This window comes from Pseudoduganella sp. (assembly GCF_041914865.1).
GTDB lineage: Bacteria > Pseudomonadota > Gammaproteobacteria > Burkholderiales > Burkholderiaceae_D > Rugamonas.
Window position 1 is genome coordinate 1 of sequence record NZ_JAYSCO010000010.1, and the last position, 53,728, is coordinate 53,728.

The window sequence follows — 53,728 nt, forward strand, 5'->3', positions numbered from 1 at the left end:
GGCGGCCCGCCGCTGGTGAAGGCGGCCACCGGCGAGGTGGTGTCGGCGGAAGACCTGGGCGGCGGCGATGTACACACCCGCCTGTCCGGCGTGGCCGACCACCTGGCCAAGGATGATATGCATGCGCTGTCGATGGCGCGCACCATCGTCTCCAACCTGAACCGCCAGAAGCCGCAACAGGGCGTGCTGCGCGAAGCGGTGGAGCCGAAATACGCGCCGGAAGAACTGTACGGCGTGATCCCGGTCGACACCCGCAAGCCTTTCGACATCCGCGAAGTGATCGCGCGCATCGTTGACGGCTCGGAGTTCGATGAATTCAAGGCGCGCTACGGCACCACCCTGGTGTGCGGCTTTGCCCACATCTTCGGCATGAAGGTCGGCATCATCGCCAACAACGGCATCCTGTTCTCCGAATCCGCGCTGAAAGGCACGCACTTCATCGAACTGTGCTGCCAGCGCAAGATCCCGTTGGTGTTCCTGCAGAACATCACCGGCTTCATGGTCGGCCGCAAGTACGAAAACGAGGGCATCGCCCGCAACGGCGCCAAGATGGTGACCGCCGTCGCCACCGCCGCCGTACCGAAATTCACCGTGATCATCGGCGGCTCCTTCGGCGCCGGCAACTACGGCATGTGCGGCCGCGCCTACTCGCCGCGCATGCTTTGGATGTGGCCTAACGCGCGCATCTCCGTGATGGGCGGCGAACAGGCGGCCGGCGTGCTGGCCACCGTCAAGCGCGACGGCATCGAAGCCAAGGGCGGCACCTGGAGCGCGGAGGAGGAAGCGGCCTTCAAGCAGCCGATCAAGGAACAGTACGAAGTGCAGGGCCACCCTTACTACGCCTCCGCGCGCCTGTGGGACGACGGCGTGATCGATCCGGCCGACACCCGCATGGTGCTGGGCCTGGGCCTGTCCGCAGCGCTGAACCAGGAAATCCCGGACACCAAGTTCGGTGTATTCCGCATGTAAGGAGATGGCGATGACCTACGAAACCCTGACCGTCGAGATCAACGACAAAGTCGCCACCGTCACCCTCAACCGTCCGGACGTGCGCAATGCCTTCAACGAGCATTCGATCAACGACCTGACGCGCGCCTTCTCGGAACTGGGCCGCAATGAGCTGGTGCGCGCGATCGTCCTGGCAGGTAACGGCCCGGCCTTCTGCGCCGGCGGTGACCTGAACTGGATGAAGAAGATGGCCCATTACACCCACGAGGAGAATGAGGCCGACGCCATGCAGCTGGCGCAGATGCTGCGCACCATCTATGTCTGCCCGAAACCGGTGGTCGCGCGTGTGCACGGCGACTGCTACGCGGGCGGCATGGGCCTGGTTTCCGCCTGCGATATCGTGATCGCCGTGCCGGAAGCGAATTTCTGCCTGAGCGAAGTGAAACTGGGCCTGATCCCCGCCACCATTTCGCCGTATGTCATCAAGGCGATGGGAGAGCAGGCGTCGCGCCGCTACTTCCTCACCGCCGAACGCTTCAGCGCCGTCGAAGGCCACCGCATTGGCCTGGTCCACGAACTGGTGGCCGCCGACGCGCTGGATGCCAAAGTCGCCGAGGTGCTGAAAGCCCTCGTCACCAACAGCCCGAACGCGGTCAAGGAAGCGAAAGTGCTGGTGCGCGATATCGCCGGCAAGCCGGTGAACGACGCACTGCTGCAGGATACGGCGGAACGCATCGCCCATATCCGCGCTTCCGAGCAGGGCCGCGAAGGCGTGACCTCCTTCCTGGAGAAGCGCAAGCCGGGCTGGCTGAATTAACGGAGCAGTTTTTGGAAGTGAATCAACAAAACGACTGGGTAGCGCGCAGCCTGCGGAGCGTCTGGCATCCGTGCACCCAGATGCAGCACCACGAAACCGTGCCGCTGATCCCGGTCAGCCATGGCCGCGGCGTGTGGCTGTACGACCACCAAGGCAAGCGCTACCTGGACGCGATCAGCTCCTGGTGGGTGAACCTGTTCGGCCATGCCAACCCGCGCATCAACGCGGCGTTGCGCGAACAGCTGGACCTGCTGGAGCATGCCATGCTGGCCGGCTTCACCCACGAGCCGGTGATCCAGCTCAGCGAACGTCTGGCGGCGCTGACCCAGCACCAGCTGGGGCATGCCTTCTACGCGTCGGACGGCGCGTCGGCGGTCGAAATCGCGTTGAAGATGAGCTTCCATTCCTGGCGCAACATGGGCCAGGGCGACAAGCAGGAATTCGTCTGCCTGAAAGGCAGCTACCACGGCGAGACCATCGGCGCCCTGGCGGTGACCGATGTGGCGCTGTTCAAGGATGCCTACGGCCCGCTGCTGCGCGCGACGCAGACCGTGATGTCGCCGGATGCGCGCCAGGCCGCCGAGGGCGAAACGCCGCAAGACGTGGCGCGCCGCGCCGCAGCCGACGTCGAGCGCCTGTTCGTGGAACGCGCCGGCAAGATCGCCGCCATCATCATCGAGCCGCTGGTGCAATGCGCCACCGGCATGGCGATGCACGATCCGCTTTACCTGAAGCTGGTGCGCGAGCTGTGCGACAAGCACGGCGTGCACCTGATCCTGGACGAAATCGCAGTCGGCTGCGGCCGCACCGGCACCTTCTTCGCCTGCGAGCAGGCCGGCGTCTGGCCGGACTTCCTGTGCCTGTCGAAGGGCATCAGCGGCGGCTACCTGCCGCTCTCCATCGTGCTGTCGCGCGACGAGATCTACCAGGCCTTTTACGACGCCGATGTGACGCGCGGCTTCCTGCACTCGCATTCGTATACCGGCAACCCGCTGGCCTGCCGCGCCGCGCTGGCCACGCTGGACATCTTCGCCGAAGACCAGGTGCTGGAAGCGAACAAGGCACGCGCGCGCAAGCTGACCGAAGCCCTGGCGCCGCTGGCGCAGCACGAGCGCACGACGAACTTCCGCAACCGCGGCATGATCTGGGCGTTTGATGCGGTGGACGCCGCACCCGGCTTCTCGCGCCGCTTCTTCACCGAGGGCACCAGGCAGGAACTGCTGCTGCGCCCGATCGGCAATACCGTGTACCTGATGCCGCCTTACATCCTCTCCGACGAGGAAATCGAAGGCCTGGCCGCGCGCACGCTGTCGGTATTTGAAAAGACGGTGGACTGATGGAACTGCTGGCAAAACTCGAACAGCAGCTGCAAGGCCTGCACGACAAGAACCTGATCCGCAAACGACGCTCGGTGGAAACCGCCTGCGCGCCGCGCGTGACGGTCGACGGCCGCGAGCTGCTGGCGTTCTGCAGCAACGACTACCTTGGCCTGGCCGCCCACCCGCGCCTGGCCGAAGCCATGCAGCAGGGCGTGCAGATGTACGGCACCGGCAGCGGCGCCTCGCACCTGATCAGCGGCCATAGCCGCGCACACACCCTGCTCGAGCAGCGCCTGGCCGGGTTCCTGGCGCCACACCTGGTGGAAGCGCAGGCCCTGTACTTCTGCACCGGTTATATGGCCAACCTGGCCGTGCTGACCGGCCTGGCCGTCGGCGACAAGGACACGGAGATCTTCAGCGAAGCGCTGAACCACGCCTCGCTGATCGACGGCGGCCGCCTGGCGCGCACCAAGCTGTCGGTCTACCCGCACGCCGACGTCGCTGCGCTGGGTGACATGCTGGCGGCCAGCAGCGCCAGCACCAAGATCGTGGTCACCGACTCCGTGTTCAGCATGGACGGCGACCTGGCCCCGCTGCCGGCGCTGCTGGCCCTGTGCGAACAGCACAATGCCTGGCTGGTGGTGGACGACGCGCACGGCTTCGGCACCCTGGGCGCTGAAGGCCGCGGCGCACTCGAACATTTCGGCATGCGCTCGCCCAACCTGGTCTATGTCGGCACGCTGGGCAAGGCCGCCGGCGTCGGCGGCGCCTTCGTGGCGGCGCACCGCACCGTGGTGGAAACGCTGGTGCAGCGCGCCCGCCCCTACATCTTCACCACCGCCGCGCCGCCCGCGCTGGCGCACGCGCTGCAGGCCAGCCTGGATATCATCTCCGGCGACGAAGGCCGCGCGCGCCGGGCCCACCTGCAGGCCCTGGTGGCACAGTTACACGACAGCCTGCGCCTGAAGCGCTGGCAGTTGCTGCCGTCGCAGACGGCGATCCAGCCCATCGTCATTGGCGAAAATGACGAAACCATGCGGCTCTCCGCCGCGCTGTACGAGCAGGGCATCTGGGTCGGGGGCATCCGCCCGCCGACCGTGCCGGCCGGCAGCGCGCGCCTGCGCATCACCCTGTCCGCCGCCCACACGGCGGACGATGTGCGCCGCCTGGCCGATGCTATCAACGAACTGGAAAGGACCTGATATGGCACTCGAAGACCCTGTCATCGCTCCTGAACCCCAAGCCGCCGCTGCCGCTGATGGCGTGCCGCTGCGCTTCTCCTGCTTTGTGGCGGGAACCGACACCGAAATCGGCAAGACCCTGACGTCTTCCGCCATGCTGTACGCACTGGTGCGCAACGGAGCGCGCGCCTGCGGCATGAAGCCCATCGCCGCCGGGGCGGTGGTGCGCGACGGCGCCTTGCACAACGACGACGCCGACCAGCTGATCGAAGCGAGCAATGTGCACCTGCCGCAGTCGCTGACCACGCCCTTCATGCTGAAAGAGCCGGCCGCGCCGCATATCGCCGCCGCGCTGGAAGGCGTGGCGATCGACCCGGTGCCGATCCTGGCCGCCTACCTGGAAATCGCCGCCCTGACCGACGCCACCGTGGTGGAAGGTGTGGGCGGCTTCCGCGTGCCGCTGACCGACAACTACGACACCGCCGACCTGGCGCAGCAGCTCGGCCTGCCGGTGGTGCTGGTGGTGGGCCTGCGCCTGGGCTGCATCAGCCACGCGCTGCTGACCGTGGAAGCGATCCAGGCGCGCGGCCTGAAGCTGGTGGGCTGGGTCGCCAACACGCTGGAATTTGAAATGAACTTCGCCGACGAGAATATCGAGGCGCTGGCAGCGCGCATTCCCGCGCCGCTGCTCGGCCGCATTCCGCGCCTGGCCAAGCCGACGGCCGCCGCTGCCGCCGAATACCTGGACTTCACGTCCCTGCCGAACTGGCCGGGCCGCCGCAACACGTAAGAGAGGAATCACAATGTCCCTGCAAGAACCGAAAACCGTCCAACTGCACCGTCCAACCGCAGCGATCAAGCTGCCGGAAGCCGCTACCTGGCCGCTGGAAGACGTGATGGCGCTGTACGAGCTGCCATTCAACGAGTTGATGTTCCGCGCACAGGAAGCCCACCGTGCACACTGGCCGGACGGCGACGTCGAGCTGGCGACCCTGCTCTCGATCAAGACCGGCGGCTGCGAAGAAGACTGCGGCTACTGCCCGCAGGCGGCGCGCTACGACACCGGCGTGGAAGCCAAGAAGATCCTCGACCTGGACACCGTGCTGGACGCGGCCAAGCAGGCCAAGGACAACGGCGCCACCCGCTTCTGCATGGGCGCCGCCTGGCGCAGCCCGAAAGAGCGCGACATGGAGAAAGTCGAAACCATGGTGCGCGAAGTGAAGGCCATGGGCCTGGAAACCTGCGCCACCCTGGGCATGCTGGAAGCGGCGCAGGCGCAACGCCTGAAGGACGCGGGCCTGGACTACTACAACCACAACCTGGACACCTCGCCCGACTTCTACGGCGACGTGATCTCCACCCGCCAGTACCAGGACCGCCTGGACACCCTGGGCCACGTGCGCAACGCCGGCCTGAAGGTCTGCTGCGGCGGCATCGTGGGCATGGGCGAATCGCGCGAACAGCGCGCCGGCCTGATCGCCCAGCTGGCCAACCTGAACCCGTACCCTGAGTCGGTGCCGGTCAACCACCTGGTGCAGGTGGAAGGCACCCCGCTGCACGGCCTGGACAAGCTGGACCCGCTGGAATTCGTGCGCACCATCGCCGTGGCCCGCATCACCATGCCGAAAGCGCGCGTGCGCCTGTCGGCCGGCCGCCGCGAGCTGGGCGAAGCGGTGCAGGCGATGTGCTTCATGGCCGGCGCCAACTCGATCTTCTACGGCGACAAGCTGCTGACCACCGATAACCCGGAAGCGAACGACGACCGCGCGCTGCTGGCGAAACTGGGCCTGCCGACGCGCGGCGCGGTGCTGGACTCGGTGCAGAAGGAAGCCTGCGGCTGCTAAGAACACATCCCAAAAAGAATAGAGAGAGACAATGTTCAAGAAAATCCTGATTGCCAACCGTGGCGAGATCGCCTGCCGCGTCGCCGCTACCGCGCGCCGCATGGGCATCAAGACCGTGGCCGTGTATTCGGATGCGGACGCCAACGCCAAGCACGTCGCCGTATGCGACGAAGCGGTGAACATCGGCCCGGCCGCCGCCAAGGAATCCTACCTGTGCGGCGACAAGCTGATCGCGGTGGCGCTGGCCACCGGTGCGGAAGCGATCCACCCCGGCTACGGCTTCCTGTCCGAGAACGCCGAGTTCGCGGACGCCTGCGCCGAAGTGGGCCTGGCCTTCATCGGCCCGCCGGCTTCCGCCATGCGCGCCATGGGCTCCAAATCGGCCGCCAAGCAGCTGATGGAGAAAGCCAACGTGCCGCTGGTGCCGGGCTACCACGGTGACAACCAGGATGCAGGCTTCCTGCAGGAACAAGCAGACCGCATCGGCTACCCGGTGCTGCTGAAGGCTTCCGCCGGCGGCGGCGGCAAGGGCATGCGTGTGGTGGAGAGCGCCGAAGCATTCAAGGACGCGCTGGCCTCCTGCAAGCGCGAAGCGATCAGCTCCTTCGGCGACGACAAGGTGCTGGCGGAGAAATACCTGCTGCGCCCGCGCCATATCGAGATCCAGGTGTTCGCCGACACGCTTGGCAACTGCATCTACCTGTTCGAGCGCGATTGCTCGGTGCAGCGCCGCCACCAGAAGGTGCTGGAAGAAGCCCCGGCGCCGGGCATGAGCGATGAGCGCCGCAAAGCGATGGGCGAAGCCGCCGTGGCAGCCGCGAAAGCGGTTGGCTACGTGGGCGCCGGCACGGTGGAGTTCATCGCCAACCAGGACGGCAGCTTCTACTTCATGGAGATGAACACCCGCCTGCAGGTGGAGCACCCGGTGACCGAAATGATCACCGGCACCGACCTGGTCGAATGGCAGATCCGCGTCGCCGCCGGCGAAGCGCTGCCCAAGCAGCAATCCGAATTGACCATCAACGGCCACGCCATCGAAGCGCGTATCTACGCCGAAAATCCGGAGAAGGGCTTCCTGCCGTCGATCGGCACGCTGCGCCACCTGGAGACCCCGGCCGCCGTCAACTTCGAACTGGGCGGCGTGCCCGGCTTCCCGGCCGCCGTGCGCATCGACTCCGGCGTGCGCGCCGGCGACGCCATTTCGCCGTTCTACGACCCGATGATCGCCAAGCTGATCGTGTGGGGCGCGGACCGCAAGCAGGCGCTGGCGCGCATGGCGCAAGCCCTGTCGCAATACCAGATCGTGGGCCTGGCGACCAATATCGCCTTCCTCAAGCGCCTGGTGGAAGGCGACGCCTTCGCCGGCGCCGACCTCGATACCGGCCTGATCGAACGCAACCACGACGCGCTGTTCCCGCCGCCGCGCTCCATCCCGGTGGCCGCCGTGGCGCTGGCCGCCGTGGCCCTGATCGAGGAAGAGAAAGACAAATCGGCCGCCCAATCCGGCGCCAACAAGGGCGACCCATGGGGCCAGGCGCTGGGCTGGCGCATGAATTTCCACTACGCGCGCAAGCTGGCCTTCAGCGATGAAAACGGCAAGCAGTACGCGCCGATGCTGACCTACCTGCCGCACGGCTGGCACTTCGAGATCAAAGGCCTGGAAGTGGACCTGTCGCTGTTCAAGCAGGATGGCGTGGACCTGAGCATCAAGCTGGGCGAAACCTCGGTGCACGGCACCGTGCGCCGCGACGGCGACGCATTCCACGTCTTCACCGGCGGCGGCCACTATGTACTGGACTACAACGACCCGATGGCGCATGCCGGCGAGTCGGAAGCCGAAGGCGGGCGCCTGACCGCGCCGATGCCGGGCAAGGTGGTCGCCGTGCTGGCCGCGAAAGGCGCCGAAGTGAAGAAGGGCGATGCCCTGGTCATCATGGAAGCGATGAAGATGGAGCACACCATCTCCGCCCCGCACGACGGCGTGGTGGAAGAGATCCTGTACGCCGTGGGCGACCAGGTGGCAGACGGCGCGCCGCTGCTGGCCTTCAAGACCGCCGCCTGAGGAGGGCGCATGCGCATCCTGCTGTACCGCGCGGACGGCAATACCGCGCCCTGGATCAAGGATTTCGCCGACTTCCTGCCGGAAGCCGAAGTAGTGGTATGGCGCCCCGGCGTTGAACTGGCGCCGTGCGACTACGCCGTGCTGTGGACGCCGCCGCAAGACATGCTGGCCGACCTGGCCAGGGTCAAGGCGATCTTCCTCACTGGCGCCGGCGCCGACGCCATCATGAAGTATGCCCAGGCGATACCGCCGCACATCCCCATCGTGCGCCTGAACGACGCCGGCATGGGCATGCAGATGGCGGAGTACGTCACCTACGCCGTGCTGCGCTACTTCCGCCGCATGGACGAATACGAAGCGCAAGCGCGGGCCGGCGCCTGGCTGCAGCTGGAAGCGCGCGACAAAAGCGATTTTTCGGTCGGCGTGATGGGCGTGGGCGCGCTCGGCTCGCACGTGGTCGAAGCGCTGCGCCCGTTCGGCTTCCCGCTGCGCGCCTGGAGCCGCACGCCGAAATCGCTGCCGGGCGTGGAATGCTTCCACGGCACGGAAGGGCTGGACGGCTTCCTCGGCTCGTCGCGCGTGGTGGTGTGCATGCTGCCGCTGACGGAAGAGACCAGCAATATCCTCAACCGCGCGAACATGCAAAAGCTGCCGCAGGGCGCCTACATCATCAACGTCGGGCGCGGCGCGCACATCGCCGAACCGGACCTGCTGCCGCTGATTAAGTCCGGCCATATCGCCGGCGCCACGCTGGACGTGTTCCGCAACGAACCGCTGCCGGCGCAGCACCCGTTCTGGCAGGAGCCGCGCATCACCATCACGCCGCACATTTCCGCGCTGACGCTGCGCCGCGAGAGCGTGGAGCAGATCGCCGCCAAGATGCGCCAGCACATGCGCGGCGAGGCGGTCGCCGACACCATCAACCGAGACAAGGGATACTGAAATGAGTTTGCCAAAGAAGGTCAAGATTGTCGAAGTAGGCCCGCGCGACGGCCTGCAGAATGAAAAGGGCGAGGTGCCGGCCGAAGTGAAGATCGAGCTGGTGAACCGCCTGACCGATGCCGGCTTCCCGAATATCGAAGCCGCTTCCTTCGTATCGCCGAAGTGGGTGCCGCAGATGGCCACCTCGAAAGACGTCATGGCCGGCATCGTCCGCAAGCCGGGCGTGATCTACTCCGCGCTAACGCCGAACATGCAAGGCTTCGAAGCCGCGCTGGCCGCCGGCGCCAACGAAGTGGTGATCTTCGGCGCCGCCTCCGAAGCGTTCTCGCAAAAGAACATCAACTGCTCCATCGCCGAATCGATCGAACGCTTCGTGCCGGTCGCCAAAGCCGCCAAGGACGCCGGCCTGCGCCTGCGCGCCTCGGTCAGCACCGCCTTCGGCTGCCCGTACCAGGGCGAGGTGCCGCTCGATTCCGTGGCTTATGTGGTGGGCCGCATGCGCGACCTCGGCTGCGACGAGATCGATATCGCCGACACCATCGGCGTCTCGACCCCGCGCAAGACGCAGGCGGTGATGGAACGCGCCATCAAGGAATTCCGCGCAAACGGCCTGGCCGGCCACTTCCACGACACCTACGGCCAGGCGCTGGCGAATATCTACGCCTCGATGGAGGTGGGGATCGAGATTTTCCACTCCTCCGTATCCGGCCTGGGCGGCTGCCCGTACGCCAAGGGCGCGACCGGCAATGTCGCCACGGAAGACGTGATCTACATGATGAATGGCCTGGGCATTGAAACCGGCGTGGACCTGGACAAGGTGGTCGACGCCGGCCAGTTCATCTCCAGCTTCCTCGGCCGCAAGGCCGCCAGCCGCGCCGGCAATGCGATTGCCGCCAAGCGCGCCGGCTGATTAATGCTCGTCCGAGCGGCCGCGTAGCTGGAATACTGCCAGCAGCGCGGCCGCAGCACGCTGCAGCGATTGCCAGTTCGGCGTCGCGAACAACACCTCCAGCGGCGGCAAGGGATGCGGCGCACCGTCCGCAATGCCACGCCACACCGCAGCAAACTGCGCGATGCCGTTGCGCTCCTCCGCCGAAAAGACCGGCTCCACGAACTGCTGCTTCCAATCCGGCGTCACCCAATCCTCCCACTGGTTCAGCACCTCGTCCGGCGCCGACATGGCCGGCGCCGCATCCTGCAACTGGCGCTGGGCCGCAAAGGAGCTGGCCAGCTCCAGGTATTCGATGATGCGGTTGCGCACGCGGCGCAGGCCGATTGGCTGCTCCGGCACGGACGCGCGCGCGGTGCGCAGCCAATAATACAGATCGTAGGTCGTGCTGCCTGCGGCTTGCGCCTCGTCCGGGATGTCGGCCCTCTGCTGCCACAACGGGAACCAATGCGGGTCGCGCAGGTACTGGCTGGCGGCCGCCGCGCCAAACTGCACGAAGGCGACTTGCGCCTCCGCCAGGCTGCGCTGGTTGGCGCCAGTGTTGGAGAAGGGGTGGTAAAGCTGTGAAGAATCATCCTCCCAGCGGCAAACCGGGCAGATCTCGAAAGAGCCAGGGGCGCTGGCGAAGGTTGCGTATCCGCAGCAAGGGCAGGTGTACATGGCGCAGATCTTAAAGCAGAAAAAAAAAGACCTGCACGAATGCAGGTCTTTTTCTTGAAACTTGGTCGGAGTACAAGGATTCGAACCTTGGACCCTCTGCTCCCAAAGCAGATGCGCTACCGGGCTGCGCTACACTCCGAAGAAGCAAGATAATACAAGCTGGGCCGGGGGCCGTCAACCCCCAATTTGAAAGTAGGAGCATTTGCATGCCTTACCGAACGTCGCGCTGGCGCATAGCATTCGGCATTGTTATCTCTTTACTACTGCACCTGACGGCGCTGGTTTGGCTGCGCCTGCCCGAGCCGAAGATGGGGCCGGACCCACGCAGCTGGCTATCGCAAGTCCAGGTCAGGATCGTCGCCCCCGCGCCACCGCCGCCGCGAGCGGAACCGGAGCCGGAGCCGGAAGCAGACAAGGCAAGCGGCCCGGCGCGCGTTGCCGCCGAAGTCCGCCGCCGGCCGAAGGAACGCCAGCGGCCAGCCCAAGCCAGCACGCCGGCGGCCAAGGAAGGAATGCTGGTCCTGCAGCCAGCCGAGCCGGGCGCTGGCAACGGCAAGCGCTTCGACCGCGAAGCCGCCAAAGCCGCCGCCCGCGACATTGCCGCCGAGCTCGATACCGGCCCGATCAAAACCCGCGAAACCCGCGACGAAAAGCTAGCGCGCCAAATCCAGGAAGCCGCCCGTCCCAACTGCAAAGACGGCATCCCCGGCGGCCTGCTCGCCCCCCTTGTCCTGCTGATGGACAAAAAAGACAGCGGCTGCAAATGGTAATGTCCACTTCGGGGTCAGGAAGAAATGTGGACATTCCTAAAGGAAATGTCCACATTTCTTCCTGACCCCAAAGTGGACATTACTGCTTGAGCTCGAGGGCGCGGTCGTACAGGGCGTTCTTTTTCTTGCCGGTGATCTGGGCGGCGAGGGTGGCGGCTTGTTTGACTGGCAACTCGGCCAGGAGGATCTGCAGGATGCGGTCGGCTTCGGCGTCCTGGCCTTCTTCGGCTGCGGGGGCGCCTTCGACCAGCACTACAAACTCGCCTTTCTCGTGGTTGGCGTCGGATTTGAGCCAGCCGACCGCTTCGCCCAGCGGGCAGCGGTGGATCTGTTCGAACAGTTTGGTCACTTCGCGGGCGAAGACAACCTGGCGCTCGGCGCCGAAAACGTCGGCCAGGGCCTGGGCGCATTCGATAATGCGGTGCGGGGCTTCGTAGAACACGAGGGTGGCTTGCGCGCTGGCCAGCCCTTGCAGTGCGGCTTCGCGCTGCTTGGCTTTCGATGGCAAAAAGCCAACAAAATGAAACTGGTCGTTCACCAGGCCACTAGCCGACAGGGCGGCGACCGCGGCTGAGGCGCCGGGCAGCGGGATCACGCGCAGGCCGGCGGCGCGTACGGCATCCACAATGCGGGCGCCGGGGTCGGACACGGCGGGAGTGCCGGCGTCGGACACCAGGGCGATGCGTTCGCCGGCCTGCAGGCGTGCGATCAGCCCTGCGGCCGCTTCGCGTTCGTTGTGCATGTGGGCGGCGACCAGCGGCTTGTGCAGGCCGAAGCGGTTCATCAGCTGGGCCGTGTTGCGCGTGTCTTCGCAGGCCACGGCGTCGACCAGGGACAGCACATGCAGGGCGCGCAGGCTAATGTCGGTTACATTGCCAATTGGCGTAGCCACCACGTATAAAGATGCCGTAGGATAGGTCTGGTGGACGGTCTCGCCGAGGATGGGCAAGCCGGCGAGCGGGCTGGAATCTTGTGCTGTCATTGGGGGTAGGATGCTGCCAAATAAAATCAACAATCTGTTGCTCTGCGTTGCGGCCATGCTGGCCAGCGCCTGCAGCGCGCCATGCGGCACGCCGGGCCGATTGTGCGCGCCAATCACGTCGGTGACAAGTGCGGCGCCTGTTGCGCCGCCGGTGCCGGCGCCGAAACCTGCGGCGCCGGCGCCCGCGCCGGAACCGGAGGCGGTGGTGGAAACCTTCGCCGTGCCGCCGCCGGATGCGCCGCGCCCGTCCGGCATCATGCAGGTGGTGCCGCAGCCTGCCGGGGAGGCGGGCGGCAAGCCGCCTTACCGTATCGCGCTGCTGCTGCCGCTGCGCTCCGAGGCCCTGGGCCGGGCAGCCGATGCGCTGCGCGCCGGCTTCATGGCGGGCCTGGAGCGCGACAGCAAGGGCTTTGAAGTCAACCTGGTGGAAACCGGCGACCAGCCGCAGGAAGTGCTGGCGGCCTACGTGGCGGCGCAGCAGCAGAACGATATGGTGGTGGGTCCGCTGGCCCGCTCCGCCGTCAGCGCGATCGCGGGCAGCCAGCAGGTGGACAAGCCGACCATCGCCCTCAACCATCCCGAACTGCGCGGCGAAACCCGCCTGCCGCCGCAACTGCTGGTGATCGGCCTGTCGATCGAGGAAGAGGCGCGCCAGGTGGCCGAGTGGGCGGCGCGCGAGCACCCGTCGGCGCGGGCGCTGGTCGTTTCCGGCAATTCGGCCTGGCAGAAGCGCATCGCCGGGGCCATTGCCGCGCATTGGCAGCGCCTCGGCCTCAACGCGCGCAGCCAGGAACTGTCGCCGCTGAACGGCTACCTGCAGGATGCGGAGCTGGTGGCCCTGCGCGCCCGCCTGCAGGCCGAACCGGCCGGCGTGCTGTTCGCTGCGCTCGACCCGGACCAGGCGCGCCAGCTGCGCACGGCCCTGGCCACGCCGCCGCTGAACGAGATTCCGGTGTACGGCACGTCCTCGCTCAACCCCGGCCGCAGCACCATCCTGCCTGGCCCGGAAATGGACGGGGTGCGCCTGCTCGACCTGCCCTGGCTGGTGCAGCGCGACCACCCGGCGGTGATGGTCTACCCGCAACCGGTGCCGCGCGACGAGGCGCGCCTGGGGGCGGACATGGAGCGCATCTATGCCCTGGGCATCGACGCCTTCCGCATCGCCCGTGAAATCGCACGCCAGCCGCAGCGCCGCTTCCAGCTGGATGGGGTGACGGGCCAGCTGACCGTCGATTTCGGCCAGGGCCAGCCCTGGTTCGAGCGCATCGAAGTGCCGGCTGAGTACCGCAACGGCGTGCCGACGCCAGTGCGCTGATGACCCGCACCGAGCTGCAGGAAATCGGCCATAGCGGCGAAGAGCGCGCGCTGGCCTACCTGCAGCGGCAGGGCCTGACCCTGGTCGAGCGCAATTTCCTGTGCAAGGTGGGGGAGCTGGACCTGGTCATGCGCGAGGGCGACACCCTGGTGTTTGTCGAAGTCCGCGAGCGCAGCAACCCACGGTACGGCGGCGCGGCGGCCAGCATCACGCCCGCCAAGCGGCGCCGCATCGTGCGCGCCGCCCAGTTTTACCTGCTGCGTTGCAAACCGTTGCCACCATGTCGAATTGACATTGTCGCCATCGACAGCGGGCGCATAAACTGGCTGCGCAACGCCATCATTGATCAAATGTAAGCATTTTTAACAGCGCTTGTGAGGCCCGGCAGGCCGCTGCACTATAATTACGCACACTATGACTAATCAACGCATCCTCTCGCACTTCCACGAAAGTGCCGAAATCAAGATCCAGTCCGCAACCGTCCTGGCGCAGCCTATCGCGCAGGCGGTCGAACTGATGTTCTCCGCCCTCTCGAACGGCAACAAGATCCTGGCCTGCGGCAACGGCGGCTCGGCGGCAGACGCCCAGCACTTTGCGGCGGAACTGGTGGGCCGTTTCGAGCGTGAACGCTTCCCGCTGCCGGCGATTTCGCTGTCGGTCGATACTTCGATCCTGACCGCTGTGGCCAACGACTACAGCTACCGCGAGATCTTCTCCAAGCAGGTGCAGGCATACGGCCAGGCGGGCGACATCCTGCTGGCGATTTCCACTTCCGGCAATTCGGCCAACGTCATGGCGGCCATCGAAGCGGCGCTGGAGCGTGAGATGCGTGTCGTGGCGCTGACCGGCAAAGGCGGCGGCGCTATCGGCAAGATGCTGACCGACGCCGATGTGCATATCTGCGTGCCGGCGGACCGTACTGCCCGTATCCAGGAAGTCCACCTGCTGACCATTCACTGCCTGTGCGACGGTATCGACGTCGCCCTGTTCGGAGGAGATGTAAATGAGTAAAGCGCGTCCACTGACGCTGGCTGTGGCAGCTGCCGTACTGGCGAGCACCACCCTGTCTGCTTGCGCCCCGCTGCTGGTCGGCGGCGCCGTCGCCGGCACCATTGCCGCGACCGACCGTCGCACCCTCGGCGCCCAGACCGAGGACAAGTCGATTGTCGTCAAGGCCGAGCTGAAGATGCCGAATATCACCGGCAAGGGCAGCCACGTCAACGTGAACAGCTTTAACCGCCGTGTCCTGCTGACCGGCGAGGTGCCGGATGATGAGACCAAGGCCAAGGTGGAGCGCGAAGTGCGCGCCATCGAAGGCGTGGTGAACGTCACCAACGAACTGGAAGTGGGCTTCTCGTCCAGCTACACCTCGCGCTCCAACGACGCGTTGATCACCTCCAAGGTCAAACTGAGCCTGGCCGACGCCAAGGATATCTCGGCCAACACCTTCAAGGTGGTCACCGAGAAGGGTGCTGTATACCTGATGGGCCGCGTCACCCAGCGCGAAGGCGCGCAGGCGGCCGATATCGCGCGCGGCGTGGCCGGCGTGACCAAGGTTGTGAAAGTGTTCGAGTACATTTCCGAGGACGAGTGGAAGCAGTACCAGCCCGCCCCGGCTACGCAAGGCTAATCCATCATGAGTACCGGCTCCCGGGCGTGGGTCAAACCGGTGATAGCGCTGGCCGTTATCGCCGGCATCGGCTTCACCGCTTACCAGTCGCTGAATAAGCAACAGGCCGCGCCTGCGGTCACCTTCCTCGGCATCAAAGGGGAAAAAATCACGCCTGAGAGCCTGAAGGGCAAGGTCTACATGGTCAATTTCTGGGCCACCTCGTGCACCACCTGCGTGGCCGAGATGCCGGACATGGTCAAGACCTATGAGAAGTACAAGGGCCAGGGCCTGGATTACGTGGCCGTGGCCATGCAGTACGACGCGCCGAACTACGTGGTCAACTTCACCGAAACGCGCCAGCTGCCTTTCAAGGTTGCGCTGGACGTGAGCGGCGAAGCGGCCAAGGCCTGGGGCGACGTCAAGATGACGCCAACCGTCTTCGTGGTCGACAAAGACGGCAACATCATCAAGCGCTACCTGGGCAAGGTCGACTTCCCAAGCCTGCACGCGCTGCTGGAAAAGAACCTGAAGAGCTGATCAAAGCAATTCTTCAGCATCCCGCAGTAGTTGGGCAAACTGCGGAAGTCCCTGCGCCTCTACCGTTGCGACCAGCTCATGCGCTGAGCGCGGCGGACGCCTTAGTCTTTGGCGCATCGCCTTGATTTCACCTAGCACTCGAATTTGATCCAATCCATATTGCGCCACTAGGAAATCATCCGGGTGCAGGACTTCAATCCCGTGCACATCAACAATATCTGCGGGAAAGTCCTTCAAATTGAAGGTGACGATTGCATCGGCATGTCCGGCGATTGCCGCTGCCAGCACATGGCGATCATCTGGATCTGGCAAAACCAGCGAATTGATAAGCCGCTCGTATCCGCGAATAAGGCGGTCTTCCTGGCTTCATTCATGAGTTCCGCAGTGCGTGGGACCAAGTCCTTTAGTTCTGGGCGATTCTTCAGTAAATTGCGCTGCCAATCCTCCTGAATTCGATCAGTCCAGCGCGCGCCATACATTCCGGCTGCCGCCAGGCTCAGCAGTAAATCCCGCAACGGCGCCGGATAAAGCACGCATGCGTCCAATACAACCGTGTAGCGGAGAAAGCCTGCCATCAGTAGCCCATGTCTAGATCCTGTGCCTGGTCTGCCAGTTCCTGCAGCGCTTTTTCGGAGCGCGAGGATCGCTGTTCCTTGTATTGCTTCACGTCTTCGAGGCGCACCCGGCGATGGGCTCCGACCTTATGGTGCGGTATCGCGCCGGCCTCCAACAACTTGACCAGGTATGGTCGGGACACGTTCAGGTACATCGCTGCTTCCTGGGTTGAGATGTCGAGTTCTTTCGGCATCACGGCAACCGCTTTGCCCTGGGCAAGCGAACCTAAAACCTCTGCAAACAAACGCAGGACTTTCGGCGGCAAGGTCAAAACGGGCGCATCAGACAAGTCATTTGCCCCATCCTCAACCAGCGCGATCCGAACCGCACGTGAGTGGTCCAAGGCCGCGACGAGGCAACGCTGCGCCTCTTTGGCCAGCTCAACGTCTTCCTTGCTGTCCAGCCGATCGATAACGTTCGACAATTTTTTCGCCTCCCTGAACACTTGTTTAGTTCATTCTAAACGAAATATTCAAAACAAACGAAATATTCGAAACGCTATCGATCAGAACGCAGCCTGGGCGGACAGGTAGGCGCCCCTTTGGGTTTTCGGGTTAAAGACCGTAATCGTGCCCAGGTCGGCGTAAGCGGCCGTCAGCGAGAAATGGCGGTTCGGCACCCAGGCCAGGAAGATGTCCTTGTACGCCTTTTCGTTATCCACACCCAGGTTGTGCGGTTTGCGGCGGTACTCGGCGCCCAGCACCAGCTTGCGCGTCAGCAGATACCCGACCGACAGCTCGGGCATGATGCGGCGGCTGCTTTCCTTGTCGCCGCCGAAGCCGAGGATGCCCATCTGGTTGGCCTTGGTCGAGCGCAGGGTGCCGTTCACCAGCAGGCTTTGCTCGAACAGCACCTTGGTGGCGGCGATGTAGAAGTCGGTGCCGCGGTCCGATTTGGCGCCCAGCTGCTTGACGTTGGTGACGCCCAGCGCGCCCAGGCCGCCCACACCTTTATTCTTCTTGTGCTGCAGGCCGATGGCGATTTGCGGCAGCCAGCTGTCCTGGCCGTAGACCGCATCCCCCACCAGTTTCAGTTTGACCCCGAAAATGTCCTGCTTGATGTTCAGCTGGTCGAGCGGCGCCAGGTCGCCTTTGAATTCCTGCCGCGCCAGCGATAGTTCAACGCGGTCGCCGATGCCGACGGCGGCGCCGAACGTGTTCAGGCTGTAGTCCTGGGTATCGACGCGGGTGGCGAAGGCACTGGCGCCCCAGCTGTCGCGGGTGCCGTAGCCGGTGACCAGGGCCCACGGCACGATGCCGCCGCCGCCCGCGCCTTCCACCATGCTGACACCGCCGGTAGCGATGAATTTGCCGTGGTCGGGCCGGGCGGAGGGCGCGCCGCCGCCTGCGGTCACGATGTCGCGCTGCATGGGCGCCAGCTTGGCAATCAGCTTGTTCGAGACGCTGGTGGGCACATTGTGGCGTTCCATCGCGATCTGCAAATCTTCCGCGAGCGCGTTGAAGTGCATGTTGTTCAGCTTCAGGTCCTCGTGGACCGTCTTCATATCGCGGTCCTTGTACTTGCCGGTGTATTTGCACGGTCCGCCCGCGAACTCGCAAATCTGCTCCACCAGGCGCGCCTTGACCACGGGGATGTCGAAACCGTCGAAAGTATCCTTGATGCGCGGGTCGGCCAATGTGATCTCGAACAGGGTGTCGACGATCCGCACAATGCCGTCCGTGCCGCCCAGGCCGCGATAGACCGCGTCGTTGGTATAGGGCGTCTGGGCGATGGCCGGCGCCGCGAAGGCGGTGGCCAGCAAGCTTGCACCAAGGAGTTTTCGCATGTTCAGCCTTTCGGGTAAAGGATCATTTGCGTACAACGGAACAGGGCGATGGTCTTGCCGTTCGCCTTATTGGTGACGGTGGCATCCCACACTTGCGTGGTGCGGCCGCCGTGGAACATCTTGGCGACGACGGCGATCGTTCCTTCGCGCGCGGTGCCCAGGTGGTTCGACTTCAATTCGATGGTCGTGAAATTCTGCGCGCCTTCGGGCAGGTTGGCAATGCATCCGAAACCACAGGCGGTATCGGCCAGGGTGACCACGCTGCCGGCGTGCAGGTAGCTGTTTGGCGCGAGGTGGTGCTGGGCGATATCCATTTCAGCGTGCAATTCGCCTTCGGAGGAGGCGACGATGCGGATGCCGAGGTGGCCAGGCAGGGTGTTGTGGGTCAGCTGGTTGAGTTTTTCGAGGTCGAACTTCATTTACAGGGTCTCCGTGACAGTTGGTGAATCATAGCAGCCGGAAACAGGGTATGCTTATGACTGCGCGACCTGCCTCACAAGGGCCAGGTCTGCAGGCAAGACCAGAAGCTCACAAGGTGGATTCAACCGATTAACTTACGGAGAATGACCTATGAACGAACGGGAGCAACTGTCTGCCATCGTGCAGCGCATGGAAGTGAAGCTGGAGCAGGGCCACCAGGAGGATTGGGCGCGCCTGCTGCACCGTGCCCGCACCTTGAGCGCCTTCGATTGCTCGGCCGCCAAGGGCGAGATCCTGCACTACTTCGGCGGCGCGGGTTCCATCAGCGACTTGCAGCTGGATGATGAATTCAGCGACTTGCGCACGCAGCTCTATACCCTCTGCTACGGCAAGCGCACCACCCACTGATCACAGCTGCTTGACCTCGATCGCCTTGCGAGCGACGGCTTCGCGCACCTTGCGCATGTTTTCGTCGTTCGGGGCCAGGGTCAGGTAGTGGTCGATCTGCTTCAGCGCTAAGTCCATCTTCTGCTGGTACAGGTAGGCGAACACCAGGCCGCGCTCAATTTCCGGATTGGCTTGGGTCTTCATCAGTTCACGCAAACGCAGCAGGCTGGCTTCGCCTTTGGGCGCGTATTGCGGGTTGGTCGAGAGGTAGAAATAGGATGCGGCCAGGTGACACCTGATCGAATCAGCATAGCGCGCCAGGCATTTGTCCAAGGCTTCGATTGCCTTGCGGTCGGCGCCGGTGACATCCAGGTTGTGCCCTTGCCGGTAAAGGTCGGCCAGCAGCGCCAGCGTCGCCTCATCCAGCGGCAACTGGTTCTCGATCTGCCAGGCTTGCCGCAATGCTTCAGTCCAGCGCCCGTAGACTTCTTCGCGCTGTCCCTCACTCCCGATGCGCGGCGGATAAATTCCGATATAGCGATTCAGGTCGCTGACCTGCGACCGCAGTTCCGTCATAGTACCGGGCTTCGCAGGCTCGGTGCGCGACGGCATTGGCAAAGGTATTGCTGCACTGGCGGAGAATGCAGCGCACAGAAGGCCCGCTGCCCAGAGGTTCTTTCCATGCATATCAGTCATCCAGCCCCTTGCCGGCCAGGATTTGCGGCATGCATTTTTCCACGCGCGATTCGCGGGTCTTGGCTTGCTTGGCGGACGAGAAATGCAGCAGGTAGCCGCGCTGGCGGCCCGGGGTCAGGGCGTAGAAGGCTTCGGCCAGGGCCGGATGCTCGTCCAGCTTTTGCAGGAATTCTTCCGCCATCGGGAAATCGCTGGTGTCCTTGAAGGCCACCTTGGCGCCGGACTTCTCGATTGCAATGGCTTCTTCGATGTAGGCTTTGATGATCTTCGCTTGCTGCTTGATCTCGTCCAGCCCGGTGAAGCGCAGCTGGCGCCCGGCTTGCACGTTGGCGGTCTGCTGCACCAGGATGCCTTCGGGGTCCTGCATCAGCGAGCCTTTGAAGAACAGCAGCGCGCAGTATTCCTTGAAGCCGTGGATCAGCACCACATTGCCATCGTTATAGGTGAAACAGGCGCAGCCCCACTTGGTCTCCTCGGTCAGGTGCGTGGAGAGGACAATCTTGCGCAGCGCCTCAAACTCTTTGTGCCAACGTTCTTCAGCCATGTTCGCCTCCGTGTTCTTGTTGGCGACAATGCTACTTCAAAATGACCGAATACGCCTCACGCAATGTTCCAGGTAGCGCCTGGACGGAGATGCCTTGCTTACGCATCGCGGCCCTCAGCTGGCTTGATCCTTGATAGGCTTGCACCATGCGCGATGCATGGTCGTTTGCCAGCGCCAGCAGGATTGGTTCCGGTATTTCACCAGCCAGAAGCGGCTCGAACATGGCGCGTGCAGGCGCCTCGAACACAACGCAGCGTTCGCCGGAGATGCTGAATATGACGCCGGCATCATCGAGTTCGTATCGAGGAATCTCCGGTGGGTATGGATGCGTACGGATCGAGTAGCCACCGACAAGATAGTAGGCCCCTGCGTTCGCTGTCCGCGCCATGGCGAATACGTACCAGTTGCTCTTGATGCTGTCCCTGTCGGCCAGCGTCGGGCATGGCGCGAGCTGCTGTGGCGACAAGCGCTCGAAGTTGACCAATGTACGGTCGTAGCGCAACCCGAGCAACGGGTCGCGCAGCAAACGAGGTGAATTGTCCGCCGCACTTGCCACGCTTGCCAGCAACAGGCAAAGGATCGCAACCTTAGCGTTACGGACGATATATCGCATAGCTTGGCTTCTCTTTACGATAAACAGGGCCAGGCCAGAAACCGCTCTGCACGAAATCTGGCTGCGCCAAGGTGTTCGCTCCTCCGGCCGCGAGCGCGATCCGAATGTGCTTGGCGCATTTGCCTAGTATCGAAGGAAGAACGATGAAGAGTACTGACGAAGCGCAACGCCGGTGCCGGTGCGATACATATGATTTGCGCGTGCCATACCCGGAAGGGAAATGGCTGCAATGCGGCTACGGCATGTTACTGCCTGCACGATCAGGGGAAAGAAGGGCGATAAGGCGGGACGGAACGTGTTCAGCGTCGAGTGCCGCTGAACACGTTCGAGGAGAGGATTACGCCTGCTCGAGGACGTTATGCGCCTGCACGTCGGCGTGGTACGAGGAACGCACCATGGCGCCGACCGCGGCGTGGGCGAAGCCCATTTTGTAGGCTTCGTCTTCGAACATCTTGAAGACGTCAGGGTGCACGTAACGGCGCACCGGCAGGTGGCTGTTGGACGGCGCCAGGTACTGGCCGATGGTCAGCATGTCGATGTCGTGCTCGCGCATATCGCGCATCACCTGCAGGATCTCTTCGTCGGTCTCGCCCAGGCCGACCATCAGGCCGGACTTGGTCTTGACGTGCGGGTAGCGTGCCTTGAAGTCTTTCAACAGCTTCAGCGAGTGCAGGTAGTCGGCGCCCGGGCGCGCTTCCTTGTACAGGCGCGGCACCGTTTCCAGGTTGTGGTTCATCACGTCCGGCAGGCCGCCGGCGAAGATGTCCAGCGCTTTTTCCAGGCGGCCGCGGAAGTCCGGCACCAGCACTTCAACCTGGGTCTTGGGCGACAGTTCCTTGGTCTTGGTGATGCACTCGACGAAGTGGCCGGCACCGCCGTCGCGCAGGTCGTCACGGTCCACCGAGGTGATCACCACGTAGGACAGGCGCAGCTTGGCGATGGTGTTGGCCAGGTTGATCGGTTCCTGGGTATCGAGCGGATCGGGACGGCCGTGGCCCACGTCGCAGAACGGGCAGCGGCGGGTGCACTTGTCGCCCATGATCATGAAGGTAGCAGTACCCTTGCCGAAGCATTCGCCGATGTTCGGGCAGCTCGCTTCTTCGCACACGGTCACCAGCTTGTTCTCGCGCAGGATGTCCTTGATCTCGTAGAAGCGGGAAGAGGCCGATGCCGCTTTCACGCGGATCCACTCCGGCTTCTTCAGGCGCTCGGCCTGCTCGATCGGGATGATCTTGATCGGGATGCGGGAGGTCTTGTCGGCGCCTTTTTGCTTGTCGCTTGGGTTGTAAGTCATAAGCTGCTTTCAGGTTAATTCAGGTTCGGCCACCTGCAGCTGGAGGACCAGTTCGTCCGCCAGTGCCTGCTGCACATCGGCCAATGGGGCGATAACGCCCACGGTGCGCATGTCGACCGTTTCCAGGCCGGCATAGCCGCAAGGGTTTATCCAGCTGAATGGCGCCAGGTCCATGTCGACGTTCAGCGATACGCCGTGATAGGTGCAGCCATTGCCACGCACCTTCAATCCCAGCGCGGCGATCTTGGCGCCTTTCTTGGGGCCGCCGGACATATAGATGCCGGGCGCGCCTTCAACACGCTCACCGGCGAGATTATACGCGGCCAGCACATTGATGATCGCCTGCTCGATCTTGTTGACGAACTGGCGGGCGTACAGTTTTCCGCCCGGCTTGTTGCGGCGCAGGTCCATCATCAGGTAAATCACGACCTGGCCTGGGCCATGGTAGGTCACTTCGCCGCCGCGGTCGGTCTGCACGCAGGGAATGGCGGTGGCGCCGGCCAGCAGGTGGCCGCGGTCGGCGCCCAGGCCCAGGGTATAGACGGGCGGGTGCTCGACGATCCACAGTTCGTCGGGCGTGTCTTCCGTGCGCGCGTCGGTGAAGGCGCGCATGGCTGCAAACGTTGGCTCGTAATCGGCTTGGCCGAGATGGCGGATCACCGCCGGCTGGTTAGGCATAGGGATACAGGTCGGGAAAAGCCCCGCCATTATACCGGCCCCGCCCTTTCACTGCTTAATGACTAAGCAGTTTTATGCCGATTTCCTTAAGCTGGCATCAGGTTGATGTTCTTTAGCCAATCTTGCAGGGACTCGCGCTGCCACTGGTGGGCCACATAGTCCTTGAGCTTTTGCGGCACCGGGTCGCCGTTCATCACCAGGCGACTCAGCATGATGGCGAGGTCGGTATCGGCGATGCACCAGCGGCCGAACAGGTAAGGGCCGTCGATCACGCGTTCGGCCAGGTGCACCAGCTTGTCCGCTGCCGCCTGGGCGGCGGGGGATAGCGGCTGTTCGGCACGTTTGTAGAACACTGTGTAGGTGCTGCGTTCCTCGCGCAGCGCCAGCAGGTCGCTGCGCACCCAGGCCTGGATCTGGCGCGCGATGGCGCGCTTCTGCGGCAGCACCGGGTACAGGGCGCGGTGCTCGGGGGCGGGGAACATCTCTTCCAGGTATTCGGTGATCGCGCTGGATTCGGTCAGCATGAAGTCGTTGTGCACCAGGCAGGGCACGCGGCCGGTCAGGGCCTTGCCGGTATAGGACAGCTCCTTGTTCTTGCCCGCTTCCAGGTCGACCGTCTCCAGTTCGAAATCGAGACCCTTCTCGCGCAGCGCGACGAAGGCGGAAATGGCGTAAGGGCTGGTGAACTGGCTGTCCACATACAGTTTGAGGCTCATGGTGCGGCTCCGGCTTTGGTTAAGTTTATTCACATGGTATGCCTTGCCTGATGCTTGCCAAAACGATATATTTTCATTGGCCTTGTTACTTTTCCTCACATCGATATGCGTTTGCCGAACTTATCCGCCCTGCGCGCCTTCGAGGCGGCGGTGCGCCACGAGAATTTCTCGCGGGCGGCGGCGGAACTGTGCCTGACGCACGGCGCCATCAGCCACCAGGTGCGCGGGTTGGAAGAGGAACTGGGCGTGCAGCTGTTTGTGCGCAATGGGCGGCAGGTGACGGCCACGCCGGAGGCGCGGCGCTATGCGGCGACGGTGGCGCGCTGTTTGGCCGAGCTGGCGGAAGGGGCGGCGGAGTTGCGGCCGCCGGAGGGCGTGCAGCGCCTGAGCGTGACCGCCATCCCGTCGTTTGCGGCGCGCTGGCTGGCGCCACGGCTGGGGCAATTCATCGAGCAGCATCCGAATATCGAGGTGATCCTGCAGGCCAGCGGGCAGTTGCAGGACTTGGTGCGCGAGGGGATCGATGTCGGCATCCGCTTCGGCCGCGGCAAGTATCCGGGGCTCGATGTGGAACGGCTGATCGGGGAGATCTACTATCCTGTAGTGAGTCCTCGCTATCGCGGTGGACAACTGCCTGCTTGTCCACAGGACCTGGCGCAGGCAACGCTATTGCGTTCGAACGAGCCGTGGCTGCCCTGGTTCAAAGCGGCCGGACTCGCGTTGCCGGAGCCTTCCGGCGGTGTGATGTTCGAGGATTTGTCGATGCTGATCCGCTCCGCCGTCGACGGCGACGGGGTGGCGCTGGTGCGCCATGTGGTGGCGATGCAGGAAATCGCCTCGGGCCAGCTGGTGCGGCTGTTCGATATCGCCACGCCGTGCCCGGATGATTACTACCTGGTGAGTCCGCCCGCCGCCCTGCAGAAACCGCAGGTGCGGGCGTTCCGTGCGTGGCTGAAGGCGGAAATCGCCCGCAGCCAGCTGCTTACCGGACCTTAGAGGACCATCTTGACCATCGGGTGGCCGGACAGGGCGCGGTAAATATTGTCCAGCTGTTCACGGCTGGTAGCGCGCACGGTCACGGTCAGGCTGGTGTAGGTGCCCTTGGTGGAGGGACGCGATTCCATCCGGCCTTCGTGGAAAGTCGGGTCGTGCGCCACCACCACCTCGATAATCGTGGCGGCGAAGGCGTCGTGGGTAGCGCCCATCACCTTGATCGGGAAGTCGCTCGGGTACTCGATGAGGGACTCTTCAGGCGGGATGGGATTCATCATGATTTTTCCAATCTTGTAACAAAAAAAAAGACCCGGCGCGGTGCGAGTCGCGCCGGGTTCCATTTTACCTCGTTACGTATATGGCCCCGCCGGGCTACTTTTCAAGCCGCAAGCTGGCGCGCTGGACGAAGCGCAGCCCGGGTTCAGGCTCTTCGTAATGGATAAGGCCGAATTTTGAAAAATTCACCAGGACGCCACGGTTCAGGTACTGCCAATGCGCCTTGGGATACTCTGGACTGAATTCGTCTGTATCAATCGAGCACACAATCTCGCCCTCCGCGCTATTTCCTATCGCTACCTTGTCGCCCAGGTGGGCTTCTTCCCCGTTCAAGTACCTCATAATCATTCTCCGGTAAGCGCAAACGGCTCGATAGGTATAGCATCCGCCGGCAAATCGGCTATGGACGAGGCCCCAATCGGCTGCCAGAAACACCTGCCGTTGAACGGATTGTGCCTACCCGCACGGTCAATCCACTCACTGTTTTGCAAGGCTTGTTTGACATACGATACTCCCATTTTCGGCCGAAAAGGGCCAAGCATGGGGCGATCGTAGTCGAGCGCGCCAACAGCTCTTTGATTCCCGTCTAACATGTCTGGAATAAAAGGCGGCGCGCAGGTGGCGCGCCGCTGTCGGGCTGGAGTCAGGCGGTCGCGGGGGCCTTGTTGGACAGGCGCTGCAGGCGTTCCAGGGCGGATTCGTTGCCGTTGGCCGGGTTGGCGACGGATTTGCGGATCGCTTCGATCTCGGCCGCCTGGTCATACGGGCGCTGGCCGATGTCGGAGACGATCTTCATGCCTTCCGCTTCGTTGGCGATCGACTGGGCGCGCTTGGTCAGCGCGTTCAGGGCGCTGGTGTTGCCACGCATGCCGGACAGGCTGGCCAGCTGGCTCTGGCGCTCGGCGCGCACTTGCTGCAGGTCGCGCTGGGCCTTGGCCTGGGCCAGGGCCTGCATCGCTTTCTTGGCGGCGGCGTCGAAGTCGGCCAGCTGCTGCGACAGGGCGTCGACAATCTTTTGCAACTCTTCCATATAAGCCTGGGCGTCGGCTTCTTCCTGGATTTCCTGCGGCAGGCGGTTCTTGTTGGCTTCCAGCTCGTCGCAGAACAGGTTGATGGTCGCTTCCGAAATCTGGCCGGCGGCCAGGCGTTCGGCCAGGGTGGCGGTGGCCTGTTCGTCGGTGGCGATCAGCTTGCGCAGGCGCACCACGTCGTCGCGCTCCTTGTTGAAGGCGGCGCGCGCCTGGGCCAGCTTTTGCGCGGCGCTGCGCAGGGTGTCGGCCAGGCGGTCGCGGTCGGCCTCGGTTGCCGTTTCCGGGTCAAAACTGGCGATCGCTTCCGACACACGGTCGCCCAGGGCGCCGAAGTGCTTGGAAATCAGTCGTGCAGTCAGGGACCAGCCGTTCGAGTTGCTCATTTTTTGCATCCTTTCAGTGAAGTTATGTGCGGCGGCCATTTACTGGATGGCCAGCCGTTCCTGCTCAACCGGGATCCCCACGACGAAGTCGACGTGTATCCCGCGTTTTCTTGCATCGCCGTTCACGCTCTGGAGGATCTCCGTCGTGACCAGCAGATATTCCTTGTTGCCGTCGGCCAGGCGGCGCGCGTAGGGCATGAAGTACAGCTCCTGCCGCAGGCCCTGCATGCCGCCGGCGTCGTCGATGCGGGTTTCGGTGCCCGTGAAGGGCGGCACGAAGCCGGCTTCGGGGTCGCCGACGTCGCGTTCGTAATCCAGCGCCTCACCGTCGCCAAAGGCGGTCGCCAGTTCCGGCGCGTCGTAGCCGCTGTCTTCCAGCTGGGCGCGCCAGAGGGCGAAGTTCAGGTCGCCCAGGCCGCTGCCGGCGGCGCCGGTATAGGCGTCCTGGTCTTCCGCCGTGGCCGGGATCACGCGCACCAGCTGTGTGCAGTACAGGATTTCCTGCACGGCGCCGTGTTCGTCCACATACAGCTGGAGGAACTTCTCGCCTTCATCGTCGTCGCCCTTGGCCAGGTAATAGCGGTACAGGCGGCCCGCCATCGACAGCTTGAACTGGGAGATGGCGAGGATGCGCGTATCCTCGGCGTCCGGCAGCGCAACCAGGGAGCCGTTGGCGCTGGCACGCAGCAGCGGCGACATCTGCAGGGTCACCAGGCTGCCGATGCGGGCGTCCAGCGGCAGGGCGCGGTCTTCGGCCGGCGCAGCGTCGCCTTCCACGCCGCGCTTTTTGGCGCCGCCGCGCAGGTATTCGATCGCGTCTTTCCAGCCCATCTCCTTAGTTCCTTTCAAACGAATAGTTAGCGTGCTTTTTCACTGCTTGTGCCCCGGACATCAGGCGGAAGGCTTTCCACACCAGCCACACCATGCCGCCGACCAGAAGCAGGACGGCAAGCTTGGCGATGATGCCGGCTTCGCTGGCCGCCGGTTGGGCGGCGGGCTGTGCTGGCTCGGCCTTGGCGGGCGCGGCGCGGGCGGCATCGCTGCCCTCGCTCACGGTGGCGATATCGCCAGCGCCAGCGGCGTCCGCCATGGCGCCGACGTTGCCCGGGGCCGGCGCCGGGGCCGGTGCCGGAGCCGGCGCTGCCGCCGGTGGCGCGGCGGCGTGGCTGCCGGCGGCGTGGCCCAGCATGAAGCCGCCGATGCCCCACAGCCAGCCGTTGTTGCCGTCGCGGACCACCACCGGGGCGGGTGCGCTGGTGGCGCCGCCGGCCGGCACACCCTGGCGGGCAAAGCTGCCGCCAGTGCCGCCCGGGCCGCCGGGCAGGACGGGCTTGAGCGGCGGCAGCGGCGCCGCGCCAGCTCCGGCGGCGCCCGCCGCGCCCGGGGCGGCAGGGCGGCTGCCGTTCGCTGCGCTGTTGGCGTAGCGGCGTGTGTCGTACGTGCGCAAGGCCTGTTCCTGCGCCGCTTTGCGGTCGAGGTCGCGCGACATGGCCGACTCGCGTTGTGGCGCGCGCGCTGCAGCCGGCGCCTGCGCCTGCCGCTTGCCGAAGCTGCCGAAGGCCGGCTGGCGTTGCGTGCCGACGCTGCGCGAAACATTGCTTTTGCCCGAGGAAAAGCCGCTGCGGAACGAGCCGCCGGGCCGGGCATCGGCCGTGTTGGCGACCGTGATTGCCACCACGATGGCCGCGATGGCCGCGAAGCGAGTGCGCTTGAACATGAAATTCACCGTTGTCAGGTAGTTAAACTTTCGATGAAAATCAGGATATCGTTCCAACAATCGCCGTGCATCGGTAAAAAAAGGCCAGCTTCACCATGACTAAGAAATACCTGGACATGAACCAACACGACGCGCTCTACAAAGTGGCGCGCACTTTCCCCGGCGGCATCGAGGCGCTTGCCCAGCAAATGGGCATCTCCGCCAATGTGCTGCGCAATAAGCTGGCGCCGACCATCGCTTCGCATTACCCGTCGTTCGAAGAAGTCTCCACCATCGTGGACCTGTGCCACCGGGCTGGCGTGCATGAAGCGATGCTGCCGCTGCACGCGCTGCTGACACGGCATGGCATGGCGGCCTTTATCGTGCCGGTGCCGGATGAAGTGAATACAGACGACCTGTCGCAGACCGTGTGCAAGGTGATGGCCCAGGTGGGCGCGGTGGCGGAGGCCGTGTCGATGGCCTTGATGGATGGGAAAGTGACGGAGGTGGAAGCCGACCTGATCGAGCGCGAATTCCATGGCGCGCTGTCGGCGCTGGGCGAGTGGCGCGAGCGGATCCGCCAGCGCACCCGCGTCGCGAAATAAAAAAAGCCCGCCGGACCGGAGCGGTGCGGCGGGCGAGGGCTGATTGCTTAACGGCGGTCGCGCCCGTTGTCTTCTTCGCGGCGCTCGCGTGGTTCACGGCGCTGCTGTGGCTGCTGCTGCGGTTGCGGCTGTGCCTGCGGTTGCGGCTGGGCCTGCGGCGCTGGCGCCATCTGGACCGGGCGCGCCGGGGCCATCTGCATCTGCGGCGCCTCGCGGCGGCCGCGGTCTTCGCGCGCTTCGCGCACCTCACGTTCCTGGCGCGGCTCGAAGCGTGGCTCCGGGCGCGCTTCGTTGCGCATCTCGGGGCGTTCGATGCGGGGCTGCGGCTCGAAGCGCGGCTGCGGCGTTGGCTGGAACTGCTGCGGCTGCTGGGCGGGCGGCGTGGTCATCAGGGCGCCCGGCTGCGCTTGCTGGGTGCTGGTCACCGAGCGGCGCGGCTCATTGCGGTTGCGCCAGGCGTTGCGCTCTTCCTCGTCGCTGCGCGTGATGCTGGAGCGCGGCGCCGGCATTTGCTGCAGCTGTTGCGGCTGCGGCAGTTGCTGGCGCGGCTGCTCCTGGCGTTCTTCGCGGATCATGCGGTCCGGGCCGCGCAACTCGGGGCCGCGCTCGACGCTACGGTCAACGCTGCGGTCAACGCCGCGTTCGATGCGCTCGCGGTTGCCACGCTCGTCACGCTCGCCACGGTTCTGCCATTCCTGGCGCGCCGGGCGCACCTGGGCCGCCGTGACCTGCGGCGGCGTCACCATTTGCGGCACGTTGCGCACATCCTGCGGCGCCACGCGCGCCACGTTCGAGACGGAGATGCGGCGGCCACGGTCGAACTGATCGCGCGGCAGGGCGGTCACGCCATCGCGGCGGCCGTCGTGGTCGCGGTCTTTGTAGCGGTCATGCCAGCGGTCGTTGCTGCGGTGGTTCCACACCAGGCGGCGCTCGTAGTCCGGCGAAATGCGGTAGCCCGGCACATAGCGGTCGCGCGGGGTCAGCGGATACCAGCCGACGGCAGGGCCGGAACGGCCGGAACCGAAACTGACGCTCCAGTTGTTACCGCCGACCCAGCCCACCAGGGCGGGCGACCACACCGGGCGGCCAACGAAGCGGCCCGGGGTCCAGCACCAGCGGCCGCTCACCACCACCCAGCGGCCATAGTGGAATGGGGCATAACCCCAAGGCGCGTTATCGATCCAGGTCCAGCCCCATGGGGAAATCCAGGCCCAGCGGCCGTCGCGGTAGGGCGCCCAGCCGGCCGGCACGGCGCGCGGGAACCAGACGGTGCCATACTCGCGGTCTTCGACCCAGTTACCGTACTGGTCCAGGTCTTCGTAACCGGTCATGTCGGACGGCACATAGCGCGAAGCGACCAGGCCTTCCTCGCGGCGGTCGCGGGTGGTGACCCAGTCGTCAAAGCGGTCGCGCACGGCCAGGGCGGTGAAGATATCGTCGCCGCGCACTTCCACGCGCTTGCCGGCACGGGCGGCCAGCATATTGCCGCCGCCTTCCACCCGCACATTGCCGGCAAAGACATTGACCACGGTGGTGTCGGGCGCGCGCTCGGTATCGACGCGGAAGGCGCCCGGCTCGGTCAGGGTGATGCGGGCTTGCGGCGTGGTGAATTCGAATTCATTGAGCATGGCCGGGTCGCGCAGGCGCACGCTGGCGGTGCCGTAATTGAGGCGCAGGCGCAGGCGTTCGTCGTCCAGCTGCTCCACCTCGATGTCGGAATCGCCGTCCAGGCGCACAGCGGCCGAGCCAACGCGGAATTCGGCGCGCGCGCCGGGGGCGGTGGTCAGGTGGTTGTCGGTGGTGACCGGCCAGTTCATCAGGTTGCCGGACTCTTCCTCACCGTTGACCAGCATGGTCACCTTGCCCTCGGCAACCGTGACACGACCCACCCGGGCGGGCGGGTCGGCCATGGCAACCGACGATACGGCAACCAGGGCTGCCAGCATCAGGAAGTGCAGGATCTTGCGACTCATTTCTCTTCTCCAAAAGGGGAACTGCTTAGCGTTTTTTTGTTTTTATTTAACGCTTGAGGCCGGGAAGCGACGACGCAAGTTACAAAGATTTTCAAATAGGGGTGAAGCGCTGCACCTGCTTGCCATCGACCTCGATCAGCTCGAAGAACACTTCACGCGGGCGGCACCAGATCGAGCCATTGGCCGCCTTGTAGACGATCATGGTGCTGAGGTCGGACTCCAGGGTGGCCTCGCACACCAGCTCATAGAGCCCGCCTTTGTAATGGCGGAATTGGGTAGTCATGCTTGTGCGCCTCCACGCTTGACAAAGAACAGGGCGCCGCCGATCAGCATCAGCAAGCCGCCGAATACGCGATTTTGCAGCCTGATCGCGGCAGATTCGCGGAAGAAGCGCTGCATAGACGACGCCAGGAAGGCGTAGCCATGCATCACCACCAGGTCGATCACGAACATGGTGGCCGCCAGGATGGCCAGCTGCGGCAGCACCGGCGCATGCTGGTTGATGAACTGCGGCAGCACCGCCACCATGAAAATGATGCCCTTGGGGTTGGTGGCATTGGTCAGGAAACCGATCATGAAGCGCTTGCGGAACGACGGCAGGGCCGCCTGCGCGGCCTGGATGCCGTCGCCGGCGGCGGCTTTGGCGCGCCATTGGCTCAAGCCCAGCCAGATCAGGTAGAGCGCACCCACCGTTTTCACCACGCTGAAGGCGAATTCGGAGGCGATCAGCAGCGATCCTACGCCGGCGCCGGCAATCGCCAGCACCAGCAGCAGCCCCAGTTGCAGGCCAAGGATGGTGGCCGAGGTGCGCTTCACACCGTAGGACAAGCCATGCGACATGGACAGCACGGCGCCCGCCCCAGGCGAGACGGCGATGATGCCGGCCGCGATGACGAAGGTGATCCAGGTGGTGAAATTCATGGCCGATTACCGACGAAAAAGAAGCCATTGTAGCGTCGAAGACGCCCGCCGGCAGCGGCGGCATGTTAGATTGTCGATCCTGTAATTATTTCTTTGGAGTTATAAGAATGGCCGGTTCCAGCCTGCTTGCACTGATCGACGATATTGCCACCATCCTGGACGATGTGGCTGCCATGAGCAAAGTGGCGGCCAAGAAGACTGCCGGGGTCCTCGGCGACGACCTGGCGCTGAATGCGCAGCAGGTGGCGGGGGTGCAGGCCGACCGCGAATTGCCCGTGGTGTGGGCGGTTGCCAAGGGTTCCATGATCAATAAAGCCATCCTGGTGCCGGCGGCGCTGGCCATCAGCGCCTTCGCGCCCTGGGCCATTACGCCGCTGCTGATGCTGGGCGGCGCCTACCTGTGCTTCGAGGGCTTCGAGAAGATCGCCCACAAATTCCTGCACTCCAAGGCGGAAGACGAGCAGCACCACCAGCAACTGGTGGCAGCCGTGTCGAACCCGGACGTTGACCTGGTAGCCATGGAAAAGGACAAGATCAAGGGCGCGGTGCGCACCGACTTCATCCTGTCGGCCGAGATCATCGTGATCGCGCTGGGCACGGTGGCGGCGGCGCCGTTCTCGCAACAGGTGGCGGTGCTGGTGGCTATTGCCGTGGCCATGACGGTCGGCGTGTACGGCCTGGTGGGCGCCATCGTGAAGATGGATGATGCCGGCCTGTACCTGAGCCAGCGCGCCGGCGGCGGCGCCCAGCTGCTGGGCCGCGCCCTGCTGAGCGCAGCGCCCAAGCTGATGAAATTCCTGTCGGTGGCCGGCACCCTGGCCATGTTCATGGTCGGCGGCGGCATCCTGACGCACGGCATCCACGCCCTGCACGATGCGATCCAGCATGCCGGCACGGCGGCCGGCGCAGTGGCCGGCGTCGGCCCGCTGCTGGGCCTGGTGGTCCCCTCCACCCTGGACGCCATCGCCGGCGTGGTGGCCGGCGCTGTGGTGCTGGCGGTGGTTGCCCTCGGCAGCAAGCTGTTGAGCGCGATCAAACGTTAACCCCCCGCGATCTGTTCTGATCACCCATGGCGGCCACGCGGCCGCCATTTTATCTTAATAAGGAGACAATATGACTACGCCAGCCCGTCCTTCCGGCGCCTTCGTCGGCGCCTCCTGGGCCGCCCTGCTGTTCGGCGCGATCGCCTTCCTGACCGGCCTGTGGAATGCGAGCATGCAACTGAATGAGAAGGGCTATTACCTGACCCTGCTGCTCTACGGCCTGTTTGCCGCCGTCTCGCTGCAAAAGTCGGTGCGCGACCGCCTGGAAGGCATCAAGGTGTCGAACATGTACTTCGGCCTGTGCTGGATTTCCCTGGCCTCGGCCCTGCTGCTGATGGCGGTCGGCCTGTGGAACGCCACCCTGGCGCCGAGCGAAAAGGGCTTCTACGCCATGTCCTTCGCCATGGCCCTGTTCGCGGCGGTAGCGGTGCAGAAGAATGTACGGGACGTGGCGGCCAGCCCGGCGGCCGACCAACCCAGCCAGATTTGATCTACATCATTAAAATTGCGCGCCTAAGTCCCTAGACTTATCCCTGTGATCTTGCGTCATGGCAAGAATTTCAACAGGGAGCGCGCAATGCGGAAGAATTTACCGGTAACCGATAACGAAGTTGAACTGGACGAAGACCAGGCCATCGTTTCCAAGACTGACCTGGAAGGCAACATCGTCTATGTGAACCCTTACTTCGAGCATATCAGCGGCTTCTCCGCTGAAGAGCTGCTGGGCCAGCCGCAAAATATCATCCGCCATCCGGACATGCCGGCCGAGGCGTTCGCCGACCTGTGGCACACCATCCGCGCCGGCATCCCCTGGACCGGCCTGGTAAAGAACCGCTGCAAGAACGGCGACTTCTACTGGGTCAAAGCCAACATCACCCCGATCAAGGAAAACGGCCGCACCATCGGCTATATGTCGGTGCGCACCAAGGCCGAACGGCACCAGGTGGCCGAGGCGGCCGACGCCTACCGCAAGATCGTGGCCGGCGCCACCAACCTGCGCATCAAGAACGGCCAGATCGTGCGCCTGGGCCTGGCCAACATGGTGGCGCGCCTGAGCCACGTGTCGCTGGCCATGCGCATCTGGCTGGCCACCAGCGTGGTCAACGTGCTGCAGATCGCGGTCTGCGTGGCCGCCCTGTTTGCCGACGGCACCAGCGATGTGACCCGCTACGGCATCTTCGGCGCCACCGCCTTCGGCTTCCTGATCAACGTCTTCCTGTGGTACACGCTGCGCGTCGGCATGCTGCAGCCGCTGGGCCGCGCGCTGGACGGCGCGCGCCTGATCGCGGCCGGCGACCTGACCGGCTCCTTCGACACCCACAGCACCGACGAAGTGGGCCAGCTGCTGCGCGCGCTGCAGCAGATGAACAACAACCTGATCGCCACCATCCGCGACGTGCGCTTCAATATCGATGCGATGGCCGTGGCCACCAAGCAGATCGCCGCCGGCAATTCCGACCTGGCCGGCCGCACCGAGTCGCAGGCCGCCAGCCTGGAAAAGACCGCCTCCAGCATCGAGGAATTCTCCTCGACCGTGAAAGCCAACGCCGAAAATTCCATGCAGGCCAACGACCTGGCCGTGAACGCCTCCGACGTGGCGGTGCAGGGCGGCGAGATCGTGTCCGAGGTGATCGCCACCATGGACGAAATCAACGCCTCCTCCAAGCGCGTGGTCGACATCATCGGCCTGATCGAAGGCATCGCCTTCCAGACCAACATCCTGGCACTGAACGCCGCGGTGGAAGCAGCGCGCGCCGGTGAGCAGGGCCGCGGCTTCGCCGTGGTGGCGGGCGAAGTGCGCAACCTGGCGCAACGCTCGTCGGCGGCGGCCAAGGACATCAAGCAGCTGATCGAAGTCTCGGTCGGCAAAGTCAGCACCGGCATGGAACGCGCCCAGCGCGCCGGCGCCACCATGGACCAGGTGGTGAACTCGGTCAAGCAGGTCACCAGCATCATGCACGAAATTTCCACCGCCTCGCGCGAACAGAGCATCGGCGTCGACCAGGTCAACCAGGCCGTCAACCACATGGACCAGGTGACGCAGCAGAACGCCGCGCTGGTCGAGGAAGCGGCGGCCGCCGCCGTCAGCCTGGCCGACGAAGCGGGCCACCTGCGCGACGCTTTCAGCCTGTTCAAGTTCGAACGCAACCGCCAAGCGCGCCTGGCGGCTGTCCCTTCGGCACGCGGCGCGCACGCGCGCCAGGCGCAGAAGCGCCTGGCCGCCTAACCCCGAACGAGAAACCACATGAACACCATCGCAGAACCATCCGTACAATTCGATGCAGAGCTGATCAGCCGCTTGAGCACTTCGGGTCCGCGCTATACCTCCTACCCGACCGCCGACCGCTTCAAGCCGGACTTCGGCTACTCCAGCTTCATCGAAGCGCAAGCCAACCTGCGCCTGCGCGGCGCGCGCGCGCCACTCTCGCTGTACATCCACATCCCGTTCTGCAATGTGGTCTGCTACTACTGCGCCTGCAACAAGGTGGTGACCAAGGACCGCAGCAAAGCCGCCACCTACCTCGGCTACCTGAAGCAGGAGATCGACATGCAGGGCAAGCTGTTCGCCGGCATGAACCGCGTCGAGCAGCTGCACTTCGGCGGCGGCACCCCGACCTACCTGGATGACGACCAGATGGGCGAGCTGCTGGCGCACCTGCGCAAGCATTTCGAGTTCGCGCCCGACGCGGAAGGGGAGTACTCGATCGAAATCGACCCGCGCACCGTGGACGCGGAGCGCATCCGCACCTTGCGCAAGCAGGGCTTCAACCGCGTCAGCATGGGCGTGCAGGATTTCGATCCGGACGTGCAGAAAGCCGTCAACCGCATCCAGCCGGCGCACGAAACCCTGGCCGTGATCCAGGCCGCGCGCGATGCCGGCTTCCGCTCCATCAGCGTGGACCTGATCTACGGCCTGCCGAAGCAGAACCTGGACACCATGCAGGCCACCATGGACAAGGTGATCGAGGCCGATCCGGACCGCATCGCCCTGTACAACTACGCCCACATGCCGCACCTGTTCAAGCCGCAGCGCCGCATCGCGGAGGACGAGCTGCCGTCGCCGGCCATGAAGCTGGACATGCTGGCCCTGTGCATCAAGCGCCTGACCGCTGCCGGCTACGTCTATATCGGCATGGACCATTTCGCCAAGCCGAACGACGACCTGGCCGTGGCGCAGCGCCAGGGCCGCCTGCACCGCAACTTCCAGGGCTACTCGACGCACGCCGAGACCGACCTGGTGGCGCTCGGCGTGTCGGCCATCAGCTCGGTGAACGGCACCTACAGCCAGAACGAGAAGACGCTGGACGAATACTATGCGCGCCTGGACGAAGGCCGCCTGCCGATCGCGCGCGGCTACGCCATGGACAATGACGACCGCCTGCGCCGCATGGTGATCCAGAACCTGATGTGCAATTTCGAGCTGTCGATTTCGGCGCTCGAGCTGGGCTATCCGATCCGCTTCAAGCAGTACTTCGCCAAGGAGCTGGACAAGCTGCGCGAGTACGAGCAGGACGGCCTGCTGGCGATCGAGGACGACTGGATCTCGGTCACGCCGAAAGGCCGCCTGCTGATCCGCAACATCTGCATGGTGTTCGACCGCCACCTGGCGCAGGACCGCGCCGCCGGCACCGCGCCGGGGCAGGTGCATCCGCTGCGCTTCTCGCGCACCATCTGAGGAGGCCATGAACCTGCTGCCCATCCTGCTTGCCGGCCTCGCCGGCAGCGTGCATTGCGCCGGCATGTGCGGCGGCATCGTCAGCGCGTTCAGCGCCGGCGCGCCGCGCAGCGGCGCTGCACGCGCGCAGGTGATCCCGATCGCGCCCGTACGCGCGGGCGCGGCGGCGGGCGCGGCGGCCGGCCACGTGCTGGCCTATAACGCCGGCCGCATCGGCAGCTATATGCTGGCGGGCGCGATGGCCGGCGGCCTGGCGGGCAGCGTTGCCAGCCTGGCGCGCGTGTCGGCCTTGCAGCTGGCCGGCTACTGGATGGCCAACCTGATGCTGGTCGCCATGGGGCTGTACCTGATGGACGCCTGGCGCGGCCTGGCGCGCATCGAAGCGGCTGGCGGCGTGCTGTGGCGCCGCCTGCAGCCGCTGGTCAAGCCACTGGTGCCGATGGATACGCCGCTCAAGGCCCTGGCCCTGGGCGGCCTGTGGGGCTGGGTACCGTGCGGCATGGTGTACAGCGTGCTGCTGACCGCCATGCTGAGCGGCTCGGCGCTGGACGGCGCGCTGGTGATGGGCGCCTTCGGCCTGGGCACGCTGCCGATGCTGCTGGCCATGGGCATGGCCGGCGCCCAGCTGCGCCAGTACCTGCAGCAGCGCGCCGTGCGCCTGGCCTGCGGCCTGCTGGTGCTGGGTTTCGGCCTGCTCGGCATGGTGCGCGCGGCCAGCGGCAGCCAGCACGGCTGGCTCGATCTCCTCTGCCTGACGGTGCAGCCATGATGATGAATGAAATCGCCGCCTGCTTCCACTGCGGCCAGCCGGTGGCCGCCAGCGCCAACTGGCATGTCGACATCGACGGCGTCCAGCGCGCCATGTGCTGCCCCGGCTGCGCCGCGGTGGCGCAGACCATCGTGGACATCGGCCAGTCGAGCTATTACCGCGAGCGCAGCGGCTATGCGGCCGGCCCGGGCGCTGCCAGCGGCGCCGCCGCGCCCGCCAGCGCTGCCGGCCTGGTGCCGGCCGCCCTGGCGCTGCCGGAAGACGACCCCAACATCATCGACGACGGCGATGCGCGCGAAACCACGCTGCTGGTGGAAGGCATCCGCTGCGCCGCCTGCGTGTGGCTGATCGAACACCGCCTGCGCCAGGTGGACGGCGTGCAGCAGGCCAGCCTGAACGTCGCCACCGAGAAGCTGTTCATCCGCTGGCACAAGGACAAGACCACCGCCGCCGCGCTGCTGGAGGCGGTGCGCAGCATCGGCTACAACGCCTGGCCCTACGACACCACGCGCCACGATGCGCAGCTGCAGAAGGCCAGCCGCACGCTGGGCCGCCAGCTGTTCGTGGCCGGCCTGTCGATGATGCAGGTGATGATGTACGTGGCGCCCGAATACATGGCCGGCGACGACGGCACGCTGGACGCCGGCATGGCCAGCCTGATGCGCTGGGCCAGCCTGCTGCTGACCCTGCCCGCTATCGCCTACTCCGCCCAGCCTTTCCTGAAAGGCGCCTGGGCCAGCCTGAAAGCGCGCGCGCTGGGCATGGATGTGCCGGTGGCGCTGGGCATCGTGGCCGCCTTCCTGGGCAGCGCGGTATCGACCGTGCGCGGCGCCGGCGAGGTGTATTACGACTCGGTCACCATGTTCATCTTCCTGCTGCTGGCCAGCCGCTACCTGGAAATGGTGGCGCGCCGCAAGGCGGCCAGCGCGCTCTCGCGCCTGCGCCATGCGGTGCCGGAGATGGCGCTGCGCCTGGCCTGCTGGCCGGAGTCGCGCGACGCTGTCGCCGTGCCGGCCAGCGCGCTGGCGGCGGGCGACCATATCGTGGTGAAGGTGGGCGAGGCGGTGGCCGCCGACTGCGTGGTGGCGGATGGCAGCACCGCCGTCGACCTGTCGCTGCTGACCGGCGAGAGCGCGCCGCAGCGCAAGGAAATCGGCGACGCGGTTCCGGGCGGCGCCATCAACGCCGGCAGCCCGGTCGTGCTGCGCGTCGAGAAGCCAAGCCGCGACAGCACCCTGGCCGGCCTGCTGAAACTGATCGAGCGCGCCGGCAGCGCCAAGCCGCAGATCGCGCAATGGGCCGACCGCACCGCATCCTGGTTCGTGGCCGCGCTGCTGCTGTTCGCAGCGGCCAGCTTCGGCTTCTGGAGCTGGTACGACGCGGCGCGCGCCTGGCCGGTGGCGATTGCGGTGCTGGTGGTGTCCTGCCCCTGCGCCTTGTCGCTGGCCACGCCTTCGGCGCTGGCGGCGGCGACCGACCGCCTGCTCGGCAAGGGCGCGCTGGTGGTGCAGCCGCACGTGCTGGAAACGCTGCACCGCGCCACCCATATCGTATTCGACAAGACGGGCACGCTGACCGAGGGCCGCCCCACCGTGCAGAGCGTGGACGCCATCGACGGCGCGCGCATCATCGGCATCCTGCGCGTGGCAGGAGCGCTGGAGGCGGGCAGCGCGCATCCGATCGCGCGCGCCATCAGCGCGGCGGCGGCGGCCCATGGCGCCGGTGCAGCCGGCGCCAGCGGGCTGCAGGAGCTGGCCGGGCAGGGCATGGAAGGCATGGTCAACGGCGTGCGCTACCGCCTCGGCACCGCCGCCTACGTGGCCGGCATCACCGGCAGCGGCGCGCCGCGCGTGGCGCGCGACGCCCATGCGCCGGACGCGCCGCTGACGGCGGTCTGGCTCGGCATGCAGGGGCGCTGGCTGGGACGCTTCCAGGTCAGCGACGCGCTGCGCGCCGATGCGCGCGCCACGGTGGAATTTTTCCAGAAGCAGGGCAAACAGGTCATCCTGCTCAGCGGCGACCAGCAGGCGCTGGCGGCCAGCGTGGCCGCGCAGCTGGGCATCGATGAAGCCATCGGCGACTGCATGCCGGAGGCCAAACTGGCCTATGTGCAGGCGCTGCAGGCACAGGGCGCGGTGGTGGCGATGGTGGGCGACGGCATCAACGACGCCGCCGTGCTGAGCGCCGCCGACGTCTCCTTCGCCATGGGCAGCGGTGCAACATTGGCACAAGTGCACGCCGACTGCGTGCTGCTCGACGCGCGCCTGCCGCTGCTGGTCGATACCGCCCGCAGCGCCGGCCGCACCATGCGCGTGATCCGCCAGAACCTGGCCTGGGCCACGCTGTACAACGTGCTGGCCATTCCGGCCGCAGCGATTGGCTTGCTCAACCCATGGCTGTCGGGCGTCGGCATGGCGGCCAGCTCCGCCATCGTCATCCTTAACGCCCTCCGCCTGCGCAGGAGTTAACAAAAATGGAATCACTTTATCTGCTCATACCGATCAGCGTCGGCCTGGTGTTCGGCGCGCTGTGGCTGTTCTTCAAGGCCTCCGACGACGGCCAGTTCGACGACATGGTGGGTCCCGCCATCCGAGTTTTACAGGACAACGACCGGATTTGATCCACGTCATGTTTTTTTGAAGTGCTCCTAGGTAACCTTTGACATACCTCATCAAAGTGTCCTCCCTGGAGAATTCAAAGTGGATCAATCACTGGACTACAACTACAAGGTCGTGAAGCAATTCGCGATCGCCACCATCGTGTGGGGCGTTGTGGGCATGCTGGTCGGCGTCATCATCGCCGCCCAGCTGGCCTGGCCCGCCCTCAACCTCGACATCCCCTGGCTGACCTACGGCCGCCTGCGTCCGCTGCACACCAATGCAGTGATCTTCGCATTCGGCATCAGCGGCCTGTTTGCCACCTCGTACTACGTGGTGCAGCGTACCTGCCAGGTGCGCCTGTTCTCCGACAAGCTGGCCGCCTTCACCTTCTGGGGCTGGCAAGCCGTGATCCTGTCGGCCGTTGTCACCCTGCCAATGGGCCTGACCCGCGGCAAGGAATACGCTGAACTGGAATGGCCGATCTCGATTCTGATCGCCGTGGTGTGGATCGCCTACGCCGTGGTGTTCTTCGGCACCATCATCAAGCGCAAGGTCAAGCACATCTACGTCGCCAACTGGTTCTTCGGCGGCTATATCCTGGCGGTTACCCTGCTGCACGTGGTGAACTCGATGTCGATGCCGGCTTCGCTGTTCAAGTCCTACTCCATGTACTCCGGCGTGCAGGACGCGATGATCCAGTGGTGGTACGGCCACAATGCGGTGGGCTTCATCCTGACCGCCGGCTACCTGGGCATGGTGTACTACTTCATCCCGAAACAGGCCGAGCGTCCTGTGTACTCCTACAAGCTGTCGATCGTGCACTTCTGGGCCCTGATCTTCACCTATATGTGGGCCGGTCCGCACCACCTGCAGTACACCGCGCTGCCTGACTGGGCGCAGTCGCTGGGCATGGTGTTCTCCCTGATCCTGCTGGCGCCAAGCTGGGGCGGCATGATCAACGGCATCATGACCCTGTCCGGCGCATGGCACAAGCTGCGCACCGACCCGATCCTGAAGCTGATGATCGTCTCGCTGTCGTTCTACGGCATGGCCACCTTCGAAGGCCCGATGATGTCGATCAAGACCGTCAACGCACTGTCGCACTACACCGACTGGGGCATCGCCCACGTACACGGCGGCGCGCTGGGCTGGGTTGGCTTCATCACCATGGGCTCGATCTACTACCTGATCCCGCGCCTGGCCGGCCAGGACAAGATGTACTCGACCAAGCTGATCGACCTGCACTTCTGGGTCGCCACCATCGGCGTCGTGCTGTACATCGCCGCACTGTGGATCGCCGGTGTGATGCAGGGCCTGATGTGGCGCGCGGTCAACGCCGACGGCACCCTGACCTACACCTTCGTGGAAAGCGTGAAAGCAAGCTATCCGTACTACGTGGTACGCGTGGTGGGCGGCCTGCTGTACCTGGGCGGCATGTGCGTCATGGCTTACAACGCCTGGATGACCCTGAAAGGCCGCGAAACCCCACGTGCACGCATCCCTGAACTGAGCCTGGCTGCATAACGGAGTTGAATATGAAATTTTCCCATGAATGGATTGAGAAGAATCCCTGGCTGCTGATCGTCCTGGTCACGCTGGTGGTATCGGTGGGCGGCGCGGTGGAGATCATCCCGCTGTTCTTCCAGAAGTCGACCACCGAGCCGGTGGCGGGCCTGAAGCCCTACTCCGCGCTGCGCCTGACCGGCCGCGACATCTATGTGCGCGAAGGCTGCTACACCTGCCACTCGCAGATGATCCGCCCGTTCCGCGCCGAGACCGAGCGTTACGGCCACTATTCGGTGGCGGGCGAGTTTGTGTACGACCGCCCGTTCCAGTGGGGTTCCAAGCGCACCGGTCCCGACCTGGCGCGCGTGGGCGGCCGCTACTCCGACGAGTGGCACCGCACCCACCTGAACAACCCGCGCGACGTGGTGCCGGAATCGAACATGCCGAACTACCCGTGGCTGGCCAAGACCAAGCTGAAGCCGGAGGACGTGGTGCCGAAGATGCGCGCACTGAAGCGCATGGGCGACCCGTACACCGAAGAGGAAATCGCTGCCGCACCGGCCGAACTGGCCAACAAGACGGAAGAGGATGCACTGGTGGCCTACCTGCAAGGCCTGGGCACCGTGATCAAGACGAGGAACTGAAATGGAAAACTTTTTTAGCAATGCGAGCAACGTGATGACGGTGGTTTCCTTCATCACCTTCCTCGGCATCGTATGGTGGGCCGCACGCGGCCGCTGGGACGAGGCCGCGCAGCTGCCGTTCGCTGACGAGGAGAAGAAAAATGGCTGATTTCACCAGTGAATTCTGGAACCTGTACATCGTCGTCCTGACCGTGATCGGCATCGTCGGCTGCGGCGTGCTGCTGTGGTCGCAGTCCTCGGTCAAGGGCGCGGCCCTGAAGTCGGTGGACGGCAAGGTCGGCACCACCGGCCATATCTGGGACGAGGACCTGACCGAGCTGAATACGCCGATGCCGCGCTGGTGGATGTGGCTGTTCTACCTGACCATCTTCTTCTCGATCGGCTACCTGTGGCTGTATCCGGGCCTGGGCAGCTACAAGGGCTCGCTGGGCTGGACCTCGACCGGCGAACACAAGGAAGAACTGGCCAAGGCCGAGAAGCAATACGGCCCGCTGTTCGACAAGTACAAGTCGCAGGACCTGCAAGCCGTGGCGGCCGACCCGCAAGCGCACGCCATCGGCGAGCGCCTGTTCCTGACCTACTGCGCGCAGTGCCATGGTTCCGACGCGCGCGGCAACAAGGGCTTCCCGAACCTGGCCGACAAGGACTGGCTGTACGGCGGCGAACCGAACACCATCAAGGAAACCATCATGAAAGGCCGTCACGGCGTGATGCCGCCGATGGGCGCTGCCGTGGGTTCCGAGAAGGATATCGAGAATGTCGCGCAGTATGTCCTGAGCCTGTCGGACAGCACCCACGACCCGATCAAATCGGTGATGGGCAAGTCCAAGTTCAGCGCCTGCATGGCCTGCCACGGCCCGGGCGGCAAAGGCAACCCGGCACTCGGCGCGCCTAACCTGAGCGACAAGACCTGGCTGTACGGCGGCAGCGCCGAAACCGTGATGGAAACCATCCGCAAGGGCCGCAACAACACCATGCCGGCGTTCGAGGACTTCCTCGGCGAAGGCAAGGTACACGTGCTGGCTGCTTATGTGTGGGGCCTGTCCAACCCGCCAGTCAAAACCGCGATGAAGTAACCAGCGAAGCATCATCATGAACGCCCCCACACCACAAGTCATCAAGATGTACGCCAAGCGCGAGGATATCTTCCCGCGCGAGGTGAAAGGACACTACACCCGCCTGCGCTGGATCTGCCTGATCCTGACGCAGCTGGTGTTCTACGGCGCACCGTGGCTGCAATGGAATGGCCGCCAGGCCATCCTGTTCGACCTGGTGCAGCGTAAGTTCTACATCTTCGGACTGGTCTTGTGGCCGCAGGACTTCATTTACCTGGCGGCCATGCTGATCGCCTGTGCCTGGGGCCTGTTCCTGGTCACGGCGGTCGCTGGCCGCGTCTGGTGCGGGTACTCCTGCCCGCAGACGGTCTACACCGAGATGTTCCTGTGGATCGAACGCAAATTCGAAGGAAGCCGCAGCGCGCAGATGCGCCTGAAGAAGGCGCCGCTGTCGTTCGACAAGATCTGGCGCAAGGGCGGCAAGCACGCCGCCTGGCTGCTGCTTGCGCTGTGGACCGGCTTCACTTTCGTCAGCTATTTCTCGCCCCTGCACGACCTGGCCAGGGAAGCGAAAACCTTCAATTTCGGCCCGTGGGAAACGTTCTGGGTGCTGTTCTACAGCTTTGCCACCTACGGCAACGCGGGCTGGATGCGCGAGCAGGTGTGCAAATACATGTGCCCTTACGCCCGCTTCCAGAGCGCCATGTTCGATCGCGACTCGCTGATCATCACCTACGATGAAAAGCGCGGCGAACCGCGCGGCCCGAAAGCCGAAGGCTCCTGCATCGACTGTTCGCTGTGCGTGCAGGTGTGCCCGGTCGGCATCGACATCCGCAACGGCCTGCAGTACGAATGCATCGGCTGCGCCGCCTGCATCGACGCCTGCGACATCGTGATGGACAAGATCGAGCAGCCGCGCGGCCTGATCCGCTACAGCACCGACCGCGCCATGAAGCAAGGGCTGGGCGCGAAGGAGATCCGCCAGCGCGTGATGCGTCCGCGCGTGCTGCTGTACACCGCCGGCCTGCTGCTCTTCATCAGCGCCGTGTTCACCACGCTGGCGCTGCGCACGCCGCTCAAGCTGGACGTGATCCGCGACCGCGGCTCGATGGGGCGCGAGGTGGAGAACGGCATGATCGAAAACGTCTACCGCCTGCAGATCATGAACACCACCGAGCAGGGCCACACCTACCGCGTGCGCGCCAGCGGCATCGATACGCTGCAGGTGGTGGAGCTGGAAGACGTGGCCGTGGGCCCGACCGAGACGCGCGCCGTGCCGGTGCGCCTGCGCGTGGCGCACGGCAAGGGCGAAACCGGCTCGAACAAGATTGCCATTGAACTGACCGCCGTCGACGACCCGTCGCTGTCGGTCAAGGAAAAGGCGGTATTCATCGTACCGCGCTAAAGGAGCAAAGCATGAACGCAAGCACCGTCCCCGCCGCTGCCGGCCCCTGGTACACCCACCGCTGGCCATGGCTGCTGATGCTCGGTCCCGCCGTGGTGGCGGTGGCCGGCATCGCCACCAGCTACGTCGCCTTCACCAGCCAGGATGCGCTGGTGGTGGGCGACTACTATAAGAAGGGCAAGGCCATCAACCAGGACTTGCGGCGCGACCGTGCCGCCAGCGCCCTCGGCCTGGCCCTGGACCTGGGCTACGACGCGGCGCAAGGCCAGCTGCGCGGCCACATCGGCGCCAAGCAGGCGCTGGACGGCGAGGTGCTGTCGATACGCCTGCAGCACGCCACCCAGCCGGCACGCGATATGGTGCTGCTGGCGCGGCCCGACGCCGCAGGCAACTTCAGCGTGGCGCTGCCGATGCTGGAGCGCTCGCGCTGGCAGGTGCTGGTGGAAGGCAAGGACCGCAGCTGGCGCCTGGAAGGCGCCTGGCAATGGCCGGCGGAACGCGCCATCGCCATCCGCGCCGACGCCGACCCGACCCCGTTGGCCGCGCGCTGAGCGCCGCCTGCTACCCCACCAGGTATTCGCGCGCCAGCGCGCGCGCCCGGTGCAGGCGGCTCTTGGTGGCCGCAGTCGTCAGTCCCAGCTCCTGCGCGATCTCCGCAATGCTCAGTTCCTCAAAGTCGCGCAGCAGCACCACCTGCAGGTAGTCGCGCGGCAGCGATTCCAGCGCCTGCACCACCTCCAGCCGCAGGCTGGCATCGTCGTGCGACGCCAGCCACTGCTCGGCGCGCTCCTCGTCGTACGGATCGTAGTGCAGCACGCGCCGTCCCAGCCGGCGGCACTCGCGCTGCACCACCTTGAACAGCCAGCCGGAAAATGCCGCCAGTACCTTCAAGGACGATAGCCGGCGCGACATCACCAGCAAGACTTCCTGCACCGCGTCGTCCACATCGCTGATCAGGCAATTGCGCTGGGCATAACGGCGGATATCGGGCTGGCACAGCGCCAGCAGTTTCGCCAGCGCCGCCGGGTCGCCGCCGTGCGCGGCCTGCAGCACCGGCTGGTGCTGTTCCTGTAATGCCATCCTATTTCCTCGCCTTATCCAGTGTGCGGCCCACCATGGCGCAAGCCGGGCAGAAGCCAAACAAGCCCGACAGCACGATGCCGCCCGCTGACAGCGCCAGCAGCGTGCCCCACAGCCCGCCCAGGGCCAGCACACTCCAGGCCGCCACGGCCAGGCCCGCCATCACGCGCAGCACGCGCTCCCAGCTTGGTACATTTTTAACATAGAACATTTTGCCACTCCTTTTCTCAGGTGAAGGGAAATTCCTCACCAGCTAAGAGGCGGCAGCCACGCAATTGGATTCTCAGCCACAAAAATAAATTACACTAGCTCACAGCCCCTCGCCCTAAGGACGCAAATGAAGCCTCTCGGGATTAATGTGAAGGTCGCTCTTGCCACCAGCATCACGTCGATCGTGATGATTGCCGTGGTCACCGTGCTGCAGGCGCAACGCCTGCGCCAGGATTTCACCAAGGTGCTGTTCGCCCAGCAGAACGCCATCGTCACCCGCACCGCCGAGGAGCTGGACGACAAGCTGACCGCCCTGCTGGACGTGATCAGCCAGACCGCGCGCAAGCAGCCGCGCCGCCTGCTGGGCGATCCGGCCGCGCTGCGCGACTGGTACGAAGAGCGTGCCATGCTGTCCATCTTCGACGACGTGATCCTGCTCGACCCGAACGGCACCGTGGTGGCCGACGTGCCCCTGATACCGGGCCGGGTCGGCGTGTCGATCGGCGAGCGCGAATACTTCAAACAGGTGGTCGCCACCCGCAAACCGCTGATCGCCGGCCCGGTCAAGAGCAAGGTCAGCGGCCAGCCCATTGTGCAGCTGGTGGCGCCGGTGCTGGACGACCAGGGCAAGGTGGTGGCGGTGCTGGCCGGCGTGCTGCGCCTGTACAAGGACAATATCCTGGGCCACCTGCGCACCGCCAAAGTCGGCAAGACCGGCTATTTCTTCGCCGTCACGCTGGGCGAACCGTCGATCTATGTGGTGCACCCGGAGGCGACGCGCATCCTGCAGCCGCGCGCCGCCAACGCCAACCCGGCCACCACGCGCGCGCTGCGCGAAGGCTTTGAAGGCACGGTGATCAGCACCAACTCCGCCGGCATCCGCAACCTGACCAGCTACAAGCGCCTGAAATCGACCGACTGGCTGCTGGCCACCGTGTTGCCGGTGCAGGAAGCATTCGAGCCGTTCGAAGGCTTGCAGCTGCACCTGCTGGCGTGGGGCATCGCCGCCTCCGTCATCGCCGCCTTGCTGATCGGCTGGATCACGCTGCAGCTGCTGGCGCCGGTGGCCCGGCTGCGCAATGCAATCCAGGAACTGCGTGCCGCGCCAGGCAATTTCTCGCCGATACCGGTGACACGCAAGGATGAAATCGGCGAGCTGACGGAAGCCTTCAACAGCCTGATGCAGGAGCGCCTGGCGGCCGAAGCCCATTCGCGGACCCTGATGGCGGAAGCCGACCTGCGCGCCGCCGAGCTGGAAGTGGAGCGCGACCGGGCCGAGGCGGCCAACCGCGCCAAGAGCGATTTCGTGGCCAATATGAGCCATGAGATCCGCACCCCGATGAATGCCGTGCTGGGCATGGTCTACCTGCTGGGCAATACCTCGCTCAGCGCGCAGCAGCGCAAGTACCTGACCATGATCCGCTCCTCCGGCCAGTCGCTGCTGGGCATCCTGAACGACGTGCTCGACTTTTCCAAGATCGAGGCGCGGCGCATGGAACTGGCGCCGATCGACTTCGACCTGGACGACGCCATGGCCACGCTGGCCACCACCATGACCATGAATGCCGGCGACAAGGAACTGGAGCTGGCCATCGTCGTCGATCCGGACGTGCCGACGCTGCTGCACGGCGACGCGCTGCGCCTGCAGCAGATCCTGACCAACCTGGCCAGCAATGCCATCAAATTCACCGAGCACGGCGAAGTGGTGGTATCGGTCAAGGCGGCGGTGCGGGTGGCCGACCGCGTGCTGCTGTGCTTCGAGGTGCGCGACACCGGCATCGGCATGACGGAGCTGCAGACCACGCAGCTGTTCAACGCCTTCTCGCAGGGCGATGAAAGCATCACGCGCCGCTTTGGCGGCACCGGGCTCGGGCTGGCGATCACGCGCCGCCTGGTGGAACTGATGGGCGGCCAGATCCAGCTCAAGACCATCCCGCATGAAGGCAGCACCTTCAGCTTCGAGCTGTGGTTCGGCGTGCTGCCCGAGCGCAGCGAGGCGCGCCGCAAGCCGGCCATCGGCGCGCTGCATGTGCTGGTGGCGGACGACAACAGCACCAGCCGCAAGCTGATCGTGCAGCTGCTGCAGGCCTGGGGCTGGGATGCCGATGAAGCCAGTTCGGGCGCCTCGGCCCTGCGCCTGTTCCGCGAGCGCCTGGACAGCCCGCATCCCTACGACGTGGTGCTGGCCGACTGGCATATGCCCGGCACCGACGGCCGCGCCGCCGCGCGCGAAATCCGCCAGGCGGCGGACGGCCACCGCCAGCCCATCGTGGTGACTATCAATGCCTTTGCGCGCGCCCAGGTGGACGAGATCGCCAGCGCGCCGGAGGTGGACGTGGTGCTGGTCAAGCCGGTCACCTCATCCAGCCTGTTCGATGCCATGCACCAGGCGCTGGCGGCCACCGGCACCAGCGAGGAAGCGGCGGCGGCCTCCAACGCCCTGGCCAACCGCCTGCACGGCGTGCATTTCCTGCTGGTGGAGGACAACCTGCTGAACCAGGCGGTGGCGCGCGGCATCCTGGAGGCCGCCGGCGCCACGCTCGACGTGGCGGGCGACGGGCAGCAGGCGGTGGATATCCTGCGCGCCGCGGCCAGCCGCTACCAGATCGTGCTGATGGACATGCAGATGCCGGTGCTGGACGGCTTCAGCGCCACGCGCATGATCCGCGACGAGCTGAAACTGGACCTGCCGGTGATCGCCATGACCGCCGGCGTGCTGACGTCCGAACGCCACCGCTGCACCGAAGCCGGCATCACCGACTTCATCGCCAAACCGGTGGTGATCGAGGAAATGATGTCGGTGATCGAGCGCCACCTGCCGGCGCGGCAGGCGCGCCCGGGACTGGCTGCCAACGACGCCCATGCCGCGCCGCCGGAAGCGGCGGCATCGGAACAGGTGTTCAGCATGGACAGCCTGATGCGCGTGATGGGCAAGGACCAGAAAGGGCGCGCGGTCATGTTCAAGATGGTGCGCGGCGCGCTGGAAGGCGGCATGCAGCCGATGGACGACGCCGATGCCGCGCTGCGCTCGGGGCGCCCGGGCGAGGCGGCGCGCATCCTGCACGGCTTGCGCGGCGCGGTGGGCGTGCTGGGCGCCAAGCGCCTGGTGAAGGCGACGTTGGATGCTGAATCGGCCATCCGCGTCGGCAATCCGGACTCGCTGCCCGGCGTGCTGGCGACGGTGCGCTACGAGCTGGAACAGGTGCTGGCGCAGGGCCGGCGCTGGCTGGAGCAGGAGGACGTGTAAGCGCGCGCCTCAAGGGCGCCGGTTGGCCCAGGCGCCGGCCGCCAGGCCGACGCCGAAGGCGGCATACACCAGCAGCAGCGCGGGGCGCGACAGGCGTTCCTCGAAACCGGGCTGCAGGCGCTGCGGCGTCAGCTGGTAATCGGTGAAGCAGGCCACGGCGGTGGCGGCGGCCGCCGCCGTCGCGGTGCCGGCCAGATCCTTCTTGTCCAGCGTCTTGCGGCAAGTCTTTTCAAACAGCGCAGCCCAGAACACGGCGGCGCCATGGTGGATCAGGTAACCGACCAGCGTGTGCTTGAGCGACGGCGCGTCGGCGCGCGTGGCCGGCTTACCCCAGATCCAGTGGCTGACCGCATTCACGCCGGCGAACACGCTGCCGGTTTCCCGCTTGCCGCAGGCGGCCAGCGCCAGCGTCGAGGCCAGGCTGGCCAGGGCGCCGGGCCACATGCCCTGCCTGAGCGCTTTGCTCCAAGAGTCCATGGCGATCCTCCCTTTTCGTGTAATGTCCGGGGACGGGACCACATTAGCGGGAAACGGCAGGGCGTGGCGCAGCGGAGGAAACGCAGCATGGAATACCTGATCGTCAAATGGCTGCACATCCTCTCGTCGACGCTGCTGTTCGGCACCGGCATCGGCTCCGCCTGGTACCTGCTGTTTGCCGCCATCAGCAGGAACGTGCAGGCCATCGCCGTGGTGACCCGCATCCTCGTCATCGCGGACTGGCTGTTCACCGGCGTCACCATGGTCGCGCAGCCGCTGACCGGCTTTTACCTGGTCCACCTGGCGGGCTACCCGATGCGCACGCCCTGGCTGCACTGGTCTGTCGTGCTGTTCGTGGTCGCGCTGCTGTGCTGGCTGCCCGTGGTCTGGCTGCAGATCAGGATGCGCGACCTGGCCGCGCACGCGATGCAGCAGGGCGCACCGCTGCCCGGCCAGTTCTGGCGCTATTTCCGCGCCTGGGTGGCGCTTGGCATCCCGGCATTCTTCGCCTTCATTGCCGTGTTCTACTTGATGGTGGTGAAGCCGTCCTGGGGATAAATCGCCGCGCCGTCCGCCAGCATGGCGACAAAGCCGGCGATGCGCCGGGCCCGCGTTTCGGCGCGCTTGGCCTGGTGCGTGCGGAACAGGATGGCATAGCGGTTCTGCCCACTGAGCCGGGCGAAGTTGGCGCGCGCGGTGGCGTTGGCATCCAGCGCCGCCTGCAGGTCGGGCGGTACTTCGGCCGCGCTCGACGAGTCGTAGGCTGCGTCCCAGCGCCCGTCCTGTTTGGCGCGTTCCACCTCGGCCAGCCCGGCCGGCTGCAGCAGGCCCTTGGCGGCCAGCGCCTGCACCTTCTCGCGGTTGACTTTGGACCAGATGCTGCGTTTGGCGCGCGGGGTGAACTTCTGCAGCCAGTAGTGGGCGTCGATGCTCTTTTTCTGTCCGTCGATCCAGCCGAAGCACAGGGCGGCGTCGAGCGCCTCCGGATACTGCACCGAGCTTTCCGGCGCGCCTTTCTTGGCGATCTTCATCCAGATGCCGGGCGAGGCGGCGTGCTGCTGCGCCAGCCAGTCCCACCATGCTTTGCCGTCTGCGAATAATTGCTGCTCCATTACAGCCTCACTTTACGTGCCACTTCAACAAAGGCTTTGGCGGCGGGCGAGGCCTGCGCCAGGTTGCGCAGCGCCAGCCCGACGCGGCGCCGTACCGGCGGCGAAAACGGCCGCACGGCAATGCCGGGGTGGCTGCTGGCCAGGTCGACCGGCAGCGCCAGCTCCGCCATGCCAGACACGCCGTCGCCGCGCGCCACCATGCCCAGCACCGTCAGCACCTGCGACATGCGGTAGCGCACCTGCGGACACAGGCCCTGCGCCGCGAACAGCGGCTCGATCAGGGTCGAGCAGCCGGCGTCGGGCATGATGAAGGGTTCGGGCGCCAGGTCGTGCGCGGTAAGCGCCGCCTTGGCGGCCAGCGGGTGGCCGGCAGGCAGCAGGGCCACCATCTGGTCCTCCACCAGATCGACGATATCGAAGCGGTCGTCGGGCTGCTGGACAAAGCCGATATCGACGCGGCGGTCGAGGATCCATTGCAGGGTATCGTCGTCGGTGCCTTCGTCGATGCGCACTTCGATGGCCGGATAGCGCTGGCGGAACACATCGAGGATGGCCGGCAGCAGCTTGAGCGAGGACGTGGGGCCGAAGGAGCCGATGCGCAGCAAGCCTTTATTCAGGCCGCTGGCCAGCGCCACTTCCTGCCGCATCGATTCCGCCAGGCCGAGGATCTCGCGCGCGCGCACCAGCAGGCGCTGGCCCAGCTCCGTGACGTCGGCCACGGCGCCCTGGCGTTCGATCAGCTGCACGCCCAGTTCCTGCTCCAGCGACTTGATGGCGTGCGAGACGGCCGATTGGCTGACGCCCAGGCGCAGGGCGGCGGCGGTGAAGCCGCGCAATTCCGCCACCAGGGCAAAGATTTCCAGTTGGGTGAAGGTCATCGATTCCTCATGAGCTTTTACTCATTTCCGCATGAACTGTGATTAGCATTAATGTATAAGCTCCTTCACTGACACGCAAGGCCCACTGCCATGATTTACCTGAAACTGATCGCCTGCACCCTGATCTGGGGCGGCACCTTCATCGCCGGCCATATTGTCTCGAATGCACTGCCGCCGCTGACGGCCGCCGCCATCCGCTTCTCCATCGCGGCGGCGCTGCTGCTGGTGCTGGCGTGGCAGCGCGAGGGCGGCCTGCCGCGCCTGTCCATGCAGCAGCTGGGCGCCACGGCGGCGCTGGGCCTGACCGGCATCTTCCTGTACAACTTCTGCTTCTTCTCGGCGCTGGGCCAGATGGAGGCCAGCCGCTCGGCGCTGTTCATCGCCATCAACCCGATCGTGACGGCGCTGGCCGCCGCCGCCGTGCTGCGCGAGCGCCTGACCTGGCAGAAATGGGCCGGCATCGGCATCGCCTTCGTCGGCGCCGCCGTGCTGATCACGCGCGGCGAGCCGCTGGCTGCCATGCACGACATCAGCCGGTCGATCGGCCTGGGGGAATTGATGATGCTGGGCGCGGTCTCGTGCTGGGCCGCCTACACCCTGGTGGGACGCGCGGCACTGAAAGGCCTGTCGCCGATTGCCGCCACCACCTATGCCTCGCTGTGGGGCCTGGGCTTCCTGCTGATCGCCGCCTCGCGCGAGCTGCCCGGCGTGGCCTGGACTGCGCTGGGCTGGCAGGTATGGGCGTCGGTCACCTACCTGGGCGCCTTTGGCACGGTGGTGGCTTTTGTCTGGTGGTATGAGGGCGTAAAAGCCCTGGGTCCGGCCCGCACGGCAGTGTTCAACAACCTGGTGCCGGTGTTCGGTGTGTCGCTCGCGGCGCTGATGCTGGGCGAGCAGGTGATGGCGTCGATGGTGGCCGGCGGCCTGCTGGTAGCCACCGGCGTCACCATCACCAACCGGTAACGGCTTCAGGCAAAACGCAGGACGTCCGCCAGCGGGCGGCGCGGCTTCTGCGGCCAGTTGCCCTGCGCCGCGTAGCCGACCGCCAGCAGCATGACGGGCACCTCGTCCGGGCCCAGGCCAAAGGCGGCGTGCACCGCCGCCGCGTCGAAGCCCGTCATGGCGCAGCTGGACAGGCCCATGCCTTCGGCGGCCAGGATCATGGTCATGCCAGCCAGCGAGGCGGAGCGCAGGGCTTCATCGCGCTGGGCGCGTTCATCGCCGGCCATGGAACCATGGGCCATGCGCGTCCAGCTGTCGACCACGGGCTGGATAAGTATGCCTTTATCCACAGCCGGTTTCAGCGCCGCCGCCACCTGGTCGTGCGCGCGCAGCGTGCCGCTGATGATGAAGGTGACCGGCGCATCCGCAACTTTCTGCTGTCCGAAGGACAGGTCGCGCAACTTCTCGCGCGCTTCCCGCGAGCGCACCGCGACAAACTGCCAGTTCTGCACGTTGAAGGCAGAAGGCGCCAGGGTCGCCAGGCGCACCAGTTCCGCTACTTGCGCGTCGCTCACCGGCGCCGCCGGGTCGAAGTAATTGGCCGAGACGCGCGCTTCGATCAAGTCCTTGATGGAGCTGGCCATTATTTCACCTCCTGCATTTTCAGCTGCAGGGTCAGCACGCTGCCCAGCACCACGGCCAGGCCGGCGAGGGCGGTGCCGCCCAGGGCCTGGCCCAGCAGGGCCCAGCCCAGTACCACGGCGGTGGCCGGGCTCAGCAGGCCAAGCGAGGACACGGCCACCGGCGACAGGCGGGTCAGGCCACGGAACCAGAGCAGGTAGGCCAGCAGCGCACCCACCAGCGACAGGTAGGCGTAGCCCAGGATTTCACTGGTCGCCAGCGACGGCGGGAAGGGCGGGTCGGCCAGCAGCGCCAGCGGCGCCAGCATCAGGCCGCCCAGCAGCAGCTGCCAGCCGGCCAGTTCGATCACCGGCAGGCCGGTTTTCCAGCGGCGCGCCAGCCAGTTGCCGGTAGCCATGCTGAGCGCGCCAATCAAGGCGGCGGCGACGCCGATGGCGTCCCATTGCGCATTCGGCGACAGCAGCAGGGCGGCCATGCCGGCCACGCCGGCGACGGCGGCCAGCATCGCCACCAGCTGCGGGCGGCGGCCCTCCCAGCCCCAGGCCAGGCCCATGATCACGATGGGCTGGATGGCGCCTAGCACGGCGGCGAGGCCGCCCGGCAAACGGTAGGCGGCGACGAACAGCAGGGCCTGGAAAGCGCCGATATTCAGGGCGGCCAGGGCAGCGACCTTGGCCCACAGGTGGCGCGGCAGCATGCGGCCGGCAAACAGCACCAGCAGCAGGCCGGCCGGCAGGGCGCGCACGGCGGCGGCGGTAAACGGCCGCCCGGCGGGCAGCACTTCGGTCACGATGACGTAGGTGGAACCCCAGATGGCGGGGGCCAGCGCGGTCAGCGCGGTGTCCAATAGCGGGAACTTTTTCATGGTAGCCAGATT

Annotated in this window: 61 protein-coding genes and 1 tRNA gene; 34 read left to right on the plus strand and 28 right to left on the minus strand. The window is 65.4% G+C overall.

Features of this window, described 5'->3' with window-relative positions; genetic code table 11:
* From ACE3TQ_RS06950 to ACE3TQ_RS06990, 9 genes are all read left to right on the plus strand, one after another.
* Positions 1-969 (plus strand): carboxyl transferase domain-containing protein (locus ACE3TQ_RS06950; protein WP_374581275.1); only part of this gene is annotated, 969 nt, incomplete at its 5' end.
* Positions 970-979: 10 nt separating this feature from the next.
* A complete protein-coding gene (locus ACE3TQ_RS06955; RefSeq protein ID WP_374581276.1) occupies positions 980-1,765 on the plus strand; it encodes an enoyl-CoA hydratase/isomerase family protein in 786 nt (261 codons plus the stop codon).
* A gap of 11 nt (positions 1,766-1,776) precedes the next feature.
* Positions 1,777-3,102, plus strand: a complete 1,326-nt coding sequence (gene bioA, locus ACE3TQ_RS06960) for an adenosylmethionine--8-amino-7-oxononanoate transaminase (RefSeq protein ID WP_374581277.1) — start codon at positions 1,777-1,779, stop codon at positions 3,100-3,102.
* A complete protein-coding gene (gene bioF / locus ACE3TQ_RS06965) occupies positions 3,102-4,286 on the plus strand; it encodes an 8-amino-7-oxononanoate synthase (protein ID WP_374581279.1) in 1,185 nt (394 codons plus the stop codon). Before bioA ends, bioF begins: the two co-directional genes overlap by 1 nt.
* A gap of 1 nt (position 4,287) precedes the next feature.
* Positions 4,288-5,055 carry a dethiobiotin synthase gene (bioD, locus tag ACE3TQ_RS06970; RefSeq protein ID WP_374581280.1) on the plus strand — a complete coding sequence of 256 codons (768 nt, stop codon included), beginning with the start codon at positions 4,288-4,290 and terminating at the stop codon, positions 5,053-5,055.
* Between the two features lie 13 nt (positions 5,056-5,068).
* Positions 5,069-6,109, plus strand: a complete 1,041-nt coding sequence (gene bioB / locus ACE3TQ_RS06975) for a biotin synthase BioB (protein WP_374581281.1) — start codon at positions 5,069-5,071, stop codon at positions 6,107-6,109.
* A gap of 31 nt (positions 6,110-6,140) precedes the next feature.
* Positions 6,141-8,171 (plus strand): acetyl-CoA carboxylase biotin carboxylase subunit, encoded by a 2,031-nt coding sequence (locus ACE3TQ_RS06980; protein WP_374581283.1) that lies wholly within the window; start codon positions 6,141-6,143, stop codon positions 8,169-8,171.
* Positions 8,172-8,180: 9 nt separating this feature from the next.
* Positions 8,181-9,113, plus strand: a complete 933-nt coding sequence (locus ACE3TQ_RS06985) for a 2-hydroxyacid dehydrogenase (protein ID WP_374581284.1) — start codon at positions 8,181-8,183, stop codon at positions 9,111-9,113.
* 1 nt (position 9,114) lies between these two features.
* Positions 9,115-10,023: a hydroxymethylglutaryl-CoA lyase gene (locus tag ACE3TQ_RS06990; protein ID WP_374581287.1), complete on the plus strand. Its 909-nt coding sequence runs from the start codon at positions 9,115-9,117 to the stop codon at positions 10,021-10,023.
* On the opposite strand, the gene ACE3TQ_RS06995 is transcribed toward ACE3TQ_RS06990, so the two are convergent.
* Positions 10,024-10,722, minus strand: a complete 699-nt coding sequence (locus tag ACE3TQ_RS06995; protein WP_374581289.1) for a CPCC family cysteine-rich protein — start codon at positions 10,720-10,722, stop codon at positions 10,024-10,026.
* 62 nt (positions 10,723-10,784) lie between these two features.
* A tRNA-Pro gene (locus ACE3TQ_RS07000) sits at positions 10,785-10,861 on the minus strand.
* A 67-nt stretch (positions 10,862-10,928) separates the two neighbouring features.
* On the opposite strand from ACE3TQ_RS07000, the gene ACE3TQ_RS07005 reads away from it, so the two are divergent.
* Complete coding sequence (locus tag ACE3TQ_RS07005) at positions 10,929-11,492, plus strand: hypothetical protein (protein ID WP_374581290.1); 564 nt, start codon at positions 10,929-10,931, stop codon at positions 11,490-11,492.
* A 79-nt stretch (positions 11,493-11,571) separates the two neighbouring features.
* Here the strand turns inward: ACE3TQ_RS07005 and rsmI are convergent, their stop codons facing one another.
* Positions 11,572-12,474 (minus strand): 16S rRNA (cytidine(1402)-2'-O)-methyltransferase, encoded by a 903-nt coding sequence (rsmI, locus tag ACE3TQ_RS07010; protein WP_374581291.1) that lies wholly within the window; start codon positions 12,472-12,474, stop codon positions 11,572-11,574.
* 10 nt (positions 12,475-12,484) lie between these two features.
* On the opposite strand from rsmI, the gene ACE3TQ_RS07015 reads away from it, so the two are divergent.
* The 5 genes from ACE3TQ_RS07015 to ACE3TQ_RS07035 are packed head-to-tail and all read left to right on the plus strand — an operon-like array spanning position 12,485 to position 15,938.
* Positions 12,485-13,789, plus strand: a complete 1,305-nt coding sequence (locus ACE3TQ_RS07015; RefSeq protein ID WP_374581292.1) for a penicillin-binding protein activator — start codon at positions 12,485-12,487, stop codon at positions 13,787-13,789.
* The gene (locus ACE3TQ_RS07020; protein ID WP_374581294.1) at positions 13,789-14,145 is read left to right on the plus strand and encodes a YraN family protein; all 357 of its coding nucleotides are present in this window, start codon (positions 13,789-13,791) and stop codon (positions 14,143-14,145) included. The genes ACE3TQ_RS07015 and ACE3TQ_RS07020 overlap by 1 nt, the downstream gene beginning before the upstream one ends.
* Before the next feature lie 58 nt (positions 14,146-14,203).
* Positions 14,204-14,800, plus strand: a complete 597-nt coding sequence (locus ACE3TQ_RS07025) for a phosphoheptose isomerase (protein WP_374581295.1) — start codon at positions 14,204-14,206, stop codon at positions 14,798-14,800.
* Positions 14,793-15,419, plus strand: coding sequence for a BON domain-containing protein (locus tag ACE3TQ_RS07030; protein WP_374581296.1), 627 nt, complete (start codon positions 14,793-14,795; stop codon positions 15,417-15,419). The genes ACE3TQ_RS07025 and ACE3TQ_RS07030 overlap by 8 nt, the downstream gene beginning before the upstream one ends.
* A gap of 6 nt (positions 15,420-15,425) precedes the next feature.
* Complete coding sequence (locus tag ACE3TQ_RS07035; RefSeq protein ID WP_374581297.1) at positions 15,426-15,938, plus strand: TlpA disulfide reductase family protein; 513 nt, start codon at positions 15,426-15,428, stop codon at positions 15,936-15,938.
* On the opposite strand, the gene ACE3TQ_RS07040 is transcribed toward ACE3TQ_RS07035, so the two are convergent.
* The 4 genes from ACE3TQ_RS07040 to ACE3TQ_RS07055 form a co-directional block, all read right to left on the minus strand.
* Positions 15,939-16,226, minus strand: coding sequence for a hypothetical protein (locus ACE3TQ_RS07040; RefSeq protein WP_374581298.1), 288 nt, complete (start codon positions 16,224-16,226; stop codon positions 15,939-15,941).
* Positions 16,227-16,512: 286 nt separating this feature from the next.
* Positions 16,513-16,977 carry a helix-turn-helix domain-containing protein gene (locus tag ACE3TQ_RS07045; protein WP_374581300.1) on the minus strand — a complete coding sequence of 155 codons (465 nt, stop codon included), beginning with the start codon at positions 16,975-16,977 and terminating at the stop codon, positions 16,513-16,515.
* An 81-nt stretch (positions 16,978-17,058) separates the two neighbouring features.
* On the minus strand, positions 17,059-18,339 hold the full coding sequence (locus tag ACE3TQ_RS07050) for a DUF3034 family protein (RefSeq protein WP_374581301.1): 1,281 nt from the start codon (positions 18,337-18,339) through the stop codon (positions 17,059-17,061).
* 2 nt (positions 18,340-18,341) lie between these two features.
* Positions 18,342-18,758 (minus strand): PaaI family thioesterase, encoded by a 417-nt coding sequence (locus ACE3TQ_RS07055; RefSeq protein WP_374581302.1) that lies wholly within the window; start codon positions 18,756-18,758, stop codon positions 18,342-18,344.
* Between the two features lie 151 nt (positions 18,759-18,909).
* Between ACE3TQ_RS07055 and ACE3TQ_RS07060 the strand changes: the two genes are divergently transcribed.
* Positions 18,910-19,167 carry a hypothetical protein gene (locus ACE3TQ_RS07060; protein WP_374581303.1) on the plus strand — a complete coding sequence of 86 codons (258 nt, stop codon included), beginning with the start codon at positions 18,910-18,912 and terminating at the stop codon, positions 19,165-19,167.
* Here the strand turns inward: ACE3TQ_RS07060 and ACE3TQ_RS07065 are convergent, their stop codons facing one another.
* The 6 genes from ACE3TQ_RS07065 to yfcF form a co-directional block, all read right to left on the minus strand.
* A complete protein-coding gene (locus ACE3TQ_RS07065) occupies positions 19,168-19,722 on the minus strand; it encodes a hypothetical protein (protein ID WP_374581304.1) in 555 nt (184 codons plus the stop codon).
* 112 nt (positions 19,723-19,834) lie between these two features.
* Positions 19,835-20,386 carry a YdeI family protein gene (locus ACE3TQ_RS07070; protein WP_374581305.1) on the minus strand — a complete coding sequence of 184 codons (552 nt, stop codon included), beginning with the start codon at positions 20,384-20,386 and terminating at the stop codon, positions 19,835-19,837.
* 31 nt (positions 20,387-20,417) lie between these two features.
* Entirely contained in the window at positions 20,418-20,999 is a 582-nt protein-coding gene (locus ACE3TQ_RS07075; protein ID WP_374581306.1) for a hypothetical protein, read from the minus strand.
* Positions 21,000-21,336: 337 nt separating this feature from the next.
* A complete protein-coding gene (gene lipA, locus ACE3TQ_RS07080) occupies positions 21,337-22,293 on the minus strand; it encodes a lipoyl synthase (protein WP_374581308.1) in 957 nt (318 codons plus the stop codon).
* 9 nt (positions 22,294-22,302) lie between these two features.
* Positions 22,303-22,971, minus strand: coding sequence for a lipoyl(octanoyl) transferase LipB (lipB, locus tag ACE3TQ_RS07085; protein WP_374581309.1), 669 nt, complete (start codon positions 22,969-22,971; stop codon positions 22,303-22,305).
* A gap of 86 nt (positions 22,972-23,057) precedes the next feature.
* Positions 23,058-23,687, minus strand: a complete 630-nt coding sequence (gene yfcF / locus ACE3TQ_RS07090; RefSeq protein ID WP_374581311.1) for a glutathione transferase — start codon at positions 23,685-23,687, stop codon at positions 23,058-23,060.
* Between the two features lie 105 nt (positions 23,688-23,792).
* Between yfcF and gcvA the strand changes: the two genes are divergently transcribed.
* Entirely contained in the window at positions 23,793-24,683 is an 891-nt protein-coding gene (gene gcvA, locus ACE3TQ_RS07095) for a transcriptional regulator GcvA (RefSeq protein ID WP_374581312.1), read from the plus strand.
* Here the strand turns inward: gcvA and ACE3TQ_RS07100 are convergent.
* From ACE3TQ_RS07100 to ACE3TQ_RS07120, 5 genes are all read right to left on the minus strand, one after another.
* Positions 24,680-24,955, minus strand: a complete 276-nt coding sequence (locus ACE3TQ_RS07100; RefSeq protein WP_374581409.1) for a DUF493 family protein — start codon at positions 24,953-24,955, stop codon at positions 24,680-24,682. The genes gcvA and ACE3TQ_RS07100 overlap by 4 nt on opposite strands.
* 97 nt (positions 24,956-25,052) lie before the next feature.
* The gene (locus tag ACE3TQ_RS07105; protein ID WP_374581313.1) at positions 25,053-25,298 is read right to left on the minus strand and encodes a hypothetical protein; all 246 of its coding nucleotides are present in this window, start codon (positions 25,296-25,298) and stop codon (positions 25,053-25,055) included.
* Between the two features lie 301 nt (positions 25,299-25,599).
* Entirely contained in the window at positions 25,600-26,370 is a 771-nt protein-coding gene (locus tag ACE3TQ_RS07110; RefSeq protein ID WP_374581314.1) for a hypothetical protein, read from the minus strand.
* A gap of 39 nt (positions 26,371-26,409) precedes the next feature.
* Complete coding sequence (locus tag ACE3TQ_RS07115; RefSeq protein ID WP_374581316.1) at positions 26,410-27,201, minus strand: hypothetical protein; 792 nt, start codon at positions 27,199-27,201, stop codon at positions 26,410-26,412.
* Positions 27,202-27,205: 4 nt separating this feature from the next.
* Positions 27,206-28,087, minus strand: coding sequence for a hypothetical protein (locus ACE3TQ_RS07120; RefSeq protein WP_374581318.1), 882 nt, complete (start codon positions 28,085-28,087; stop codon positions 27,206-27,208).
* Positions 28,088-28,182: 95 nt separating this feature from the next.
* On the opposite strand from ACE3TQ_RS07120, the gene ACE3TQ_RS07125 reads away from it, so the two are divergent.
* Positions 28,183-28,671 carry a phage regulatory CII family protein gene (locus tag ACE3TQ_RS07125; protein ID WP_374581319.1) on the plus strand — a complete coding sequence of 163 codons (489 nt, stop codon included), beginning with the start codon at positions 28,183-28,185 and terminating at the stop codon, positions 28,669-28,671.
* A 47-nt stretch (positions 28,672-28,718) separates the two neighbouring features.
* Here ACE3TQ_RS07125 and ACE3TQ_RS07130 read toward each other — a convergent pair whose 3' ends face one another.
* From ACE3TQ_RS07130 to ACE3TQ_RS07140, 3 genes are all read right to left on the minus strand, one after another.
* The gene (locus ACE3TQ_RS07130) at positions 28,719-30,644 is read right to left on the minus strand and encodes a DUF6600 domain-containing protein (RefSeq protein WP_374581320.1); all 1,926 of its coding nucleotides are present in this window, start codon (positions 30,642-30,644) and stop codon (positions 28,719-28,721) included.
* Between the two features lie 91 nt (positions 30,645-30,735).
* Positions 30,736-30,927 (minus strand): DUF1653 domain-containing protein, encoded by a 192-nt coding sequence (locus ACE3TQ_RS07135; protein WP_374581321.1) that lies wholly within the window; start codon positions 30,925-30,927, stop codon positions 30,736-30,738.
* Positions 30,924-31,565, minus strand: a complete 642-nt coding sequence (locus ACE3TQ_RS07140) for a LysE family transporter (protein WP_374581322.1) — start codon at positions 31,563-31,565, stop codon at positions 30,924-30,926. Before ACE3TQ_RS07140 ends, ACE3TQ_RS07135 begins: the two co-directional genes overlap by 4 nt.
* 107 nt (positions 31,566-31,672) lie before the next feature.
* Here ACE3TQ_RS07140 and ACE3TQ_RS07145 point away from each other — a divergent pair, with 107 nt between their 5' ends.
* The 13 genes from ACE3TQ_RS07145 (at position 31,673) to ACE3TQ_RS07205 (ending at position 44,814) form a co-directional block, all read left to right on the plus strand.
* Entirely contained in the window at positions 31,673-32,608 is a 936-nt protein-coding gene (locus ACE3TQ_RS07145) for a DUF808 domain-containing protein (RefSeq protein WP_374581323.1), read from the plus strand.
* Positions 32,609-32,678: 70 nt separating this feature from the next.
* Positions 32,679-33,098, plus strand: a complete 420-nt coding sequence (gene yiaA, locus ACE3TQ_RS07150) for an inner membrane protein YiaA (protein WP_374581324.1) — start codon at positions 32,679-32,681, stop codon at positions 33,096-33,098.
* A gap of 87 nt (positions 33,099-33,185) precedes the next feature.
* Positions 33,186-34,835 (plus strand): methyl-accepting chemotaxis protein, encoded by a 1,650-nt coding sequence (locus tag ACE3TQ_RS07155; RefSeq protein ID WP_374581325.1) that lies wholly within the window; start codon positions 33,186-33,188, stop codon positions 34,833-34,835.
* An 18-nt stretch (positions 34,836-34,853) separates the two neighbouring features.
* A complete protein-coding gene (gene hemN / locus ACE3TQ_RS07160; protein ID WP_374581326.1) occupies positions 34,854-36,284 on the plus strand; it encodes an oxygen-independent coproporphyrinogen III oxidase in 1,431 nt (476 codons plus the stop codon).
* A gap of 7 nt (positions 36,285-36,291) precedes the next feature.
* On the plus strand, positions 36,292-37,053 hold the full coding sequence (locus ACE3TQ_RS07165) for a sulfite exporter TauE/SafE family protein (protein WP_374581328.1): 762 nt from the start codon (positions 36,292-36,294) through the stop codon (positions 37,051-37,053).
* Positions 37,050-39,521 carry a heavy metal translocating P-type ATPase gene (locus ACE3TQ_RS07170; RefSeq protein ID WP_374581329.1) on the plus strand — a complete coding sequence of 824 codons (2,472 nt, stop codon included), beginning with the start codon at positions 37,050-37,052 and terminating at the stop codon, positions 39,519-39,521. Before ACE3TQ_RS07165 ends, ACE3TQ_RS07170 begins: the two co-directional genes overlap by 4 nt.
* Before the next feature lie 5 nt (positions 39,522-39,526).
* Positions 39,527-39,673, plus strand: coding sequence for a cbb3-type cytochrome oxidase assembly protein CcoS (ccoS, locus tag ACE3TQ_RS07175; RefSeq protein WP_374581330.1), 147 nt, complete (start codon positions 39,527-39,529; stop codon positions 39,671-39,673).
* A gap of 79 nt (positions 39,674-39,752) precedes the next feature.
* Complete coding sequence (gene ccoN / locus ACE3TQ_RS07180) at positions 39,753-41,177, plus strand: cytochrome-c oxidase, cbb3-type subunit I (protein ID WP_374581331.1); 1,425 nt, start codon at positions 39,753-39,755, stop codon at positions 41,175-41,177.
* Positions 41,178-41,188: 11 nt separating this feature from the next.
* Entirely contained in the window at positions 41,189-41,803 is a 615-nt protein-coding gene (gene ccoO, locus ACE3TQ_RS07185; protein WP_374581332.1) for a cytochrome-c oxidase, cbb3-type subunit II, read from the plus strand.
* Between the two features lies 1 nt (position 41,804).
* On the plus strand, positions 41,805-41,951 hold the full coding sequence (locus ACE3TQ_RS07190; protein WP_161024142.1) for a CcoQ/FixQ family Cbb3-type cytochrome c oxidase assembly chaperone: 147 nt from the start codon (positions 41,805-41,807) through the stop codon (positions 41,949-41,951).
* Entirely contained in the window at positions 41,944-42,879 is a 936-nt protein-coding gene (gene ccoP / locus ACE3TQ_RS07195; protein ID WP_374581333.1) for a cytochrome-c oxidase, cbb3-type subunit III, read from the plus strand. The genes ACE3TQ_RS07190 and ccoP overlap by 8 nt, the downstream gene beginning before the upstream one ends.
* 16 nt (positions 42,880-42,895) lie before the next feature.
* On the plus strand, positions 42,896-44,263 hold the full coding sequence (gene ccoG / locus ACE3TQ_RS07200) for a cytochrome c oxidase accessory protein CcoG (RefSeq protein WP_374581334.1): 1,368 nt from the start codon (positions 42,896-42,898) through the stop codon (positions 44,261-44,263).
* 11 nt (positions 44,264-44,274) lie between these two features.
* Positions 44,275-44,814, plus strand: coding sequence for a FixH family protein (locus ACE3TQ_RS07205; protein ID WP_374581335.1), 540 nt, complete (start codon positions 44,275-44,277; stop codon positions 44,812-44,814).
* 10 nt (positions 44,815-44,824) lie between these two features.
* Here ACE3TQ_RS07205 and ACE3TQ_RS07210 read toward each other — a convergent pair whose 3' ends face one another.
* Positions 44,825-45,343, minus strand: a complete 519-nt coding sequence (locus tag ACE3TQ_RS07210; protein WP_374581336.1) for an RNA polymerase sigma factor — start codon at positions 45,341-45,343, stop codon at positions 44,825-44,827.
* A gap of 1 nt (position 45,344) precedes the next feature.
* A complete protein-coding gene (locus tag ACE3TQ_RS07215) occupies positions 45,345-45,554 on the minus strand; it encodes a DUF2892 domain-containing protein (protein ID WP_374581337.1) in 210 nt (69 codons plus the stop codon).
* Positions 45,555-45,680: 126 nt separating this feature from the next.
* Here ACE3TQ_RS07215 and ACE3TQ_RS07220 point away from each other — a divergent pair, with 126 nt between their 5' ends.
* A complete protein-coding gene (locus tag ACE3TQ_RS07220) occupies positions 45,681-48,800 on the plus strand; it encodes a response regulator (RefSeq protein ID WP_374581338.1) in 3,120 nt (1,039 codons plus the stop codon).
* Positions 48,801-48,809: 9 nt separating this feature from the next.
* Here ACE3TQ_RS07220 and ACE3TQ_RS07225 read toward each other — a convergent pair whose 3' ends face one another.
* Positions 48,810-49,277 carry a hypothetical protein gene (locus tag ACE3TQ_RS07225; protein WP_374581339.1) on the minus strand — a complete coding sequence of 156 codons (468 nt, stop codon included), beginning with the start codon at positions 49,275-49,277 and terminating at the stop codon, positions 48,810-48,812.
* 87 nt (positions 49,278-49,364) lie between these two features.
* On the opposite strand from ACE3TQ_RS07225, the gene ACE3TQ_RS07230 reads away from it, so the two are divergent.
* Positions 49,365-49,835 carry a DUF2269 family protein gene (locus ACE3TQ_RS07230; protein ID WP_374581340.1) on the plus strand — a complete coding sequence of 157 codons (471 nt, stop codon included), beginning with the start codon at positions 49,365-49,367 and terminating at the stop codon, positions 49,833-49,835.
* On the opposite strand, the gene ACE3TQ_RS07235 is transcribed toward ACE3TQ_RS07230, so the two are convergent.
* Both ACE3TQ_RS07235 and ACE3TQ_RS07240 read right to left on the minus strand, forming a co-directional pair.
* Complete coding sequence (locus ACE3TQ_RS07235; protein ID WP_374581341.1) at positions 49,802-50,389, minus strand: YdeI family protein; 588 nt, start codon at positions 50,387-50,389, stop codon at positions 49,802-49,804. The two genes, ACE3TQ_RS07230 and ACE3TQ_RS07235, sit on opposite strands and share 34 nt — an antisense overlap.
* Positions 50,389-51,267: a LysR family transcriptional regulator gene (locus ACE3TQ_RS07240; RefSeq protein ID WP_374581342.1), complete on the minus strand. Its 879-nt coding sequence runs from the start codon at positions 51,265-51,267 to the stop codon at positions 50,389-50,391. The genes ACE3TQ_RS07235 and ACE3TQ_RS07240 overlap by 1 nt, the downstream gene beginning before the upstream one ends.
* A gap of 90 nt (positions 51,268-51,357) precedes the next feature.
* Between ACE3TQ_RS07240 and ACE3TQ_RS07245 the strand changes: the two genes are divergently transcribed.
* Positions 51,358-52,230: a DMT family transporter gene (locus ACE3TQ_RS07245; RefSeq protein WP_374581344.1), complete on the plus strand. Its 873-nt coding sequence runs from the start codon at positions 51,358-51,360 to the stop codon at positions 52,228-52,230.
* Between the two features lie 5 nt (positions 52,231-52,235).
* Here ACE3TQ_RS07245 and ACE3TQ_RS07250 read toward each other — a convergent pair whose 3' ends face one another.
* Together ACE3TQ_RS07250 and ACE3TQ_RS07255 are read right to left on the minus strand one after the other, a co-directional pair.
* Positions 52,236-52,853, minus strand: coding sequence for a nitroreductase family protein (locus tag ACE3TQ_RS07250; protein WP_374581345.1), 618 nt, complete (start codon positions 52,851-52,853; stop codon positions 52,236-52,238).
* Positions 52,853-53,716, minus strand: a complete 864-nt coding sequence (locus ACE3TQ_RS07255) for an EamA family transporter (protein WP_374581346.1) — start codon at positions 53,714-53,716, stop codon at positions 52,853-52,855. The genes ACE3TQ_RS07250 and ACE3TQ_RS07255 overlap by 1 nt, the downstream gene beginning before the upstream one ends.
* Between the last annotated feature and the right edge of the window lie 12 nt (positions 53,717-53,728).

Bases quoted from the DNA above. Each gene is read 5' to 3' on its own strand.
- ACE3TQ_RS06955 (WP_374581276.1), top strand. From the start codon at position 980: ATGACCTACGAAACCCTGACCGTCGAGATCAACGACAAAGTCGCCACC.
- bioF (WP_374581279.1), top strand. From the start codon at position 3,102: ATGGAACTGCTGGCAAAACTCGAACAGCAGCTGCAAGGCCTGCACGAC.
- bioD (WP_374581280.1), top strand. From the start codon at position 4,288: ATGGCACTCGAAGACCCTGTCATCGCTCCTGAACCCCAAGCCGCCGCT.
- bioB (WP_374581281.1), top strand. From the start codon at position 5,069: ATGTCCCTGCAAGAACCGAAAACCGTCCAACTGCACCGTCCAACCGCA.
- ACE3TQ_RS06980 (WP_374581283.1), top strand. From the start codon at position 6,141: ATGTTCAAGAAAATCCTGATTGCCAACCGTGGCGAGATCGCCTGCCGC.
- ACE3TQ_RS06985 (WP_374581284.1), top strand. From the start codon at position 8,181: ATGCGCATCCTGCTGTACCGCGCGGACGGCAATACCGCGCCCTGGATC.
- ACE3TQ_RS06990 (WP_374581287.1), top strand. From the start codon at position 9,115: ATGAGTTTGCCAAAGAAGGTCAAGATTGTCGAAGTAGGCCCGCGCGAC.
- ACE3TQ_RS06995 (WP_374581289.1), bottom strand. From the start codon at position 10,722: ATGTACACCTGCCCTTGCTGCGGATACGCAACCTTCGCCAGCGCCCCT.
- ACE3TQ_RS07005 (WP_374581290.1), top strand. From the start codon at position 10,929: ATGCCTTACCGAACGTCGCGCTGGCGCATAGCATTCGGCATTGTTATC.
- rsmI (WP_374581291.1), bottom strand. From the start codon at position 12,474: ATGACAGCACAAGATTCCAGCCCGCTCGCCGGCTTGCCCATCCTCGGC.
- ACE3TQ_RS07015 (WP_374581292.1), top strand. From the start codon at position 12,485: ATGCTGCCAAATAAAATCAACAATCTGTTGCTCTGCGTTGCGGCCATG.
- ACE3TQ_RS07020 (WP_374581294.1), top strand. From the start codon at position 13,789: ATGACCCGCACCGAGCTGCAGGAAATCGGCCATAGCGGCGAAGAGCGC.
- ACE3TQ_RS07025 (WP_374581295.1), top strand. From the start codon at position 14,204: ATGACTAATCAACGCATCCTCTCGCACTTCCACGAAAGTGCCGAAATC.
- ACE3TQ_RS07030 (WP_374581296.1), top strand. From the start codon at position 14,793: ATGAGTAAAGCGCGTCCACTGACGCTGGCTGTGGCAGCTGCCGTACTG.
- ACE3TQ_RS07035 (WP_374581297.1), top strand. From the start codon at position 15,426: ATGAGTACCGGCTCCCGGGCGTGGGTCAAACCGGTGATAGCGCTGGCC.
- ACE3TQ_RS07050 (WP_374581301.1), bottom strand. From the start codon at position 18,339: ATGCGAAAACTCCTTGGTGCAAGCTTGCTGGCCACCGCCTTCGCGGCG.
- ACE3TQ_RS07055 (WP_374581302.1), bottom strand. From the start codon at position 18,758: ATGAAGTTCGACCTCGAAAAACTCAACCAGCTGACCCACAACACCCTG.
- ACE3TQ_RS07060 (WP_374581303.1), top strand. From the start codon at position 18,910: ATGAACGAACGGGAGCAACTGTCTGCCATCGTGCAGCGCATGGAAGTG.
- ACE3TQ_RS07065 (WP_374581304.1), bottom strand. From the start codon at position 19,722: ATGACGGAACTGCGGTCGCAGGTCAGCGACCTGAATCGCTATATCGGA.
- ACE3TQ_RS07070 (WP_374581305.1), bottom strand. From the start codon at position 20,386: ATGGCTGAAGAACGTTGGCACAAAGAGTTTGAGGCGCTGCGCAAGATT.
- ACE3TQ_RS07075 (WP_374581306.1), bottom strand. From the start codon at position 20,999: ATGCGATATATCGTCCGTAACGCTAAGGTTGCGATCCTTTGCCTGTTG.
- lipA (WP_374581308.1), bottom strand. From the start codon at position 22,293: ATGACTTACAACCCAAGCGACAAGCAAAAAGGCGCCGACAAGACCTCC.
- lipB (WP_374581309.1), bottom strand. From the start codon at position 22,971: ATGCCTAACCAGCCGGCGGTGATCCGCCATCTCGGCCAAGCCGATTAC.
- yfcF (WP_374581311.1), bottom strand. From the start codon at position 23,687: ATGAGCCTCAAACTGTATGTGGACAGCCAGTTCACCAGCCCTTACGCC.
- gcvA (WP_374581312.1), top strand. From the start codon at position 23,793: ATGCGTTTGCCGAACTTATCCGCCCTGCGCGCCTTCGAGGCGGCGGTG.
- ACE3TQ_RS07100 (WP_374581409.1), bottom strand. From the start codon at position 24,955: ATGAATCCCATCCCGCCTGAAGAGTCCCTCATCGAGTACCCGAGCGAC.
- ACE3TQ_RS07105 (WP_374581313.1), bottom strand. From the start codon at position 25,298: ATGAGGTACTTGAACGGGGAAGAAGCCCACCTGGGCGACAAGGTAGCG.
- ACE3TQ_RS07110 (WP_374581314.1), bottom strand. From the start codon at position 26,370: ATGAGCAACTCGAACGGCTGGTCCCTGACTGCACGACTGATTTCCAAG.
- ACE3TQ_RS07115 (WP_374581316.1), bottom strand. From the start codon at position 27,201: ATGGGCTGGAAAGACGCGATCGAATACCTGCGCGGCGGCGCCAAAAAG.
- ACE3TQ_RS07120 (WP_374581318.1), bottom strand. From the start codon at position 28,087: ATGTTCAAGCGCACTCGCTTCGCGGCCATCGCGGCCATCGTGGTGGCA.
- ACE3TQ_RS07125 (WP_374581319.1), top strand. From the start codon at position 28,183: ATGACTAAGAAATACCTGGACATGAACCAACACGACGCGCTCTACAAA.
- ACE3TQ_RS07130 (WP_374581320.1), bottom strand. From the start codon at position 30,644: ATGAGTCGCAAGATCCTGCACTTCCTGATGCTGGCAGCCCTGGTTGCC.
- ACE3TQ_RS07135 (WP_374581321.1), bottom strand. From the start codon at position 30,927: ATGACTACCCAATTCCGCCATTACAAAGGCGGGCTCTATGAGCTGGTG.
- ACE3TQ_RS07140 (WP_374581322.1), bottom strand. From the start codon at position 31,565: ATGAATTTCACCACCTGGATCACCTTCGTCATCGCGGCCGGCATCATC.
- ACE3TQ_RS07145 (WP_374581323.1), top strand. From the start codon at position 31,673: ATGGCCGGTTCCAGCCTGCTTGCACTGATCGACGATATTGCCACCATC.
- yiaA (WP_374581324.1), top strand. From the start codon at position 32,679: ATGACTACGCCAGCCCGTCCTTCCGGCGCCTTCGTCGGCGCCTCCTGG.
- ACE3TQ_RS07155 (WP_374581325.1), top strand. From the start codon at position 33,186: ATGCGGAAGAATTTACCGGTAACCGATAACGAAGTTGAACTGGACGAA.
- hemN (WP_374581326.1), top strand. From the start codon at position 34,854: ATGAACACCATCGCAGAACCATCCGTACAATTCGATGCAGAGCTGATC.
- ACE3TQ_RS07165 (WP_374581328.1), top strand. From the start codon at position 36,292: ATGAACCTGCTGCCCATCCTGCTTGCCGGCCTCGCCGGCAGCGTGCAT.
- ACE3TQ_RS07170 (WP_374581329.1), top strand. From the start codon at position 37,050: ATGATGATGAATGAAATCGCCGCCTGCTTCCACTGCGGCCAGCCGGTG.
- ccoS (WP_374581330.1), top strand. From the start codon at position 39,527: ATGGAATCACTTTATCTGCTCATACCGATCAGCGTCGGCCTGGTGTTC.
- ccoO (WP_374581332.1), top strand. From the start codon at position 41,189: ATGAAATTTTCCCATGAATGGATTGAGAAGAATCCCTGGCTGCTGATC.
- ACE3TQ_RS07190 (WP_161024142.1), top strand. From the start codon at position 41,805: ATGGAAAACTTTTTTAGCAATGCGAGCAACGTGATGACGGTGGTTTCC.
- ccoP (WP_374581333.1), top strand. From the start codon at position 41,944: ATGGCTGATTTCACCAGTGAATTCTGGAACCTGTACATCGTCGTCCTG.
- ccoG (WP_374581334.1), top strand. From the start codon at position 42,896: ATGAACGCCCCCACACCACAAGTCATCAAGATGTACGCCAAGCGCGAG.
- ACE3TQ_RS07205 (WP_374581335.1), top strand. From the start codon at position 44,275: ATGAACGCAAGCACCGTCCCCGCCGCTGCCGGCCCCTGGTACACCCAC.
- ACE3TQ_RS07210 (WP_374581336.1), bottom strand. From the start codon at position 45,343: ATGGCATTACAGGAACAGCACCAGCCGGTGCTGCAGGCCGCGCACGGC.
- ACE3TQ_RS07215 (WP_374581337.1), bottom strand. From the start codon at position 45,554: ATGTTCTATGTTAAAAATGTACCAAGCTGGGAGCGCGTGCTGCGCGTG.
- ACE3TQ_RS07220 (WP_374581338.1), top strand. From the start codon at position 45,681: ATGAAGCCTCTCGGGATTAATGTGAAGGTCGCTCTTGCCACCAGCATC.
- ACE3TQ_RS07225 (WP_374581339.1), bottom strand. From the start codon at position 49,277: ATGGACTCTTGGAGCAAAGCGCTCAGGCAGGGCATGTGGCCCGGCGCC.
- ACE3TQ_RS07230 (WP_374581340.1), top strand. From the start codon at position 49,365: ATGGAATACCTGATCGTCAAATGGCTGCACATCCTCTCGTCGACGCTG.
- ACE3TQ_RS07235 (WP_374581341.1), bottom strand. From the start codon at position 50,389: ATGGAGCAGCAATTATTCGCAGACGGCAAAGCATGGTGGGACTGGCTG.
- ACE3TQ_RS07240 (WP_374581342.1), bottom strand. From the start codon at position 51,267: ATGACCTTCACCCAACTGGAAATCTTTGCCCTGGTGGCGGAATTGCGC.
- ACE3TQ_RS07245 (WP_374581344.1), top strand. From the start codon at position 51,358: ATGATTTACCTGAAACTGATCGCCTGCACCCTGATCTGGGGCGGCACC.
- ACE3TQ_RS07250 (WP_374581345.1), bottom strand. From the start codon at position 52,853: ATGGCCAGCTCCATCAAGGACTTGATCGAAGCGCGCGTCTCGGCCAAT.
- ACE3TQ_RS07255 (WP_374581346.1), bottom strand. From the start codon at position 53,716: ATGAAAAAGTTCCCGCTATTGGACACCGCGCTGACCGCGCTGGCCCCC.